The sequence below is a fragment of the Pseudomonas kitaguniensis genome, from assembly GCF_049199985.1.
GTDB lineage: Bacteria > Pseudomonadota > Gammaproteobacteria > Pseudomonadales > Pseudomonadaceae > Aquipseudomonas > Aquipseudomonas kitaguniensis.
In genome coordinates this window covers 1-55,608 of record NZ_JBLZPT010000004.1, presented here as the reverse complement: position 1 = coordinate 55,608, position 55,608 = coordinate 1, and the positions used below count along the sequence as shown (strand labels likewise).

The 55,608-nt window shown below is 58.0% G+C and carries 53 protein-coding genes, 2 tRNA genes and 5 pseudogenes (1 of these 60 only partly in view); 23 read left to right on the top strand and 37 right to left on the bottom strand.

Annotated features, from left to right (window positions below; genetic code table 11):
• The 11 genes and pseudogenes from ACOZK9_RS07395 to ACOZK9_RS07345 form a co-directional block, all read right to left on the bottom strand.
• A protein-coding gene (locus ACOZK9_RS07395; protein WP_421555534.1) for a ParB family protein crosses the window boundary here: on the bottom strand, positions 1 to 228 show its beginning. Its footprint begins 1,359 nt before the window's first position; 228 of the gene's 1,587 nt are visible here — the first part of the coding sequence; the start codon lies at positions 226 to 228; the stop codon falls past the left edge of the window.
• Between the two features lie 14 nt (positions 229 to 242).
• Positions 243 to 452 carry a hypothetical protein gene (locus ACOZK9_RS07390; protein ID WP_421555533.1) on the bottom strand — a complete coding sequence of 70 codons (210 nt, stop codon included), beginning with the start codon at positions 450 to 452 and terminating at the stop codon, positions 243 to 245.
• An 83-nt stretch (positions 453 to 535) separates the two neighbouring features.
• On the bottom strand, positions 536 to 1,378 hold the full coding sequence (locus tag ACOZK9_RS07385; protein WP_421555532.1) for a ParA family protein: 843 nt from the start codon (positions 1,376 to 1,378) through the stop codon (positions 536 to 538).
• A 4-nt stretch (positions 1,379 to 1,382) separates the two neighbouring features.
• Positions 1,383 to 1,613 carry an AlpA family transcriptional regulator gene (locus ACOZK9_RS07380; RefSeq protein ID WP_226505903.1) on the bottom strand — a complete coding sequence of 77 codons (231 nt, stop codon included), beginning with the start codon at positions 1,611 to 1,613 and terminating at the stop codon, positions 1,383 to 1,385.
• 116 nt (positions 1,614 to 1,729) lie between these two features.
• Entirely contained in the window at positions 1,730 to 2,479 is a 750-nt protein-coding gene (locus ACOZK9_RS07375; RefSeq protein WP_421555531.1) for a hypothetical protein, read from the bottom strand.
• Between the two features lie 468 nt (positions 2,480 to 2,947).
• Positions 2,948 to 4,096 (bottom strand): IS256 family transposase, encoded by a 1,149-nt coding sequence (locus tag ACOZK9_RS07370; RefSeq protein ID WP_421555626.1) that lies wholly within the window; start codon positions 4,094 to 4,096, stop codon positions 2,948 to 2,950.
• Positions 4,094 to 4,636: pseudogene (locus ACOZK9_RS07365) on the bottom strand (IS66 family transposase zinc-finger binding domain-containing protein); the annotation flags it as partial. The pseudogene ACOZK9_RS07365 and the gene ACOZK9_RS07370, both read right to left, overlap by 3 nt.
• A 61-nt stretch (positions 4,637 to 4,697) precedes the next feature.
• Positions 4,698 to 5,033, bottom strand: coding sequence for an IS66 family insertion sequence element accessory protein TnpB (tnpB, locus tag ACOZK9_RS07360; RefSeq protein ID WP_421555530.1), 336 nt, complete (start codon positions 5,031 to 5,033; stop codon positions 4,698 to 4,700).
• Positions 5,030 to 5,347, bottom strand: a complete 318-nt coding sequence (gene tnpA, locus ACOZK9_RS07355; protein WP_149662236.1) for an IS66-like element accessory protein TnpA — start codon at positions 5,345 to 5,347, stop codon at positions 5,030 to 5,032. The genes tnpB and tnpA overlap by 4 nt, the downstream gene beginning before the upstream one ends.
• Positions 5,348 to 5,412: 65 nt before the next feature.
• Positions 5,413 to 5,604: pseudogene (locus ACOZK9_RS07350) on the bottom strand (transposase); the annotation flags it as partial.
• 204 nt (positions 5,605 to 5,808) lie between these two features.
• Entirely contained in the window at positions 5,809 to 6,735 is a 927-nt protein-coding gene (locus ACOZK9_RS07345; RefSeq protein ID WP_421555529.1) for a LysR substrate-binding domain-containing protein, read from the bottom strand.
• Positions 6,736 to 7,028: 293 nt separating this feature from the next.
• On the opposite strand from ACOZK9_RS07345, the gene ACOZK9_RS07340 reads away from it, so the two are divergent.
• From ACOZK9_RS07340 to ACOZK9_RS07290, 11 genes and pseudogenes are all read left to right on the top strand, one after another.
• On the top strand, positions 7,029 to 8,372 hold the full coding sequence (locus ACOZK9_RS07340) for an OprD family outer membrane porin (RefSeq protein WP_421555528.1): 1,344 nt from the start codon (positions 7,029 to 7,031) through the stop codon (positions 8,370 to 8,372).
• Between the two features lie 564 nt (positions 8,373 to 8,936).
• Positions 8,937 to 10,517: an ABC transporter substrate-binding protein gene (locus ACOZK9_RS07335; RefSeq protein ID WP_421555527.1), complete on the top strand. Its 1,581-nt coding sequence runs from the start codon at positions 8,937 to 8,939 to the stop codon at positions 10,515 to 10,517.
• Complete coding sequence (locus tag ACOZK9_RS07330) at positions 10,518 to 11,645, top strand: NAD(P)/FAD-dependent oxidoreductase (RefSeq protein ID WP_421555526.1); 1,128 nt, start codon at positions 10,518 to 10,520, stop codon at positions 11,643 to 11,645.
• Complete coding sequence (locus tag ACOZK9_RS07325; protein ID WP_346015231.1) at positions 11,614 to 11,922, top strand: (2Fe-2S)-binding protein; 309 nt, start codon at positions 11,614 to 11,616, stop codon at positions 11,920 to 11,922. The genes ACOZK9_RS07330 and ACOZK9_RS07325 overlap by 32 nt, the downstream gene beginning before the upstream one ends.
• Positions 11,919 to 13,319, top strand: coding sequence for an FAD-dependent oxidoreductase (locus tag ACOZK9_RS07320; RefSeq protein WP_421555525.1), 1,401 nt, complete (start codon positions 11,919 to 11,921; stop codon positions 13,317 to 13,319). Before ACOZK9_RS07325 ends, ACOZK9_RS07320 begins: the two co-directional genes overlap by 4 nt.
• On the top strand, positions 13,316 to 14,257 hold the full coding sequence (locus ACOZK9_RS07315; protein WP_421555524.1) for an ABC transporter permease: 942 nt from the start codon (positions 13,316 to 13,318) through the stop codon (positions 14,255 to 14,257). Before ACOZK9_RS07320 ends, ACOZK9_RS07315 begins: the two co-directional genes overlap by 4 nt.
• Positions 14,254 to 15,126 carry an ABC transporter permease gene (locus ACOZK9_RS07310; RefSeq protein ID WP_421555523.1) on the top strand — a complete coding sequence of 291 codons (873 nt, stop codon included), beginning with the start codon at positions 14,254 to 14,256 and terminating at the stop codon, positions 15,124 to 15,126. The genes ACOZK9_RS07315 and ACOZK9_RS07310 overlap by 4 nt, the downstream gene beginning before the upstream one ends.
• Positions 15,123 to 17,024, top strand: a complete 1,902-nt coding sequence (locus ACOZK9_RS07305) for an ABC transporter ATP-binding protein (protein ID WP_421555522.1) — start codon at positions 15,123 to 15,125, stop codon at positions 17,022 to 17,024. The genes ACOZK9_RS07310 and ACOZK9_RS07305 overlap by 4 nt, the downstream gene beginning before the upstream one ends.
• Before the next feature lie 139 nt (positions 17,025 to 17,163).
• Positions 17,164 to 18,261 carry an NAD/NADP octopine/nopaline dehydrogenase family protein gene (locus ACOZK9_RS07300; protein WP_421555521.1) on the top strand — a complete coding sequence of 366 codons (1,098 nt, stop codon included), beginning with the start codon at positions 17,164 to 17,166 and terminating at the stop codon, positions 18,259 to 18,261.
• Positions 18,255 to 19,301, top strand: a pseudogene (locus tag ACOZK9_RS07295) (methyl-accepting chemotaxis protein); the annotation flags it as partial. The gene ACOZK9_RS07300 and the pseudogene ACOZK9_RS07295, both read left to right, overlap by 7 nt.
• Entirely contained in the window at positions 19,287 to 20,159 is an 873-nt protein-coding gene (locus ACOZK9_RS07290; RefSeq protein ID WP_421555625.1) for a methyl-accepting chemotaxis protein, read from the top strand. The pseudogene ACOZK9_RS07295 and the gene ACOZK9_RS07290, both read left to right, overlap by 15 nt.
• A gap of 549 nt (positions 20,160 to 20,708) precedes the next feature.
• Here ACOZK9_RS07290 and ACOZK9_RS07285 read toward each other — a convergent pair.
• A pseudogene (locus ACOZK9_RS07285) lies at positions 20,709 to 20,948 on the bottom strand (integrase); the annotation flags it as partial.
• A 341-nt stretch (positions 20,949 to 21,289) separates the two neighbouring features.
• Between ACOZK9_RS07285 and ACOZK9_RS07280 the strand changes: the two are divergent.
• Positions 21,290 to 21,365 (top strand) — tRNA-Val (locus tag ACOZK9_RS07280).
• 19 nt (positions 21,366 to 21,384) lie between these two features.
• Positions 21,385 to 21,461, top strand: a tRNA-Asp gene (locus ACOZK9_RS07275).
• A 311-nt stretch (positions 21,462 to 21,772) separates the two neighbouring features.
• Here ACOZK9_RS07275 and ACOZK9_RS07270 read toward each other — a convergent pair.
• Positions 21,773 to 22,906: a catalase family protein gene (locus ACOZK9_RS07270; RefSeq protein ID WP_421555520.1), complete on the bottom strand. Its 1,134-nt coding sequence runs from the start codon at positions 22,904 to 22,906 to the stop codon at positions 21,773 to 21,775.
• Between the two features lie 29 nt (positions 22,907 to 22,935).
• On the bottom strand, positions 22,936 to 24,744 hold the full coding sequence (locus ACOZK9_RS07265) for a di-heme-cytochrome C peroxidase (protein ID WP_421555519.1): 1,809 nt from the start codon (positions 24,742 to 24,744) through the stop codon (positions 22,936 to 22,938).
• A 302-nt stretch (positions 24,745 to 25,046) separates the two neighbouring features.
• Here ACOZK9_RS07265 and ACOZK9_RS07260 point away from each other — a divergent pair, with 302 nt between their 5' ends.
• The 4 genes from ACOZK9_RS07260 (at position 25,047) to ACOZK9_RS07245 (ending at position 27,404) form a co-directional block, all read left to right on the top strand.
• Positions 25,047 to 25,787, top strand: coding sequence for a BamJ family beta-barrel-assembly machinery protein (locus tag ACOZK9_RS07260; RefSeq protein ID WP_058413536.1), 741 nt, complete (start codon positions 25,047 to 25,049; stop codon positions 25,785 to 25,787).
• Between the two features lie 358 nt (positions 25,788 to 26,145).
• Positions 26,146 to 26,604, top strand: coding sequence for a YkvA family protein (locus ACOZK9_RS07255; RefSeq protein ID WP_058413537.1), 459 nt, complete (start codon positions 26,146 to 26,148; stop codon positions 26,602 to 26,604).
• 93 nt (positions 26,605 to 26,697) lie between these two features.
• Positions 26,698 to 27,036 (top strand): helix-turn-helix domain-containing protein, encoded by a 339-nt coding sequence (locus tag ACOZK9_RS07250; protein WP_152750280.1) that lies wholly within the window; start codon positions 26,698 to 26,700, stop codon positions 27,034 to 27,036.
• On the top strand, positions 27,033 to 27,404 hold the full coding sequence (locus ACOZK9_RS07245; RefSeq protein WP_005786715.1) for a hypothetical protein: 372 nt from the start codon (positions 27,033 to 27,035) through the stop codon (positions 27,402 to 27,404). Before ACOZK9_RS07250 ends, ACOZK9_RS07245 begins: the two co-directional genes overlap by 4 nt.
• On the opposite strand, the gene ACOZK9_RS07240 is transcribed toward ACOZK9_RS07245, so the two are convergent.
• A complete protein-coding gene (locus ACOZK9_RS07240) occupies positions 27,401 to 29,170 on the bottom strand; it encodes a bifunctional diguanylate cyclase/phosphodiesterase (RefSeq protein ID WP_058413539.1) in 1,770 nt (589 codons plus the stop codon). The genes ACOZK9_RS07245 and ACOZK9_RS07240 overlap by 4 nt on opposite strands.
• Before the next feature lie 118 nt (positions 29,171 to 29,288).
• Positions 29,289 to 31,370, bottom strand: coding sequence for a carboxy terminal-processing peptidase (locus tag ACOZK9_RS07235; RefSeq protein WP_172979834.1), 2,082 nt, complete (start codon positions 31,368 to 31,370; stop codon positions 29,289 to 29,291).
• A 138-nt stretch (positions 31,371 to 31,508) separates the two neighbouring features.
• Here ACOZK9_RS07235 and ACOZK9_RS07230 point away from each other — a divergent pair.
• Positions 31,509 to 31,619: pseudogene (locus ACOZK9_RS07230) on the top strand (NAD(P)H-quinone oxidoreductase); the annotation flags it as partial.
• 118 nt (positions 31,620 to 31,737) lie between these two features.
• Here ACOZK9_RS07230 and ACOZK9_RS07225 read toward each other — a convergent pair.
• The 6 genes from ACOZK9_RS07225 to ACOZK9_RS07200 form a co-directional block, all read right to left on the bottom strand.
• Complete coding sequence (locus ACOZK9_RS07225) at positions 31,738 to 32,391, bottom strand: HAD family hydrolase (protein ID WP_058413541.1); 654 nt, start codon at positions 32,389 to 32,391, stop codon at positions 31,738 to 31,740.
• 28 nt (positions 32,392 to 32,419) lie between these two features.
• The gene (locus ACOZK9_RS07220; protein ID WP_058413542.1) at positions 32,420 to 33,409 is read right to left on the bottom strand and encodes an ABC transporter ATP-binding protein; all 990 of its coding nucleotides are present in this window, start codon (positions 33,407 to 33,409) and stop codon (positions 32,420 to 32,422) included.
• Positions 33,406 to 34,206 (bottom strand): ABC transporter permease, encoded by an 801-nt coding sequence (locus ACOZK9_RS07215; RefSeq protein ID WP_421555518.1) that lies wholly within the window; start codon positions 34,204 to 34,206, stop codon positions 33,406 to 33,408. The genes ACOZK9_RS07220 and ACOZK9_RS07215 overlap by 4 nt, the downstream gene beginning before the upstream one ends.
• Entirely contained in the window at positions 34,193 to 35,029 is an 837-nt protein-coding gene (locus ACOZK9_RS07210; protein WP_152746568.1) for an ABC transporter permease, read from the bottom strand. Before ACOZK9_RS07210 ends, ACOZK9_RS07215 begins: the two co-directional genes overlap by 14 nt.
• A 5-nt stretch (positions 35,030 to 35,034) precedes the next feature.
• The gene (locus ACOZK9_RS07205) at positions 35,035 to 35,841 is read right to left on the bottom strand and encodes an alkaline phosphatase family protein (RefSeq protein ID WP_122252219.1); all 807 of its coding nucleotides are present in this window, start codon (positions 35,839 to 35,841) and stop codon (positions 35,035 to 35,037) included.
• A gap of 146 nt (positions 35,842 to 35,987) precedes the next feature.
• Positions 35,988 to 37,055, bottom strand: a complete 1,068-nt coding sequence (locus ACOZK9_RS07200; RefSeq protein ID WP_122252221.1) for an ABC transporter substrate-binding protein — start codon at positions 37,053 to 37,055, stop codon at positions 35,988 to 35,990.
• A gap of 361 nt (positions 37,056 to 37,416) precedes the next feature.
• On the opposite strand from ACOZK9_RS07200, the gene ACOZK9_RS07195 reads away from it, so the two are divergent.
• Positions 37,417 to 38,130: a UTRA domain-containing protein gene (locus tag ACOZK9_RS07195; RefSeq protein WP_058413566.1), complete on the top strand. Its 714-nt coding sequence runs from the start codon at positions 37,417 to 37,419 to the stop codon at positions 38,128 to 38,130.
• A 117-nt stretch (positions 38,131 to 38,247) separates the two neighbouring features.
• On the opposite strand, the gene ACOZK9_RS07190 is transcribed toward ACOZK9_RS07195, so the two are convergent.
• The 9 genes from ACOZK9_RS07190 to soxR all read right to left on the bottom strand — a co-directional run bounded on the left by ACOZK9_RS07190 (position 38,248) and on the right by soxR (position 45,115).
• Positions 38,248 to 39,210, bottom strand: coding sequence for a metal ABC transporter solute-binding protein, Zn/Mn family (locus ACOZK9_RS07190; protein ID WP_421555517.1), 963 nt, complete (start codon positions 39,208 to 39,210; stop codon positions 38,248 to 38,250).
• Positions 39,210 to 40,109 carry a metal ABC transporter permease gene (locus ACOZK9_RS07185; protein WP_058413548.1) on the bottom strand — a complete coding sequence of 300 codons (900 nt, stop codon included), beginning with the start codon at positions 40,107 to 40,109 and terminating at the stop codon, positions 39,210 to 39,212. Before ACOZK9_RS07185 ends, ACOZK9_RS07190 begins: the two co-directional genes overlap by 1 nt.
• A complete protein-coding gene (locus tag ACOZK9_RS07180) occupies positions 40,106 to 40,852 on the bottom strand; it encodes a metal ABC transporter ATP-binding protein (protein ID WP_058413549.1) in 747 nt (248 codons plus the stop codon). Before ACOZK9_RS07180 ends, ACOZK9_RS07185 begins: the two co-directional genes overlap by 4 nt.
• Positions 40,849 to 41,769, bottom strand: coding sequence for a metal ABC transporter substrate-binding protein (locus ACOZK9_RS07175; RefSeq protein ID WP_058413550.1), 921 nt, complete (start codon positions 41,767 to 41,769; stop codon positions 40,849 to 40,851). Before ACOZK9_RS07175 ends, ACOZK9_RS07180 begins: the two co-directional genes overlap by 4 nt.
• 19 nt (positions 41,770 to 41,788) lie before the next feature.
• On the bottom strand, positions 41,789 to 42,349 hold the full coding sequence (locus tag ACOZK9_RS07170; protein WP_122252235.1) for a DUF6162 family protein: 561 nt from the start codon (positions 42,347 to 42,349) through the stop codon (positions 41,789 to 41,791).
• On the bottom strand, positions 42,346 to 42,681 hold the full coding sequence (locus tag ACOZK9_RS07165) for a hypothetical protein (protein WP_058413552.1): 336 nt from the start codon (positions 42,679 to 42,681) through the stop codon (positions 42,346 to 42,348). Before ACOZK9_RS07165 ends, ACOZK9_RS07170 begins: the two co-directional genes overlap by 4 nt.
• On the bottom strand, positions 42,678 to 43,217 hold the full coding sequence (locus ACOZK9_RS07160) for a thiamine pyrophosphate-binding protein (RefSeq protein WP_122252239.1): 540 nt from the start codon (positions 43,215 to 43,217) through the stop codon (positions 42,678 to 42,680). Before ACOZK9_RS07160 ends, ACOZK9_RS07165 begins: the two co-directional genes overlap by 4 nt.
• A complete protein-coding gene (locus ACOZK9_RS07155) occupies positions 43,217 to 44,416 on the bottom strand; it encodes a PepSY-associated TM helix domain-containing protein (protein WP_421555516.1) in 1,200 nt (399 codons plus the stop codon). The genes ACOZK9_RS07160 and ACOZK9_RS07155 overlap by 1 nt, the downstream gene beginning before the upstream one ends.
• A 255-nt stretch (positions 44,417 to 44,671) precedes the next feature.
• Positions 44,672 to 45,115, bottom strand: coding sequence for a redox-sensitive transcriptional activator SoxR (gene soxR, locus ACOZK9_RS07150; protein WP_058413555.1), 444 nt, complete (start codon positions 45,113 to 45,115; stop codon positions 44,672 to 44,674).
• 100 nt (positions 45,116 to 45,215) lie between these two features.
• On the opposite strand from soxR, the gene ACOZK9_RS07145 reads away from it, so the two are divergent.
• A complete protein-coding gene (locus tag ACOZK9_RS07145) occupies positions 45,216 to 45,581 on the top strand; it encodes an antibiotic biosynthesis monooxygenase (protein ID WP_152750297.1) in 366 nt (121 codons plus the stop codon).
• Here the strand turns inward: ACOZK9_RS07145 and ACOZK9_RS07140 are convergent.
• From ACOZK9_RS07140 to msuE, 4 genes are read right to left on the bottom strand one after another with little or no spacing between them, the layout of a single operon-like run.
• Positions 45,570 to 46,673, bottom strand: coding sequence for a sigma-54 interaction domain-containing protein (locus ACOZK9_RS07140; protein WP_122252245.1), 1,104 nt, complete (start codon positions 46,671 to 46,673; stop codon positions 45,570 to 45,572). The genes ACOZK9_RS07145 and ACOZK9_RS07140 overlap by 12 nt on opposite strands.
• A gap of 11 nt (positions 46,674 to 46,684) precedes the next feature.
• Complete coding sequence (locus ACOZK9_RS07135; protein WP_421555515.1) at positions 46,685 to 47,872, bottom strand: acyl-CoA dehydrogenase family protein; 1,188 nt, start codon at positions 47,870 to 47,872, stop codon at positions 46,685 to 46,687.
• Positions 47,873 to 47,908: 36 nt separating this feature from the next.
• Complete coding sequence (ssuD, locus tag ACOZK9_RS07130; RefSeq protein ID WP_099238210.1) at positions 47,909 to 49,054, bottom strand: FMNH2-dependent alkanesulfonate monooxygenase; 1,146 nt, start codon at positions 49,052 to 49,054, stop codon at positions 47,909 to 47,911.
• A 9-nt stretch (positions 49,055 to 49,063) separates the two neighbouring features.
• Positions 49,064 to 49,627 (bottom strand): FMN reductase, encoded by a 564-nt coding sequence (gene msuE, locus ACOZK9_RS07125; RefSeq protein ID WP_122252249.1) that lies wholly within the window; start codon positions 49,625 to 49,627, stop codon positions 49,064 to 49,066.
• 398 nt (positions 49,628 to 50,025) lie between these two features.
• Here msuE and ACOZK9_RS07120 point away from each other — a divergent pair, with 398 nt between their 5' ends.
• The 3 genes from ACOZK9_RS07120 (at position 50,026) to ACOZK9_RS07110 (ending at position 53,566) form a co-directional block, all read left to right on the top strand.
• Positions 50,026 to 50,295, top strand: a complete 270-nt coding sequence (locus ACOZK9_RS07120; protein WP_421555514.1) for a hypothetical protein — start codon at positions 50,026 to 50,028, stop codon at positions 50,293 to 50,295.
• A 233-nt stretch (positions 50,296 to 50,528) separates the two neighbouring features.
• Positions 50,529 to 51,701, top strand: a complete 1,173-nt coding sequence (locus ACOZK9_RS07115) for a cysteine desulfurase family protein (RefSeq protein WP_152746557.1) — start codon at positions 50,529 to 50,531, stop codon at positions 51,699 to 51,701.
• A 56-nt stretch (positions 51,702 to 51,757) separates the two neighbouring features.
• Positions 51,758 to 53,566: an aminopeptidase P family protein gene (locus ACOZK9_RS07110; RefSeq protein ID WP_421555513.1), complete on the top strand. Its 1,809-nt coding sequence runs from the start codon at positions 51,758 to 51,760 to the stop codon at positions 53,564 to 53,566.
• 123 nt (positions 53,567 to 53,689) lie between these two features.
• Here the strand turns inward: ACOZK9_RS07110 and ACOZK9_RS07105 are convergent, their stop codons facing one another.
• Positions 53,690 to 53,971 (bottom strand): hypothetical protein, encoded by a 282-nt coding sequence (locus ACOZK9_RS07105; RefSeq protein ID WP_058413564.1) that lies wholly within the window; start codon positions 53,969 to 53,971, stop codon positions 53,690 to 53,692.
• 164 nt (positions 53,972 to 54,135) lie between these two features.
• Positions 54,136 to 55,023, bottom strand: coding sequence for a threonine/homoserine exporter RhtA (gene rhtA, locus ACOZK9_RS07100; RefSeq protein WP_122252253.1), 888 nt, complete (start codon positions 55,021 to 55,023; stop codon positions 54,136 to 54,138).
• Positions 55,024 to 55,608 lie beyond the last annotated feature (585 nt).

Genomic DNA, 55,608 nt, shown 5'->3' with positions numbered 1-55,608 from the left:
AATCGGTGGCGGTTGATCCAGCCCGCGTTCACGGATCGAAGCCTTGATATCGTCGTATAGCGGATTACGGATGAAGCGCGGGTTGTGTTCGTAGGGCCGCAGTTCCTCCAGCGTGACCAACATAGGCGTGTCAGTAAGTGGATCGGACAGCCGCTCCAACTCCGGCCCTCGAGGGAAGTGGTCCTGGTGCAGCTTGTCGGTGATCTGCTCCTGACTGAGCTTCTTCATCGGAACAACCTCAGTTAACGCCGGTTACGCAAATGGTCACCGACCTCGAACTTGACGATCTCGGCAGTGCCTGAACCTTCGAAATGCCGGGAGAGTTCTGCGAGGAACCAGCCCATGGCCGAGCGCCCACCCTGCACGCGAAAGACAACGGTGCAGTACTCCTCACAAGGTGGGTGGTGTGGTTGAGTGGACGGTGGAACGGTGATGGGAAGTTGATCCAACATCAGAAGACTCCTAGCCAAACGGTTGGCCTCAAGGTCGATCAAACACAATGACGGGGTGAGAAATGCGGGTTTGGTGATTTGTCTCATTGAGCCTCCGCGCATCGGCTCACCGAAGAGATCGCTTTGTGCCATTCCGGAAACAACTCAATGGCCAGCGCTTGCATGGTTTCCAGCGCAGATGGCGAGCGTCGTTCCCGTGACCGGCGTGTCTCGACTCGGTGGACCGGCAGGCCAAGAGAGGCCGCATTGAGGTACGCCACTCGGTCTGGAACTACGGTGTCTAGAACTGAGATATTGGTAGTCCCAGCAAAGGTTTCGCGCAGGCCACGGATGATCATCCGTGTGTCCACTCGAATACTGTTCACCTGGTTCAGTAGCAATCGCAAAGGGGGCGGTGCAATGCCCAGGTGGCGGAAAGGTTCGAGTTCGCTGAGTAGCTTCAAGGTGCCACGCTGCAGTTCGCGGGCGGCGAGCATTTCCGGGGTGATGGGAGAGAGGGCGAGGTCGGAAGCGAGGATGGCCATCTCCAGCAGCACGCTACGCGCACCTTGGGTGTCGATCAAAAGCAGGTCGTAACGGGCGCGGAAGTTGTCGAGCAGATTGCGCAGCCGTAATCGCCCATCAGGAGCGTGCAGCAGCAAGGTACTCAGCCGGCCTTGATCGTCGTTGGAGACGATCAGATCGAGCCCTGCAATCACTGTCCTGGAAATAATCTGGGCAGGCATAGCTAGGTTGAGTGCGATGACCTCGTATGCACCCGCATCAGCCTTCTGTTTCAAGGCGTAATAGCTGGAGAGGGTAGGTTGGCTATCCAAGTCCAGTAGCAAAACGCGTAGACCCGCATCCGCCAGAAGACCGCCGAGATTCGCGGTTACTGTGGTTTTGCCCACCCCGCCTTTAGTGGATACCACCGAGACCACACGCATGGCATCAGGCCTGCTGACCCAAGCGCTCAACGACCCATTGCTCGATCTCCAGCGAGTCCCAGCCGACTGCGCGTAGTCCAATGCGTTTAGCCTGAGGAAATTTCCCTTCTTTCATCAGGTTGTAGATGTGCGCACGCTTGAAGCCGGTTTTTCGCTCCACCTCGTCACGCCGCATGATGTGACGTTCGATCTGCAGTTGAGGTGCTTCAACGATGGGTGAGGATTGGCTGGACATGCTGGTCACTCCTGGCGCGGATTGGCACTTGGTGGGAAGTGACCTGAATTGAATAGCAGAAATGGGGGGAGAGTCATTGCGCTGCAATCGTTGGGATTGCAGTGCAATGACTCCGTCTATTGGTTTTTTTTGAGGCTGCGATTCGCCGCGGCGAACTTTTCATCTAGCGTTCGTTTGCTCAGGCCGGGTACCTCGCCATAGCGTGCTATAACGGCATCGACGATTGCAGATTGGCTTTTGAAAACGGATAGACGGTGACCAGCGGGCGATTGGTCCAAGAAGAGGTTGAGCAAAGCACCGATAATGTTCTGATAGGTGAGTTCGCTACGTTCGCTGATTTGTCCATGCGTTTTGACTATTGCTTTGAGGTCATCCCGTTCAAGTCCGATAGCCTGGAGGTCTACCAAAATATCTTGGAGGTGATGCTGTAGCGTATCCAACTCTCGCAGGAGGGTATCGCGATCCGCTTGTAGCGCAAGGAAGGTTCCGATACTGACTTTTTCATGAGCGTCACTGCCTGATCCAAACAGAAAGCTGGGCTTCTGATCGGGATAATAAATCTGCATCCAGTGGCGTAAATCGGAGTGGCGTATCGTAAGTTGAAAGGGCTCCACGTCACTTCCTTTGGGAACCGAAATACCGAGACAGCCATAAGTCAGTTCTCCATTACATACTGCGTCGTAGATTTTTTCGATAGCTGCGTGCAAGCAGGGCCATTGCGGAAATAGGGAGGTAAGCTCTTCGGGACGTGACCATGTTGCTTGGACTATCTGTGCTTCGTAACGGATGAGATTGCACCAACGCAATGCTGCGTCGATTGGGCGATAGAAGGTTTTGGAATGCGGATTAAAAGCATAAAAGGACATGATAGCGATGGACCTCCATTCCTATTGGATAGGCCTCTCGCCGAATACCTGTATACCAACCTAGCTGATGGCAGTGGCTGTTTACTCGGTTTTTTAGCGTTGCGAGGTCATTCCATTTACCTATTGCTCGATGTTGTTTTCGTATATGTTTAATCGAGAGCCTATTCTGAATTTGGAAACGGGCCCTTGTAGCCTGTATTGTTCATGAATTCATATGGCGGCAGCCTACAGAGCATTTTTTGAAGACAATTTATTTTTGAGTGGGTTCAAAGCAACAAGAAAATTATTATTAAAGGTTTGTCTAATGGTTGATAACTGGTTTCGGATCTGGGTTCGACAAGCTATGCTATTTTCCAATAACTTGATGTTGTTTTAATATGTGACTGATTAATAGCCCATCTGTTGTGATGGGATCGTGTCCCAGGAAGTCGTGTAACTCATCACGGCTCTGGCCACTGAGTTTGCCGTTTAGTTGATCACGGCCGACAGCTTGGCCTGCGGATTATCGCTGACCGCCTCGAAGGCCTCCAACTGCATGTAGCGCCTTTGCAGGCACCATTCGTCGTTCTGCTCCAGCAGCATCGCCCCGACCAGCCTCGTAATTGCCGGATCGTTGGGAAAGATGCCCACGAAATCGGTTCGCCGCTTGATCTCGGCGTTCAGCCGCTCCAGCGGGTTGGTGCTGTGTAGCTGCTGGCGGTGCGCTTTCGGGAAGGTCATGTGAGCCAGTACTTCATCCTCGCAGCCGTCCATTAGCACGGCGATTTTCGGATATTTTTCACGCAACTGATCGGCCACCAGACGCCATTGTTGGTGGCATTCAACGCGACTGTCCTGAGCGAAGACTGTGCGCAACAACGCCGCCACCATGCTGCGCTGACCCTTGCCGACGTGGGCCATCGCGTTGCGCATGAAATGCACCCGGCAGCGCTTCCAGGTCGCGTGGAAGACCTTGGCGACAGCCGCCTTGAGGCCTTCGTGAGCGTCAGAGATCACCAGCTTTACCCCGCGCAAACCGCGACGCATCAGACTGCGCAGGAAGTCCGTCCAGAACGGCTCATCCTCGGAAGGTCCTACCCGCATGCCCAGAACTTCCCGACCGCCATTGGTGCTCACAGCCACGGCGATTATTACCGCGACCGAAACGATACGGCCTGCCTCACGCACTTTAACGTAGGTGGCGTCGATCCAGAGGTACGGCCAGTCGCCCTCAAGGGGTCGATCCAGGAACGCATTGACGCGTTCATCGATCTCGCCCGCAAGCCTGGATACTTGGCTTTTCGAGATGCCGGTCATGCCCATGGCCTTGACCAGCTCGTCGACTGAGCGCGTGGAAACACCCTGTATATAGGCTTCCTGAATCACTGCCGCCATCGCCTTCTCGGCGGTTCTGCGCAGCTCTAGGAACCCAGGGAAGTAACTGCCTTGGCGCAGTTTGGGGATCTTCAGATCAACGTCGCCGGCACGGGTTTGCCACAGGCGGTCGCGGTAACGGTTGTGACTGTTTGTACGGTCAGGACTTTTGACGTCGAAGCCGGCGTCACACAGGCTTTCGACGTCGAATTCCATCATCCGCTGGGCGACGAACTGGATCATTTGCTTGAGCAGATCAGCAATGAGGGTTTCGCAGTCATCGCAGACCCATTTACCACGCACATGGCGTTTAACTGTAAACACGCCGGGCGTGTAATCCAGCTTCTCGCTGACGTCCTCGCCGATGCGCTTGAGGGCGCAGCCGCACGGGCAGTGAGTGTTGTCCGGTTCGTGATGGATCAGTGTGCGCGGAAACTCAGCCGGTAGTGCAGTGCGCTTGGGCTTCTGCTTTTTCTCGGTCGCCGCTGGTACTGTTTGCAAGGCTTGAAGCTCGGCTTCAATCGCGGCGATATCGGTGTCGATCAAGTCATCGAGCAAACTGGCCTGCTCAGGATTCATCTGCTCGCTGCGCTTGGCAAACTTCAAACGCTTAAGCTGAGCGATCTCGTGAGTCAGTTTCTCAATGACTGTTTGATCACGGTTGATCTTCTTGCTCATCGTCTCAACGGTTTTACCCATCGTTTCGACCTGGTGGTTGAGCGTCTCGACACGCTGCATCAACTGCGCCGCCAAGGCGCGCAGTTGTTCAGGGGGCAGGTGATCGAGATTGGGTAGCGAAGTCATGAGGCCGATTTTGCCAGAGCAGGCAATTCGCGACGATAGACCGATAGGCTAATGGCAGCCGTTAAAGCAGTGTGATCGAGCCTCCAGAACCTGCGCGTTGCCATGGCAGACCTAGTATCAAGGCTTGAAGTTGCTCGATATCCAGCTCCATCTCGCAGCCTTGTCGAATGCCGGGCCAGTGAAACTTTCCTTGGTTCAATCGGCGAGCAACCAGCCAGACGCCAAACCCGTCATGCACCAAAACTTTCATGCCAGTGGCGCGGCGGTTGGCGAACAAATAATCGCAGTGCGGCTTCGCCGCACCGAACACCGCAATCACCCTGGCCAGCGCAGTTTCAGTGCCAGCACGCATATCCATGGGCTCGGTGGCGAGCCAGATTGCATCGATGCGAATCATTGCGTGAGTCCACGGACAAAACGAGCGCAGCCTTCAGGATCAGACGTCGGCCATTTCACTGACATCGACTGCTCACCAAATGGCAGCTCAATAATCGCCGACCCTTCCGCCTGCCGTTTGGGCGTAGCTCTCAACGGAACGAAAGCCGGCAACGTCGCTGGTGGCTGATCTCGGTAAAGCGGTAGCCACTTGCGGATCACGTTGGCGTTGATGCCGTGGCTGATGGCGACGCTGGATAGGGTTGCGCCCGGTTGCAGGCATTCCTGAACAACCTGGGCCTTGAAGGGTTTCGGGTAAGAGCTTCGTTGGCGCATGGAAATCCTGATGTTAAGGGCGATCGCGTCCGCTTAAAAATACGCGGACACCATCGCCCTTAATGCTGGAGTTCGGAAGGTGTGTTGGCTGGACGCTTACGTTCTGCCTGAGGTTTGCTGTAGCGCTTTATCCAGGCATAGAGGCTATGCGTCGACACGCCAAGACTCGCCGCCACATCAGCGACAGGCAGCTTCTTTTCGGTCACTTGATTGACCGCTTGGATTTTGAATTCTCCGGGATAACGTGGGTTGCTCATGGCACCTCCTGATTGGCCTCAGTTTAAGGCATGGAGGTGTCTACGAAACCCGGGGCGACTCAGTACGCCTATCTCCGATGCCAAAGCCTTGACGTTCTGTGGAAAGCAGAGTTGTAGTTCTCTCTAGTGAGAAGGTAGCAACTAGCTTCGTGTTTGATTTGCGCATTCGAAAAATTGATTCGCTCTGGGAGTTAAGAGTTTGAACTAGGCTCGGACAATCAGATTGGCAGGAACCATGTTTCGTATTTCTCGTCGAGCATGATCTATGAAAGGTTTTAAAATAAGCGTGGATGAGTTTCGCTGGGAGATTACTATTGAGTAGTCATTTATGATTGCAGGCTCAAATGGAATAAACTTTAGCAAGTTTCCCGAGTAGCCACTGGCTGTCAATGGGTCGACAATCGATACTCCTAATCCTGCCTCGGCTAATTTTAGTATTGCTATGGTTGTTTGCGTTTCGGCACTTATCCTGCGTTTCACTCCATATGATAGCATAAGAGAGTCAATTTTCATTCGTATCTCCATTAGGGGGAGAAGCGAAATATAGCGCTCGCCTTCGAAATCTTCTGGGTGCAATACACGCTTACGCGCTAGCGGGTGATTTACGGGAACCACTCCTACCATTTTCGCTGTCACCAGCGTCTCACTGTTCCCGAGTCGTGTGGCCCTCATAGGGAACATTGCGAAACCTAAATCACATCGGTCCTGCTGAACCATATTCAGCACTGTTGCCGAACTGTGCATATGCATGGAAACGACAGCATCTGAATGCTCAAGCGTGAAGCTCGCAATGGCCTTGGGCAAAAAAGACAGCGCCATGCTAGGTGCCGCAGCAATCTCAAGGCGACCGAGTTTCAACGTTTTGATGTTGGATGCGGCATTCGCAATGCGCTCAATGCCAATCAGGGATTGCTCGACATCCTTGAATAGAATTGCCGCCTCTGGCGTAGGCAACAAACGCCCCTTGATACGGGTAAAGAGAGAAATAGAAATTCGGTCTTCCAGGTCGGCGATAAGGCGCGTCACGACGGGTTGTGTGACTTCAAGCATCTCTGCTGCGCCCGTAACAGTTTTTCGCACCATGATGGCTCGAAACGCCTCAAGGTGACGCAGTGTGATTCGATTCTCCACAAATCTCTCCCTGGTAAATAGCATTGCAACATAGGCTAATAGTATAGCGACATTTAAATCTGTTTTTGAAAATAATTAATGCTTATAAATCAATGGCATAAATATCTATGGCCCCCCTATTGCTAAAAAGCATTGTATGGACCAAACCTCATTAGATTTAACACTGATAGAGGTGTGGATGCCATAGCAATACGGGTGTTTCGGCTCAAGGGTTCGATATGTAGGCGTAGCGACACATTGAGGCTTTGCTCTGGAGCACGTTAAAAAAATAATGTACATAGGAGCGATAACAATTGAAAAAGAGCACCCTGGCATTAGCTGTTGCCACGGGCATTCTGGCCCAACACGTGAGTGCCGCCGGCTTCATTGAAGACAGTAAAGCCTCCATCAGTTCCCGTACTCTGTATTTTGATAGCGATCAGCGTGACCCTGGCGGTATTGATCAGCGCCAAACGGTCACCGGTCTCAAGTTTGATTTTCTGTCCGGCTTCACTCAAGGAACAGTAGGCGTTGGTTTAGATCTGCAAGGGGTTCAGGGCTTTACCCTGGGCGGTGGCACTTCACCGCACGGGACTACGACGAGTAACACAGTTTCTCCCCTTGATACGGATGGCACACCCGTTGGTACGTGGGGTCGTGTGGGCGCGAACGCCAAGGTCAAATACTCTAGGACCCAGTTGAACGTAGGTAACGCGCTGTCGCCTAACTTGCCAATTCTGGTGGCGAACGATGGTCGTCTTGTACCAACCGCTTTTCAGGGTGCCATTCTGACCTCGAATGAGATTGATAACGTTACTCTGACAGTCGGTGAACTGAATCGAGTCATCGGGCGAGCATCCTCTAACTGGTCTGGCATCGCTGCGGGTGGTCGGAAGGGCTCTGACAGCTTCCGGTTCGCAGGCGCCGACTGGAAGGTGACGAAGGACCTCACGCTGCAGTACTACCATTCGCAACTCGAAGACTACTATCGCCAGAATTTCTTTGGCTTGCTTCATGTTTTCCAAATAGCACCCAATCAAACCTTCAAGACAGACTTACGGTACTTCAGTAGCAAATCAGATGGAAAAAACGGTAGCGACGTAAACTACCAATACAAGAATGGCTACAACGCCGGCGGATTAGGTAAGGTGGACAATGACACGTGGTCTGCTGCTTTCATCTATACTCTGGGCGGGAACGTTTTCACGTTGGGGCATCAGCGAGTCAGCGACAGTGGTGGTATGGCGTACGTTAACAATGCCAACGTTGTGGATGGCCGCGGGCGTAACGAAGGTGAGGGGGGCGCCAGTATTTATTTGTACACCGACCTGACAATCAACAGCTTTGCCAGGGCAGGCGAAAACACTACGTTCGGCATGTACAGCTATGACTTTGCCGGACTTGGAGTGCCCGGTTTAAAGCCGTCCATCTACTATGCGAGCGGTCGAGACGTGCGCGGCACGGGTAACGCAACCACTGGACGTTATGATGAGTGGGAGCGGGGCGTCCGGTTGGACTACACACTGCAGAGTGGGCCTTTCAAGAACTTGAACTTCTCGCTGCGTCGGGCAAACTTCAGGACTGACCTTCCAGAGACCATCGTGAAGGATCAGGATCAAACCCGGTTCTATATAAATTACACCTACGCACTTTGGTAGGCGCAAAAGATAGCCATCTAGTGCAACGCTGATTTTTTTAATTTAACTAACCTCGCAATGCAGGGCTCCAGCCTCGGACATTGGCGCATAACTGTGCGTCATTGTCCGGGGCTGTTGTGTTTTCACGCCATTTAAATTCGCTGTTCGACTACTGCAAGGCGGTATTTTTCGGCACGCGGTCACCTGTATCTGCGGGGCGGAATCTGATCCATCGCAACCTGCATCGGAGTGTTACCTCAGGTAGCGAATCAAGGTCGGTAGCAGAGGCTTAGCACTACATTGGGTAGCAAGCGCACCGCCGTCGGGCAAGCTTTCAGCCATAGGATTGCAAATACATAGCATTTAAGCATGCTCTCATATCATTAGGCTTTAGATATTGTTAATAATAAAATAAAAATCCTTATTAATCAGTAAGTTAAATATCTATGGTCCGGGCATTGCTAAATAACATGGTGTAAGGCTAACGATGCTGCGGGACGTGGAATAGTTGATTGCTTTCTAGGCTATCCACGCAGTCATCGGAAAGTCCTGATGTGGTCTTATCAATATTCAAGGAGCCTTTAGATGACATCTCATCGTTTGACGATTCGTTCGAGTGCATTAGCAGTACTGCTGGCGTTGTATGGTTCAAGTCCTGCGGTGTTCGCCCAGGACGATGCCCGTTCTCTTATCGCCGTCAGCTCGGGCGCTTCTGACATCACTACGCTCGATCCACACCGTGCGACATTGTTGGGGGATAAAGGGGTCGTGTCCGAACTGTTCAATGGTTTGGTTCGTTTCCCGCCAGGAAGCGCCGACCCCAAGGAATTGCAGGCCGACCTGGCTGAGAAGTGGGAGGCGTCAGCGGATAACCGGATCTGGACGTTTCACCTGCGCAAAGGCGTTCAGTTTCATGGCGGCTACGGCGAACTGAAAGCGGCCGATGTCGTGTATTCGATCCAGCGCGCCGGAGATCCTAGCCGTTCAAGCTTCGCAGCTAACTTCGCCATCATCGACAAGGTTGAATCGTTAGACGACTACACGGTGCAAATCACCCTGAAGTACCCAGATGCAGCATTCCTTGGTCGCGTATCTAACTATCACGGCGGCAATATCATCAGCAAAGCCGCAGCGGAAAAATTGGGCGACAAGTTTGGCCAATCGCCCATTGGCACCGGCCCGTTCGTATTCGGTGAGCATGTCACTCAGCAATACGTAAAGCTGGTAGCCAACGACGCCTATTTCCTGGGCAAGCCCAAAATCGGCGGGATCACTTATCGGATGATTCCTTCAGATAGTGCTCGGGATCTCGCGTTTACGTCGAACGAGTTGGACCTTACCGCTGGTAAACGTGAGCAACGTTGGGTTGAGCGCGCAAGAAGTCGTGGCGTGAAGGTCGATGTATTTGAACCCGGCGAATTTCGAACGCTGTTCCTAAATCGAGCGATCAAGCCGTTGGACAACCTGAAAGTGCGCCAGGCAATTGCCGCCGCCGTCAACCTGGACGAAATCGTGCGCTATGTAGGCAAGGATGTAGCGGACAAAGGCTGCTCGGTCATACCCAATAGCTACCTCGGTGTGGACTGCGCTTCGGATGGCTATAAATACGATATGGAACGCGCAAAAAAACTGTTGGCGGAGGCGGGCTTTGCGAGCGGCATTGTTCTCAAAGTGGTGGTATCCAACGCGCCTGCCCAGCAACCCATTATGGAAGTCGTTCAGGCGCAGTTGGCCAAGGTCGGAATCAAGCTGGACATGGAAGTCGTCGACCATGCGACCTATCAAGCCAAGAGTCGCCAGGATCAGAGTGCGATTGTCTTTTACGGCGCTGCGCGGTTTCCAAATGCTGATTACTGGCTGACCGAGTTCTATGACTCCTCGGCTTCGATTGGCGCTCCTGGAGCGATGTCCAACTTCGGTCACTGTTCGGTGGCTGACGAGGCCATTCGTAAAGCTCGCATTGAAGCCAATCCGCAGGAGCAACTAGCCCTGTGGAAGCAGGCGCAGTCGCGGATTCACGACGATGTTTGCGCCATCCCCCTGTTTGGCCTGAAGCAAGTTTGGGCGCACAGTGATCGCGTGAACTACGGCTACGACTTGAAGGGTGCGCTGAACCTGCAACCGCCGATTACTGAACTCACGACGGTTACCGGGAGTGGGCGCTAAATGTCCTTCGAATATGACGTGATCGTCGCTGGCGGCGGAATGGTCGGTGCCGCTATTGGGTATGGGTTAGCCGGAATGAGTCGCCGGGTGCTCATGCTGGATGGGGCGGATACGGATTTTCGTGCAGCGAAGGCCAACTTTGGTTTGGTTTGGGCCCATGGTAAAGGCTTCGGTCACCCTGCTTACCAGCGCATGTCACTTCAGGCGGCAAGAGATTGGCCACAGTTCGTCATGGAGCTTGAGGCGGAAAGTGGCATGGAGCTGGCGTATGAGTGTAACGGAGGATTGAACTTCTGCCTGAGCGAGGATGAGTTCTACGCCCGCACGCATCACATCGCCAGATGGCACGCCCAGACCCCGGAGCTTGCCCCCACAACTCAAATGCTGGATCGGGCCGAGCTCAACCGGCGCTTCCCCTCGCTGCGTTTGGGAAAGGAGGTGGCAGGCGCTAGTTTTGGTGAACTGGATGGACAAGCGAACCCTCTTCGTGTGATGGCGGCGATGCATAAGGCATTCCTGCAAAGGGGAGGGACACTGCGCAGCAATCAGGCCGTGAAGGCCATTCACAAACTGCCGGGTGGCGGATTCGAAGTGGTGGCCGGGACGCTCCGCGCGCGCGCTGAGCGTGTGGTGATTGCGGCGGGTCTCGGATCGTCAGCGCTTGGGCCGATGGTGGGGCTGGATGTGCCACTGCGTCCCCAGCGGGGGCAAATCCTGGTGACCGAGCGAATCGCCCCATTGCTGCCCGTTCCCGCAAGCGGCCTGCGTCAAACAGGCGAAGGGACGGTCATGATCGGTGTAACCCAGGAAGACGTTGGGTTCGACCTGGCCACGACCGCTGAGGGCGCCGCGCGCATGGTGCGCAAAGCCCTGAGGATTGTTCCGGATCTGGCGAAAGCGAAGTTGATCCGCCAATGGTCCTGCCTGCGGGTCATGACACCGGACGGCAATCCCGTCTATGCGACATCCATCAGCCATCCAGGCGCGGATATCGCGCTATGCCATTCCGGCGTGACCTTGGCTCCCTTTCATGCGGGCGCCTACGCCAAGGCGCTGATTGACGGGGTACTGCCTGCCTCTTTGGAGATCTTTCATCATGGGCGTTTCAATGTTCAAAAGACTGCCTGAGTCGCCAACCGCTACGTTGACGCTGTTTATTGACGGCATACCCGTTGCAGCGGCTGAAGGAGAGTCGGTCGCCGCTGTGCTGTTGAGGCAGGAAGCGCTGGCCAGCCGTACGACTCCAGTGCTTGGCACCCCACGGGCACCCTATTGCATGATGGGCGTTTGCTTCGATTGCCTCGCGGTCATCGATGGTGTGGCCTCTACACAATCCTGTTTGGTGACAGTGCAAGAGGGCATGCAGGTGGAGCGCCAATATGGTCGGCGGAGCGTGACGGCATGACACGTAAATTTGATGTGGTTGTGATCGGTGCAGGTCCCGCCGGCATGAGCGCGGCGATCGGCATGCGCGAGCTTGGCCTTGGCGTTTTGGTGGTCGATGAGCAACCTGCACCGGGAGGACAAATCTGGCGCGCAGTCGAAGCCGTTGCGCCCACCCCGACAGGTGCGATTCTTGGTAATGAGTACCGCGCCGGTGCCGAGCTCGTCGCGCGATTTCGAGGGTGCGGCGCGGTTTATGAACCACAGACCCAGGTCTGGAAGATCGAGCCAACGTGGAGGGTGTTCCTCAAACGTGACGGGCAGGTCGAGGCGGTGCGTGCTGACCAGGTTGTATTGGCCACCGGCGCTCAAGAGCGACCGGCGCCGTTTCCTGGTTGGACGCTGCCGGGCGTATTGACCGTCGGCGCAGCCCAGATCCTGTTGAAGACCTCAAGCCAGGTGCCTTCACAACCTGTGTGGGTGGTCGGCTGCGGTCCGCTGCCACTCTTGTATATGGCGCAGCTGTTGCGTGCAGGAGGGCGTATCGCCGGGTGGATTGATACTTCGCCCCCGGGTGGATGGCGCCGCGCATTACCTTGGGCGGGTGCAGCGCTGGCCGACCTGAAGGAAATCGGCAAGGGCCTTAAATGGTTGTATGAAATCAAAAGCGCCGGCGTTCGCCGGGTGTGCGGAGCGACTGCTCTGCGAGCGCTGGGTGAAGGACGCCTTGAGGCATTGGAATACGTCCAGTCCGACGGTAAGTCGGTTCGTGTCGAGGCGAGTGTGCTGCTGTCCCACGAGGGCATTGTGCCCTCCATCCACATTACGCAGGCGTCGGGCTGTAAACACAGTTGGAGCAAGCAGCAGTCGTGCCTCTCGCCTGACCTTGACGAGTGGGGGCAAACCACCGAGTCCGGTATCTACGTGGCCGGTGATGGCGCGGGAATCGGCGGCGCGAAAGCGGCGTGTGTACGGGGTGAGATTGTTGCGCTGGGCATTGGCATGCGTGCCGGACGTATCACTGCAGACGCAGCGAGCGCCAGGAAGAAAAAACTTCGAGAGAAGCTGGATTCATTACTGCGTTTGCGGCCAATGCTTGATGCGTTGTATCCACCTAGGGCAAGCATTCTCGCGCCATCCAACGACACCATTGTGTGTCGCTGTGAGGAGCTGACCGCAGGCGATATTCGCAAGGCCGCTGCGATCGCTTTGCCTGGCCCCAATCAACTCAAGGCGTTTACCCGGGCGGGCATGGGGCCGTGTCAGGGTCGACAGTGCGGATACACGGTCGCGAACATCATTGCAGCGGAACAAAAACAGTCTGTTGCGACCGTGGGGTATTTCCGTATTCGCCCACCGTTAAAGCCGCTGACGCTCGGTGAGTTGGCGTCGCTTAATATCGATGAGGATAAGTCATGATGCAATTTGCGATCAAACGACTCCTGCTGGCCATACCTACGTTGATTGCCATGTTGACGGCGGTGTTTGTATTGGTGCGCCTGGTCCCGGGCGATCCGGCAGCGGTGATGCTCGGTGATCAGGCCAGCGCCGAGTCACTGAGTGCCATGCGCACTCAGCTCGGCCTGGATCAACCGGTTTACGTTCAATACCTGCGGTTTCTTGGCGATATGTTGTCGGGCAACTTCGGTGTGTCCATGTCCAGCGGCCGGACCGTGGCGCAAGAAGTGGCCCTGGTGCTTCCCTGGACACTGCAACTGACGTTAGCGTCGATTGTGATTGGTCTGATCCTGGGCTTGCCTTTGGGCGTCTGGGCGGCACTGCGGCGTAACGCTTGGCAGGATTACCTGGGCCGAGTGCTGTCGCTGGTGGGACTCTCATTTCCAGCGTTTGTGTCGGCGATTCTGATGTTGCTGGTGTTTGCCATTCATCTTCGGTGGTTCCCGGTGATAGGCAGTGCCGTGGATGGAGGATGGCTGGCGCAGCTGCATGCGCTGGCGCTGCCGGCGTTCAACCTTGGCCTGATCATGACGGCTTACGTGATGCGCGTTACCCGTTCATCCATGTTGGGTGTCATGGGTGAAGACTACATACGAACGGCCAAAGCCAAAGGTGTCCCCGCGATGCGCCTGGTCTTGCGGCACGGCTTGCGCAATGCACTGATCCCCATCGTGACAGTGGTCGGATTATATTTCGGTACGTTGATTGGCAACTCTGTACTGACTGAGATTGTGTTTAACCGACCAGGGCTGGGTAAGTTGATTCTTGGCGCATTAAATACTCGTGATTACAGCTTGCTCCAGGGTTTGATGGTGGTGTTCGCCTGCTGTGTCATTGTCGTCAACATCTTTACCGACCTTGTCTATGGGTTGGTTGATCCTCGAGTGAAATTCAAATGACCTCTTTAGCCGCACCATTAGCCGCCAGGCCGAATGGGCTTTGGCAGGCCTTGGCTACCAATCGAATGGCGTGGATCGGTATCGGATTGCTGTTACTGATCATATTGATTGCCGTGTTTGCGCCGCTGTTGGCGCCCTATGATCCTTTGCAGCAAAACATTGCTTATCGACTTGAGCCTCCGTCTGCAGAGTTCTGGCTGGGCACAGACAGTTACGGACGGGATGTCCTGTCACGGCTGATCTATGGCGCACGCGTGTCACTGCTTGTCGGTTTCGTGGCGGTCATGATTGCCATGACTATCGGCTCTGCACTGGGTGTTCTCGCAGGCTATGTAGGCGGGGTGCTGGACCGGTTCATTATGGGGCTGGTTGACGTGTTGCTTTCCTTCCCGACCTTGCTCCTGGGACTGATGGTGGCTGCCATGCTGGGCGCGAGTCTGGAGAATCTCATCATCGCGATCGCCATCACCGAAATTGCCCCATTCGTGCGCGTCGCCCGCGCACCGACCATTGTGTTGAAACAAAGGGATTTCGTTGAAGCGGGCCGCTCATTGGGGTACGGGCCGTTGCGCCTGATGGGTATCCACATACTGCCGAACATGATTTCAGAAGTCGTCGTGCTGGGCGCCCTGTGGATGGCGACCGCGATTCGCACCGAAGCGTCGCTGAGCTTCATTGGTCTGGGTGCACCGCCACCCACACCGACATGGGGCAGCATGATCCGTGAAGGCTTTGAAAATATTCTGGATGCGTGGTGGCTGACTGTCTGCCCGAGCATCGCGATTCTACTGACGGTCCTGGCGCTCAGTCTTCTGGGCGATGCGTTACGTGACGCCATAGATCCCAAAACACGATCGGAGCGCTCATGAATACGCACAGCGTCATCACCTCTCGCTCTCGGAGCATTCAGACCCCTATGAATGACACTCTCATCAGCGCCGCGGCTTCAGCCGGGACCCAGCAAGCGGTTCTGCAAGTCAGCGGGCTCAACGTAGCGTTTCGCCGGGGCGACGCATGGGCCTCAGTCGTCAATGGCCTGGATTTTAGCGTTGCGCGGGGCGAGACCCTGGCAATCGTCGGCGAGTCAGGTTCCGGCAAGAGCGTTTCAGCGATGGCGGTCATGGGACTGCTGGCGCCAAAAAGCAGCCGCGTCCAAGGCAGCATATGCCTGGATGGGAGGGAGTTGCTGGCCCTTTCAGAACCTGAAATGGCGACCCTGCGCGGTAATCGGATTGCCATGATTTTTCAGGAACCGATGACCTCGCTCAACCCGGTCATGAGCATTGGGGAACAGATTGCGGAACCCCTGCTCCTTCATCGCCGACTGAATCACGCCGAGGCACGCGCCGAAGTGTTGCGCCTGATGGATCGAGTCCGAATTCCGGCAAGTAACCAGCGTTTCAGCGATTACCCTCATCAGTTTTCGGGCGGCATGCGTCAGCGCGTAATGATCGCGATGGCGTTGGCGTGCAATCCATCGGTGCTCATCGCTGATGAACCGACCACGGCGCTCGATGTGACCATCCAGGCGCAGATACTGGAACTGATCAAAGAACTGCAAACGCAAGAGCAGATGGCGGTGGTGTTCATCACTCACGACATGGGAGTCGTAGCGGAGATCGCGGATCGCACTTTGGTGATGTACCGCGGTGACATGATCGAGACCGGAGTCACCGCTGACATCTTTGCGCGCCCGCAGAAGGCGTACACCAAGGCACTGATAGCGGCGGTTCCAGAATTGGGCTCCATGAATGCGCACAATCTTCCGCAGCCATTCCCGATCTATGACATTAACACCGGCGCGACCGCACCCGTTCCACTGGTCAGCGACAGTGTTCAACATGACGCTCCGTACTTGCTGGAAGTATCGAACCTGGCCGCGCGTTTCGACGTTCGTTCGTCTTTCTTCAAGCGAGTGACCGGGCGTGTGCATGCCGTAGAGAACGTTAACTTCAATCTCCGACGCGGTGAGACGCTGGCTATCGTCGGCGAGTCCGGTTGCGGTAAGTCGACGACAGGGCGACTGATTACAGGCCTGTTATCCGCAACGGGCGGCCAGATCAAGGTCGAGGGTCAAGACATTGGGAGCATTGCCCCGATGGAGCGCGCCAGGAAAATCCAGATGGTTTTCCAGGATCCCTACTCAAGCCTCAACCCACGTCAGAGTGTTGCGCAGGCACTCATCGAACCGTTGCGGGTGCATGGCCTGGCCAGTTCGCGCGACTGCGAACAGGCGGCAGTGGAGTTGCTGGCCAGGGTGGGATTGCCGGCCGATGCAGTGTTGCGCCTGCCCCATGAGTTTTCAGGCGGGCAGCGCCAGCGGGTTTGCATTGCCCGCGCGCTGGCGTTGCGGCCTGGAACGATCGTAGCGGATGAAGCGGTTTCAGCACTGGATGTATCGGTGAAGGTGCAGATCGTCAATCTGCTGTTGGAATTGCAGCAAGAGATGGGACTGGGGTTCGTTTTCATCAGCCATGATATGGCCGTGGTGGAACGCATCAGCCATCGCGTGGCCGTCATGTACATGGGTGAGATCGTCGAAATAGGACCCCGCGCCGAGGTCTTCAGCAATCCGCGACACCCTTACACCCGTCGTCTGCTCGAAGCGGTCCCGGTCCCTGATCCGGCGCGCCGTCAGACTCGGCACCTGGCCCCTCGCGAACTGCGTACCCCCTACAAGTCACACGACTTCAAGCCTGCGGTCAGGACCTACCATCAAGCCGGGCCCAACCACTTTTACATGGAGCCGGGAGACGAGTGGAAGTGAGTTGATGTTCGGTGGATGAACTTAGTCGCAAGGACAAGTTGAGCTGAAGTAACGATTCATATCTAAAACGATGCGATGCAAGTAGTGCCGTGCGAGCGCGGTACTACGCATCGTAGACACAGAACTGTGGGGTTTATAAATGCTTCGCCTGAAAACTGGAATAGCTGGCTCTGGTGCGATAGGTCTCGCCTATGCGGCCTGGATTTCACATGGCCAACATGATGTTGTCGTCTGGTCGCCTCAGACAGGCAGTGCAGAACTGCTGCGAAGTGAGCCGTTGCGAGCAACGGGATTGCTCGAAGAAGCGTTTCAAGTCAGTTACGCAAAAAGTGCCGAAGAACTCGCCACTGGCGTTGACGTCATTATCATTGCCTTGCCACTTAATGGGCATCGAACAGTCATGGACGCTCTGTTACCGCATCTACGAACGGGGCAGATTGTGATTGTCAGTTCCATGGCTTCTCTCTCCTCACTTTATTTGTACGAGAGTGCGCTCACTCGCGGCATTGAGATCACTGTTGCAAGCTTTGGTACAACGGCGTTAACGGCTCGACGCAAGGGGCCGGCACATGTCCACATCATGACGAAGCGCCCGAGTTTAGGGGTTTCCTGTTTACCTGTTTCGCAACAGGGGCTTGCATTGGATGTCTGTAAATCACTGTTCGGGAGTGACTTTAAAGCTGAAGAAAATCCGCTGAGTTCGATGCTTTCCAACACCAGTGCCGTCGGCCATGTGCCGCTGGCCTTGTTCAATTGGACACGAATCGAACGCGGTGAAGATTGGCCGCAGTACTACTACATGACGTCCAGCACAGCAGGGGTGATTAAAGCGCTGGATGCAGAGCGCCGTTCGCTCGCCAGTGTCTTTGGTTGGAGTCTCCCCAGCTTTAGCCAGAAGCTGCGTCAGTCGTTCAACATTGAATCGGTTGAATTAGCCGACGTGGCCAGGGAACTTCATCGAAAACGAGGCGGCCCTGCTGGCCCCACCCATATAGAGACGCGTTATGTCTGGGAGGACGTTCCCTACGGCCTGTTATTTACGCTGGCGCTTGGGCGTATTGCGAACGTTGCAATGCCCGCCACGGAAGCCATCGTTGCCACAGCCGGGCTGATTGTCGGGGAAGCGTTGCTCAAGGCCAATGACCTGATTGAGGCGCTGGGGCTTTCAACTGAAACCGTTCAGGGCCTACTCAGCCGGGTCAGCGTGGGTTCGCCCTGCAAGGACGCGCTATGTTGAGTAATGCGCTTCTGAATATCACCGTAAGATCGAAGCTCATACTCGGCTTTACCCTGATTATTGTCCTGACAGTTCTGGTCGCCTTTACCGGCTGGAGCGGTATTCAAATGTTAAGCCAGAGAAGCGAAAAAATTACAGACATTGGAAAGCTCGGGACGTTGACGCGGGACATGTTGATTGGCCGCTTATCCTACGCGATCAACTACGATGCTGATCATGCGGCCAATTGGCTGGTCAACCTAGAGAATCTGGAAAGCCATTTGGTTTATGTACGTTCGGTGCTTGGTTCCGAGTCCGATGCTCCCCATCTGGAGGCGGCAGCCACCGCCCTGAAACAATCGCGGGATTACTATAACGACATCATTCGTGGCACCGCCGCGATGCTCGCCAATCGTGCGGCGGCGGGGCGCCAGGCTGAAATGGCGACCAATGCGCTAAATGACCTGGACGATTTCGCGAACTCCTCGGAAGGGAATATTGCTCAGCGTGCTGCAACGGCGCAGGCGCTCAGCCTGTTTCAAAAAATGCGTTTCGATGTGCGCGGTTATACCTACTCTCTGAATGCCGAGACCAAAAAAGTGGCGGGTTCTTCCGTCGCCACGACTATCGGGTATATCAACAATCTGGAGGGGTTCGACTTACAAGCGAACACAGTGAAAACTCTCCAGACTTCGTTAAATGCGTATCAGGATGCAATTTCCCGGTTTGGCGATGCGCAGGTGGCTGTCGAGGATGCCCAGACCGGTATCGAACAGAATATTGCCAGCCTGCTCTCGTCCACTGCACGACTGACTGAGAACCAGGAAGCCTTGCTGGTCAGTGATATCCGGCAAGCGGAAAAATATCTTGTTCTATGGTTGATTGTCGTTCTCGTCATGAGCGTCTTGATCGCCTGGATCATTACCCGCTTGATCGTTACACCGCTACTCGATGCTTTAAGGCTCGCGGAGCAGGTAGCGAATGGTGACCTGACAGATACACAGACCACGACTCGTCAGGATGAACTGGGGCGATTGCAGACCAGCATGCATAAGATGACGGCTAACTTGCGCGTGTTGATTGGTGGTCTACGTGACGGTGTGATTCAGATATCCAGCGCTGCCGAACAACTTCGGACGGTGACTGAGCAGACTAACGATGGCGTCAACAGCCAGAAGAGCGAAACAGACCAGGTCGCCACGGCCATGCACGAAATGGCTGCCACTGTGCAGGAAGTCGCAAGGAACGCTGAGCAAGCTTCCCGGGCGGCGATCAGCGCTTCACTGGAGGCTCGGGAGGGTGGCGACGTTGTTTCAAAAGCGATCCTACGAATCGAAAGGCTAGCGATCGAGGTTGGTCACTCCAAAACCGCCATGGACGATCTCAAAGCCCAGAGCAACAAGATCGGTGGGGTGCTGGATGTGATCAAGGCGGTGGCAGAGCAAACCAACTTATTGGCTCTCAATGCCGCCATCGAGGCTGCGCGGGCTGGTGAAGCCGGACGAGGATTCGCGGTGGTGGCGGACGAGGTGAGAAGCCTCGCCCAACGCACCCAGTTATCTACAGAGGAAATCGCGTTACTGATCAGTGGTTTGCATAGCAGGACGGAACAGGTTGCAGCAATCCTGGATAACAGCCGAGCGTTGAGTGACAACAGCGTGGAACTGACACGCGATGCCGGAGCGTCCATCATGAGTATAAGCCACTCGATCTCGACCATCGAATCGATGAATGTCCAGATTGCGGCGGCTGCCGAAGAGCAAAGTGCGGTTGCAGAAGGAATAAATCGCAGTATTTTGAGTGTTAGGGATATTTCCGAACAGAACGCTTTCGCCAGTGATGAAACCGCATCGTCGAGTGTGGAACTGGCCCGATTGGGCGTTCAACTGCAAAATATGGTAAATAAATTCGTCGTATGACTCTTCATTTAATTGTTTGAGTTGGCTCGCGCGCCTTGGGCAAAGCCGGTTTATTCTATTTCTGTCCAGCGAGTACTAGCGGCCGGAGCGGGATGTAAAATCTTCAATTGTCGAAATCAGTCTGAATTTGGGCTAAATCGTTTCGTAAAAGCAGTCAGCATGGCCTTAAGCGATAACTCGGCAGAATTGATTGATGGCCTTTGCCTGCGGAAAGATTATGCGGGAAATGATACCGTTCCGCAGAACGACTCACTCGGGCGTCTTCAACACCTCGAGCGTCATAATAAAAAGGAGAAGGTCGTGCGTTGCCGGACTGTCGCGTGGCGATAAGCTAACGCTATCCTGTGATGCCGGAAGGTCCTCGATGTTTGGCCTCGTACCCGTAGCTTCGCAGTAGCTCAGCCAGCGATGAGCGTTCCCAGGATCAGGGCTTGCCTGGTGGAGTGCCGCGTGCGCATGGGCGCGTTTTGGCGAAAGTCGCCACCTCTGTCGCGGTACAGCACGCCACTGATTACGCGGATTGTCCCGCTGTCGCCAACCTATCCACGCTTAGCGTATTGAAAGGACGTTTCGTTCCTTGGTTCGGTTGATGGCAGACGCTGACAGGCTGCCGGTCGCCGCCTTCTGGATGTACTCGCTCCACCACGCCATCATTGGCCGCCGGCGTTCGATGTAATCCGCTCGGTTGTAAGCGCTCCGAACTTCGTCCTTATCGACATGCGCTAACGCGACCTCAACCAACTCCGGGTCCCAGCCGTGCTCATTCAGAATTGTGCTCGCCATAGAGGTTTGAGGTTCTCGATACACTCGGCATTGCATCAAAACGGTACGGTCCTCAGATTGCCAGCCTCTCATTAGAAGTACATAATCAAGTCCATCAGCGACACGCTAGACTATGGAAACCTCAAGCTTTCAACGATTTAGAGGGTGAGTTATGATCCCGTCCGCTGCGCCATATTCGGTTACCTGGAACGCTGAACGCCAGGTGACCACAGAAAGCCTGCTTAACAGCGGGCTTTTTTTTGTCCGAAATACGGCAAAAACTCGTGTTTTAATTTTTTTTGAATAAATTTCATTTAAATCAAGACATTACGTTTTTTTGGTGTATGATGCGCCCACACCGAAACGAAGGGTGATTAGCTCAGCTGGGAGAGCATCTGCCTTACAAGCAGAGGGTCGGCGGTTCGATCCCGTCATCACCCACCATTCGCTTCATGTGTTACGCGCAGCGGTAGTTCAGTCGGTTAGAATACCGGCCTGTCACGCCGGGGGTCGCGGGTTCGAGTCCCGTCCGCTGCGCCATATTTGGTCACCTGGAACACTGAACGCCAGGTAACCTGAAAAAGCCCGCTCATTGAGCGGGCTTTTTTTCGTTTGCGATTTATCGATTGGGTTTTTTCCTGCGCGGCTGGCGTGTCGCGAGGTGTTCGAAGCAAAAGGACGCGGTGCCGAACACAGCGATAATGGTCAGTACGATCATGCCCAGGGTTGAGCTTTCCACGGTGGCTGCCTATACGGGTGATGGGGTAGGCCATCACCGTAGAGCCGGGCCCAGCGCGGCTCAATAGGCCCTACGCAATCCTTACTGCGCCGAGCCAATGCTTACGCACTCTTTACGGCGTATTGCGGCTGTGGCGGTAATCACTGATGGCTTCATACACGGCTTTACGCAAGCGGTTGATGCCGCCGATGGGGCGGTGTTCTTCGACCCCGAACCAGGGGTTGAACGACTGGTTGTCGCACGCGAGGTTCAAGGCCGGTGTGTCGAAGTCCTGCGCAGGGATTTTCACCCTGGCCACGGTTTCATACGGCGCGTCGCTCTCTTTCCACTCGATGCTGGTGTCTTCGATCGGCATGAATTTCTGTGGGTTCTGCCGCTGTATCTGCAGCACGAAACACGCCGGCACGCGGTCCGTCGACAGTTGCTGATTCAAAGCGCTGCGCAGAAAATTCGGCAGGTCCTGGTTCTGTTTGGGCAGTTGGTATTGCGGGCAGCTTTGCGGGTCAGGCGCCACGCGGAACTTGGCGTTGGCTGCGCCGAACTTGTACGGCGAAACCGAAAAGTAAGTGGCCTGCGTCGGGCTGGCTGGCGCCGGTGCCAAGGTCGCCAGGGCGATAAACAAGTGGCGCACCTGCCAACTGCGCGGGTCGGCCTTGGGGAAGAACGCCAGCACTTTACTGCCGTCGGCTTGAGCGCCGATGTTCTGCGCGTACTCCGCCACATCGCTGACAAAAAAGTTCGCGTGACTGAACATCACGAAGTCCTGTTCCGTGCGTGTTTGCTGGTCGGCCATCAATTGTTTGCCGGGTACATCGAGCAGCTTCAGTGCCATGCCGCGCGCATCGCGGATGCTGTCGAATTGCGGGTAGGCGTTACCGTTGGACAGGCGTATCAACGCTTGCCAGGTCTTGCCAGGCTCGGCGAATACACCCTGGCGCAGCGCCGGGTCGAGGTTCGTCAGCACGCTGACTTCGGCCTTCACACAGCCATGCGCTTTGGCGTGGGCATCACGCAAATAGCGCGTGCCTTCGCGGTGCTGGTCGACGATACGCACCGCCGTTTGGATGATGCCCTGGGTCATGGCGGCTTCACCCGGCGGGACCTGCTCGTTGGCCGACACCGGGCCGCTGTGCTGCCAGGCAAACCAGGCCGTGGCGAGCAGCCAACCAAGCAACCCCAGGCCCACCAGCCACAGCAAGGTCTTGCCGAGAAACGCGCCGAGGCGCAGCCACAGACGAGCGAGCATTGAACCTTCCTTGTGTTGAGATCGGATAATCATGGCAACTGTTGCTCCAGCGGGCCGCCCAGCACTTTGAGGTATTCCAGCAACGCCCAGCGTTCCTGCGGCAGCAAGCCACGGCCGATCACGCCATTGCCACGCGGGCCGGCACGAAATTCGTGGCCGCTGTTGTGGTTGCCGGTCAGGGTGGTGTCGAACAGGAACGCATTTTTGAACGCCTTGGTCTGGAAGCCCAAGTGCTGCGGGTCGTAGTCGAAGGTGCCTTTATAGAAGGTGACGCTGCGTTCGTCCTGGGGCGAGAGCAGTTGATAAATCGTCGGCACCGAGCCGTTGTGCAGGAACGGCGGGGTGGCCCACACGCCCGCCAGTGGCCGCGCCTTGTACGCGCGCAATTCGCGCACGCCAATGGGCAGGCCGTAGCCGTTCAGGCGCGGGCGTTCGGCCGGGGTTACACCGGCGGCGCGGTAAGCGTGGTCTTCGACGAAGGCGGTGACGTAGGCCAGACCCTGCGCCACCGAGAGTGCGCGCAGGTCCAGCGGTGCGGTCGGTGCCGGGTGCAGGTTGACGTTCAGCTCGGCCAATTGCGCCGGGTCCCATTGCAGGGCGCTGAGGTCATAGCGCTGATCGGCAATGTTGTTGGCGGCGCTGGGGTCGGTGCCGATGTACGCCACGGGCAGCATTTTCAGTTGCTGCACCGGGCGACCGTTGACCTGGCTGACGGGCGGCACATGGCAACCGGCGCAGTGCTCGGCAAACAGCGCGCGGCCTTGCGCGGCAAGGGGCTTGTCGACGGCGCCGAACAAGTCTTGCGGCCACGTGGGCGGCTTCAGGCGTTGCAGGGTTTCTTCGATCAGGTTGAGGTGGCGTACGCGCACGCTGGACGGGTAGCGTGCGTCGCCCTGAAGCGGCTGACCGGCGCTGTCGAAGAAGTCCAGTGTGGCGCCGACGCCGAGCGCTTCACCGATATTGCGGGCCATGGGTTGTTCGGCCGAGCCGTTCCATTGCACCCAGTCGAAGGTCCAGATGTCCCACAGTTGCGGGTAGTCCACTGGCGCATTGGCCACGCGATAGTTTTCAGGCGAAATGGCGTCGCCAAAGCTGGCGTTGGCGATGCGGCCAAACGCATCGGTGCGGCCCGGGCCTTCTTCGGTGGGGTAGAGGCCGCGGTGAGTGTCGTTCCAGGCGACTTTGAGGAACATGTCCAGTGACTGTTTGAAGTCCTCGCGCAACTGGCTGTGCTCAGCCTCGTAACGATCACCCAGCACCTTGCGGGCAAACCGTTCGAACTTCCATGGGTTGTAATAAGTACTGAACAGGCTGGCCACCAGGGCCTGGCCGAAGCTGCCACCGCGCAACGTGGGCACGCTAGAGGGCAATACGTGCTGGGCCGAGCCGCCGTCGATGCGCAAGGCCTGGCCGTTGAGATGCAGCTCGCCGGTGTGGCAGGCGGCGCAGGTGATGTCCAGGTATTCAACCTGGCTGCCGGCATTAGCGTGTCGGGCGAAACCCACCGGCAGGTTGCCGGGGTTTTGCGCGGTGGGCGTTTGTTTGGGGTCGACCAGGAACCCGAAGCGTGCCAAGTACTCTGGCGCGGCAAAACGCTGTTGCGAAAACGGCAGTTCCAGGGCGGTGAACCAGTCGTAATGCAGGCCCTTGACCTGGGTGCCTTGGGGCGTGAAATAGTAGGTCTGGCGATCAGCCGCACTCCATTGGTCCTGGTAGTGCACCTGCTCTACAGGCAGGTAGTCCGGCAGTTTGGGGTTGACGATGTAGTAGAGCACCACGGCTACTGCCAGGCCCAGTGCGGTGAATATCAGGATCAAGATACGGGAAAAAATGCGCAAGATAACTATCCTTGTGTAGGCCTTGTGTAGGCCTTGTGTAGGCCTTGTGCTGGCCTTGCCTTGGGCGTGTCGAGGCGTAGCGTTGTTATGCCACTGCGCCGCGAGTGCGGCAAGTGGCCATTAGTTCGGTTGCAAGTGGCCTCGCGATCCGTCGCGCAGGGCCGTGAACAATGAAAATGCTTTTAAACACGTGAACTTATCAGAAGTTTCCTGCTCAGATGCCGGTAGCCATTGGTCGTGGCCGCCTGATAAGCTCGCGACTTTATTCGAATGCCCTATTGGCGCATGAACAAGGAAATAGCATGAAACAGCATCGGTTGGCGGCGGCGGTGGCCCTGGTTAGCCTGGTACTTGCGGGTTGTGATTCGCAGACCAGCGTAGAGCTGAAAACCCCGGCGCAGAAAGCTTCCTACGGAATCGGCCTGAACATGGGCAAAAGCCTTGCTCAGGAAGGTATGGATGACCTGGACTCCAAAGCGGTAGCCCAAGGTATCGAAGATGCCGTCGGCAAGAAAGAACAGAAGCTGAAAGACGACGAACTGGTTGAAGCGTTTGCCGCACTGCAGAAGCGTGCTGAAGAACGCATGACCAAAATGAGTGAAGAGTCGGCAACCGCCGGCAAAAAATTCCTCGAAGACAACGCCAAGAAAGACGGCGTAGTCACCACTGCTTCCGGTCTGCAGTACAAGATCGTGAAGAAGGCCGACGGCGCTCAGCCCAAGCCGACCGACGTGGTGACTGTTCACTACACCGGCAAACTCACCAACGGCACCACCTTTGACAGCTCCGTGGATCGCGGTAGCCCGATTGACCTGCCGGTCAGCGGCGTGATTCCGGGTTGGGTTGAAGGCCTGCAACTGATGCACGTTGGCGAGAAGGTCGAGTTGTACATCCCGTCCGACCTGGCTTACGGCGCACAGAGCCCGAGCCCGGCTATTCCAGCCAACTCGGTGCTGGTGTTCGACCTGGAACTGCTCGGCATCAAGGACCCAGCCAAGGCTGAAGCCCCTGACGCACCTGCTGCTCCAGCCGCCAAGCAGTAATCGGCGACTGAACCTGCAACGCCCCGTTTCGACGGGGCGTTGTTGTTTCTGGCGTCTGCATAATCCATCTGTCGATGGTTTACTCGCTAAAACGTTTCAGCCACCGCACTAAAGCCTCGGCAAATCCAAACGAACGTCCGTATTCTGAAACAGTCTGATATAAGACCTGAGCATGGCTAGCCGCACAGCGGTGCCAAGTCAATGATTTCTTGGGTTTTTTTGATGTGCACAAAAAACGCCCGATCTGACTGCAAGCCTTGTAACCCGTGGCTTTCAGACAATAAAACAGGCTCTGTTCACAAGGTTATCCACAATTTGTGTGGATAACCTTTTCTGTCGCCTGGAACTGGAGTGACGAATGAAACCACCCTTCAATTTCACCCGTTTCTTGCCGATGGCCGCCCGCTTGCTTGGCCGTGGGCGTCTGCCGACGTTGCTGTTTGCCGTCGCCGCCAAAGGCTCGAGCCAAGGCAATCGCTTGGGCAAGCTCAAGGATGACCTCAAGTTGCTTCAATCCCTGTGCCTGGCCTACTGGCGTGGCGAATACCGCGCGATCAGCCCCAAGGCGTTGCTCTCGGTGGTGGCGGGGCTGATGTACTTTCTCAGCCCGATTGACGCGATTCCGGATTTTATCCCGGTGTTCGGCATGCTCGATGACATTGCCGTGCTGGCGTGGGTCATGAAGACCCTGGAAGGCGAGCTGAGCGCGTTTCGTGCCTGGCGCGACGCCCAGCGCCCGGAAAAGCTCGCCGTAGTTGAGCGCCTTCCTGCGACGCCTGCGCTGCTGGAGCAGGAAAACCCGCAAAAAAAAGCCTGACGAGGCTATCGTCCTGCGACCTTTATGCCGGTTAGGATTACACTCCTAAGGAAAGGGCTTACTTAGTGAGTGGTGTAATCCTACGGGGCATTCATGGATATTCAGATAATTTCACGCGATGGCGAACCCGAGTACGCGGTGTTGCCATGGGATCAGTACCAGGCGCTACTAAAAGCTGCCGGTCAGCAACAACCTGCATCAAAGCCATCCACCACTGCCCAGGGCGCTCCCGATCAGGTTTTGCGCCCGCTCGCAGACCTGCGCAGCCTGCGTGAAGCCAAGGGCCTGGCTATAGAAACACTGGCCCGCACCGTGGGTATCAGCCCTTCGTATCTGGGTTTGATTGAAAGTGGTGAACGCCAGCCGGATGCCGCCATTCGCCGCAGTCTGGCGTGGGAATTGGGCGTTGCAGGTTGGAGGGATGAATCTTGAGCCTACGTATCAGCCGTCAACACTGGGATGGGTTGCTCAACGAACTGGACCAGGCGCGTCGCCAGCGCCATTTGCTGACCTACCGCGCGCTGCTGGAGCGTCTGCAATTTCCTACGCCGGCGATGCAAACCCTCGCTGCCGCGCTTGAACACCTGGCCGCGCTGGACGCCAAAGCCGAGCAGCCGCTGCGCAGCTCGCTGGTCATCAGCCAAGGCGCGAGCCGCCTGCCGCGCACCGGTTTCTTTGAATGTGTGGAGCGGCTGGGACGTTTCAGCGGGCCGTCCGATGGCGTGGCCGCAGCGTCCTGGCACGCCTCAGAGGTGGTACGGGTGTTCGAATACGAATACCCGGAGTCGGCCGAGGCCTAAAGCGTCTGCGGCAGCATGGCCATGCTGTCGATCACGTGGATGCTGTAGCCAGCCACGTTCTTGGCATGGTGCTTGGCCTGCGATGCCAGCTCTGCTAACTGGCTGGCATCGAGTTGTCCACAGGCCTGTGGATATAAATGCACCACGCCGATCGACAGTGACAGCAACGCGAATTCCTGACGCACGCCCTGGCGGTTCAACGCGACAAAGCAGCCGGCGTCGAGGTGTTCAGCGCGGTAAAAGCGCCGGCATTGGGTGTGAAAGTCATCCAGCAGTTGGTTGAGCCGTTTGCGCCAATCCTGCGGGCCGAGCACCAGCAAAAAATCATCGCCACCGATATGCCCGACAAAGTCACGGCTGGGGTCGACCCGATCGTTAAGGCACTGTGCCAGGCACAGCAACACTTCATCCCCGCGCCCGTAGCCGTATATATCGTTAAACGGCTTGAAACTGTCTATATCCACGTAGCAGATCACCGACTCGCGTTGTTGCTGCAGCAGGCGCGTCAGGCATTGCTGAATCGGCACGTTGCCCGGAAGCAAGGTCAGCGGGTTAGCGTAACGCGCCTGCTGGATCTTCAGTTCGGTGATCAGCTTGAGCACGTCAATTACCCGGCCCAAGCCCAGGTAGTCACCGTTGAGCGTGATGATGAAGTCTTCTTCAATCCGTTGCCGCGCGCGGCTGGTCAACAGGCGGCTGACTTGTTGCAGGGATTGGCTCAACTCCACCGCCAGAAAATCAGCACTCATCAGGCGGCTGATGGGTTTGCGCGCGAACAGGTCGGTGCCGAACGGTTTGAGCAGCACATCCGATAACGAATGTCGGTGCACAATGCCGATCGGGTGGCCGCGTTTATCCAGGACTGCCAGCGAATTGAGGTTGGCTTGGCGCCGGAACGCTTCGAGCACTTGGGCGGTGGCGGTGTCCTGGTCGACGGCCGGTTGTTCGTTGAGCAGCGCGCTGAGGTCAGTGCCTTCGTCACTGAGCGCGAGGTTGGCGGTGTCGGGCTTGGGCAGCATCTGGCGCGCTTCCTGCGGCGGATGTTCCTGCGGACGACACAGCAAGTAACCCTGAACCAGGTCGACGCCCATCTCCGTCAACACCGCCAGTTCTTCGGGCAGCTCGATGCCTTCGGCAATCACTTGAGCGCGCGACGCCCGGGCAATCTGCAGGATGGAACCGACAAATTCGCGCTTGAGCGCATCCTGATGGATGCCGTCGATAAAATGCCGATCAATTTTCACGTAATCCGGGCGCAGTTCCGACCATAAACGCAGGCTGGAATAGCCGGCGCCCAAGTCATCCAGGGCAATCGCGAAGCCCATGTCGCGGTAATGATGCAAAGCGGTTTGCAGTAAGTCGAAATCGTCGGTGGGCGTTTGCTCGGTGAGTTCGATCACCACTTGGCTGGGCGCGATACCGAAGTCGCGCAGCAGCTGCAGGGTGCGCCCTGGTTGGTGCGCCGTCTCCATCAGCGACTCCGGCGAGATATTCAGGAAAAGCTTGCCGGGTAATTTCTGTGCGCTGAAACGTCGACAGGCACTTTCGCGGCAGGCCATTTCCAGTTCGCTCAGGCGCCCTGCATGGCTGGCCACCGAGAATAACGCGACGGGGGAGTGCAGCGGGCTGTTGGACGGGCCACGGCTGAGGGCTTCGTAGCCGAGGATACTGCGGTCAGAAAGGCAGATGATCGGTTGGAACAGGCTGTACAAACTGCCTTGAGCCAAGATAGAGCCCAATGCATTCAGCTGTTCGGTCATGGTCATGGCGATCTCGATCGAAAAAAAAGGATCGCAGGCCTTAAGCCTGCGATCCTTTATTTCACGACAGAATGATGTCTATATGATGACACTCCGAGGAGCGATCACATTAAATCGCCATCATTTACTGCTTGGCCACCTGTTTACTGATTTTCAGGTAGTCCAGCAGTATCCGGCCAGTCTCGGCCAGGTAGGCGTCGTCTTCCGGCTTGGTTTTTTCCGCCTCGGTCGGCAGCGCATCTTCATCTTCTTTCTTCAGCTCTTTGAGCGGGTCTTCACCCTTGGCCTTGCGGCGGGTGTTTTCCAGCACCAGTTGCTGATTCTCGATGTCGGTGTGCTGTGCACGACGGTCCGCTTCGTTGAGGCTGACGGTTTTTTCTTCCATCAACTTCTTGGCCAAGGCCAGTTTGTCGCGGATGAACACGAACTCGGCGTCCTTGGCGGAACGTGCGTCGTGGTCAGCTTTCAACTGCGTGATAAACGGCTTGAACGGGTCCGACGCCGGTTTGATCGCAGGGCGGATGGTGTCCCACGGCATGGCTTCGGGCAGGGCGCTTTCGCCGATTTCCTTGGTGTCGATGATCGACGGGAAGTCAACGTCCGGCAGCACGCCTTGATGCTGGGTGCTCTGGCCGGAAACCCGGTAGAACTTGGCCAGCGTCAGCTTGAGCTCGCCATGGTTCAGCGGCTGAATGGTCTGCACGGTGCCTTTGCCGAAGGTCTGCCCGCCAATGATCAGCGCGCGGTGGTAGTCCTGCATGGCGCCGGCAAAAATCTCCGAGGCGGAGGCCGAAAGACGGTTGACCAACAACGCCATCGGGCCTTTGTAGAAGGCACCCGGGTTCTCGTCTTCGAGCACGTCGACACGGCCGTCAGCGTTGCGTACCAACACGGTCGGGCCTTTGTCGATAAACAGGCTGGTCAGCTCGGTGGCTTCCTGCAGGGAACCGCCGCCGTTGTTGCGCAGGTCGATGACCACGCCGTCGACTTTTTCCTTCTGCAGCTCAGTCAGGATTTTTTTAACGTCGCGGGTGGTGCTCTTGTAGTCCGGGTCGCCGGCACGGAAGGCCTTGAAGTCCAGGTAGAACGCGGGAATTTCAATCACGCCCAGCTTATAGTCCTTGCCATCCTGCTTGAGGTTGAGGACTTTCTTCTGCACGGCCTGGTCTTCGAGCTTCACCGCTTCACGGGTGATCGACACGATCTTGCTGGTCTGGTCGTTCGGTGCATTGGTGTGCGGAATCACTTCCAGGCGCACCACGCTGCCTTTCGGCCCACGGATCAGCTTGACCACTTCGTCGAGGCGCCAGCCGACCACATCGACCATCTCTTTGTCGGCCTGGGCCACGCCGATGATCTTGTCAGCCGGGGCAACCTGCTTGGTCTTGTCCGCCGGACCTGCCGGCACCAGACGCACGATTTTGACCTGGTCATTGTCGCTTTGCAGGACGGCACCGATGCCTTCCAGCGACAGACTCATGTTGATATCAAAATTTTCCGCGTTATCTGGCGACAGATAATTGGTGTGCGGGTCGTAGGACATCGCGAAGGTGTTGATGTACGCCTGGAAGATGTCTTCGGCACGGGTCTGGTCCAGACGTGCCAACTGATTCTTGTAGCGCTTGGTCAACAGCTCTTGAATCGCCTTGGGCTCTTTGCCGGCGATCTTCAATCGCAGCACTTCGTCCTTGACGCGTTTGCGCCACAGGTCATCAAGCGCGGCGGTGCTGGTCAGCCAAGGCGCGTCCTTGCGATCCACCAGCAGGGTTTCTTTCTGGGTGAAGTCGAGTTTGTCGACGCCTTTGTTCAGCTCAACCAAGGCGAAATCCAGACGCGCTTTCACGCGGTCCAGGTAGCGCTTGTAGATAGTGAAGGCGGGCTGCAGGTCGCCGCTTTTGAGGAAGTCGTCGAACTGGGTCTTCCACTTGTCGAACTCAGCGATATCGCTGGCCAGAAAGTAGCTGCGCGACGGGTCCAGCAGCTTGAGGTAGCTGTCATAGATGATCACCGAGCGAGCGTCGTCCAGCGGCGGCTTGCTGTAGTGATGGCGCTTGAGCAACTCGACGACGTTAAGGCTCGCAATCACCTCATCGCGATCAGGCTGAAGGTTATCCCAGCTGTTGGCTGCGAACGTATTGGTCGACATCGACGCGAAGCCGAGACCAATGAAAAGAGCGAGGGCGGTACTGGGGAATAGATGCTTCATGCTGATTCGACGCGGGGGCAATTGATAACGCATATTAGGCCGTCTTTGAAGTCGCCGGTTCCATATGGGCCGGTCGCATAATGCAAAAAGCCCGATGCTACAGCGACGGGCTCAGTCCAGAGTCACTATGGAGGCACTGTGAAAGCATTGCAAGGCGTGGAAGGTCATGTGGCGTGGTTAGAAGCGCCCAGTCCTACCTGCGATGTAGGCCAAGTTGGCATTCATGTGGCGGCAGCGGGCCTTTGGCGTGTGGGAGGGGGCTTGCTCCCGATGGCAGAGTGTCGGATGAAATAGTCTTCACAGATCACCGCCATCGAGAGCAAGCCCCCTCCACATTTGCTTGGGTTTGCAGTTCAAAAGTGAGCTGTCAGGTCCACTGATGGATTGGCCAGCCGGCCTTCTCGGCGTGTTCGCGCAGCACCGGGTCCGGGTTCACTGCCTGCGGGTGATCGACCTTCAGCAGCAGCGGCAAATCATTGCGCGAGTCCGAGTAGAAGTACGCGCCGTCCAGCGTTTCGCCGGTTTGCTCCAACCATGCCAGCAACCGCGTTATCTTGCCTTCACGGTAACTCAGTACGCCCACGGTACGGCCGCTGTACACGCCATGGCTGACGTCCAGATCAATGCCCAGCACTTCATCAATACCGATGCGCGCCGCAATCGGTTTGACCAAGTGCGTGCCCGAAGCGGAAATCACCAAAACCCGGTCGCCATTGGCGCGGTGGCGGGCGATGGTCTTGGTGGCTTCGCTGTAGATCAGCGGCTCGATGATGTCCTCAACCCATGGCTCCACAAGGTGATCGATTTCTTCCGGCGTGCGGCCGATCATCGGCTCCAGGCTGAAGTCCATGAAATCTTCCATCAACAGCTTGCCTTGGCTGTAGGCGTCCATCAGCTCAACGTTCTTGCGCATGAACGACTCAGGGTCGACCCAGCCCAGGCGGCCCATTTGCTCGCTCCACAGGGTGGCGCAGTCGCCGTGGATCAGGGTGTCGTCCAGATCAAAAATTACCAATGCCATCCGTCATGCTCTCTCAATAAATCTTGCGTCAGGCTACTTCACACAATGCACTGGGGTCGATAGAAAGTGCCAGGCGCTGACCATCGGGGTGCAAATCGGCGGCCGAGCGGTTGAGCACATCGACCACCAGCTCTACGCCGCGTGCTTCGACGCGATAACGAATGACGTTACCCAACAGGCTATGGCTGCGCACCAATGCGTCGAGTTCGCCGCTGCGGCGCAATTCGATGGCTTCCGGGCGAATTGCGATGCGCCCGCTGATCGGCCGTTGCAGCAACCGGCTGGCCTTGGCGGCATCGAGCAGGTTGTAGTTGCCGATAAACCCGGCGGCGAATACGTCCACTGGCGCGGTGTAGAGGGTCTCGGCATCGCCGCTCTGCACGATCTTGCCCTGGTTCATCAGGAAGATCCGGTCCGACATGGTCAGCGCTTCCTCTTGGTCGTGGGTCACGAAAATCGTGGTCAGCCCCAGCTCGCGCTGGATCTGGCGGATTTGTTCGCGCAGGTGTTTGCGAATGCGTGCGTCCAGCGCCGACAGCGGCTCATCCAGCAGCAGCAGGCGCGGGCGCGTCACCAGGGAACGTGCGAGCGCCACGCGCTGGCATTGGCCGCCGGACAACTGGTGCGGGTAGCGGCTCGCGAATTCTTTGAGTTCCACCAGTTGCAGCACTTCCTGCACACGTGTGTGGCTGTCGTCGGCATTGACCTTTTGCATACGCAGGCCAAACGCGACGTTCTGCTCCACGGTCATGTTGGGAAACAGCGCATAGCTTTGGAAGACCATGCCGATGTGGCGTTTTTGCGGGCTCAGCGGGACGATGTCCTGGCCCTCCAGCAGAATTTTGCCGCTGTCTACCGGCGTCAGCCCGGCGATGCAACGCAGCAAGGTCGACTTGCCGCAACCGGATGGGCCGAGCAGGGTGACGAATTCGCCTTTGGCGACCTCGCAGTTGATGTCACTGAACACCGGTGTGCCGGTGTAGCCTTTTTGCAGGTGTTGGACGCTGACGAAGCTCATTGGCTTTTATCCTTGTTCAAGATGTTGGCGGCCCAGGTCAGCACCAGCACAAAGAAGAAATAGGAAATCACGATGGCGCTGGTGAAGTGGCCGCTGGTGTTGCGCATATTGTTCAAGTACACCTGCAGGGTTTCGTAGCGGGTGCCCACGAGGATGTTGGCGAACACGAATTCACCGAACAAAAACGAGAACGACAACAGCAGCGCCACCATCAAGCCTTTGCGCAGGTTCGGCAGCACCACCAGGATCGCCGCCTGCCACGTGCTGGCGCCGAGCAGTTGCGAGGCGTCCATCAGGTCGCGCAGGTTGATCGCTTGCAGGTTGTTGGTGATCGCGCGGTACATGAACGGCAGCGCCACAGTGAAGTAGCAGCCGATCAGAATCCACGGCGTGCCGACCATCGCCAGCGGCCCGGAGCCATAGAGTTGCAGCAAGCCCACCGACGACACCACCGGCGGTATGGCGAAGGGCAGCAAGATGAGGATGTTCATCAGCGCATCGAGCTTGGGGAAGTGGTAATGCACCACGAACAGCAGCGGCAGAATCAGCACCACCGACAGCGCCAGCGCGCCTACACACACCAGCAGTGACTGACCGAAGGCCATCAAGAAGCGTGGGTCACTCCACAGTTGCACATACCATTTCAGGGTAAAACCGGCCGGCAGAATGGTCGCCGACCAACTGCTCGCGATGGAGTAGACAAAGGTGCCCACCAGCGGCAGAACCAGGATCGCAAACAACACATACACCACTACCCGATGGTAGAGGGCGGCGGGGCTGGCTTCAGCGCGAGACATGGTAGCTCCTCTTGAGCAGCAGTTGATGCACCACGGTGACCACCGTCATCAGCGCCACCAGCACCACGGCCAGGGCACTGGCCATGTTCGGGTCCAGCGAGATGTCACCGGAGACCATCGCCGCGATGCGAATCGGCAGTACGTTGAAGTTGCCGGTCGTCAGCGCGTACACCGTGGCATAGGCGCCGAGGGCATTGGCCAGCAGGATGACGAAGGTGCCGAGCAGCGCCGGGGTCAGCACCGGCAGGCCGATATGCCGCCAGAACTGCCAGCCATTGGCGCCGAGCAGCGAGGCCGATTCGCGCCAGTCTTCACGCAGCGCGTCAAAGGCCGGGTAGAGCAGCAGCACGCCCAGTGGAATCTGAAAGTAGGTGTACAGAATGATCAAACCGGTTTTGGAGTACAGGTTGAAATCCTGAATGATCCCGGCCTGCTTGAGCATAATCGTGATGCTGCCATTGAAGCCCAGCAAAATGATGAACGCGAAGGCCAGGGGCACGCCGGCAAAGTTGCTGGTCATGTTGGCGAACGCGGTCACGAAGTTACGCAGCGGCCCATCTACACGGCGCAGCGAATAGCTGCCAAGCACCGAGATGATGATCCCGAACACGCTGGAGTAGAAGCTGATTTCCAGGCTGTACTGGATGGCTTGCAGGTAGAACTTCGAGCTGAAGATTTTAGTGAAGTTGGCGAGGCCCCATCCGAACTCTTCCGATTCCAGGCTGTTGACCAACACCCACCCCAACGGGGCAATTTCAAACACGATAAAAAACAGCGCAAATGGCACCAGGCACAACAGCGCCAGCCATTTGCTTCGGGTCATTGCGCTCACTTCAACAGCTCCCGGCAGACAGGTTTGTCGTGAGGCACACCGAGCAGTTCGCAGACGGTGCCGCACAGTTCGGTTTGCTTGGGCAGTGCAGTCGGGTCGAAGTTGAACGCCGAGCCCACCACGAACAGCGGCACTTCGCGTTCTTCCGGCAGCAGGCCGTTGTGCGAGCGGTCATTGTTCATGCCGTGGTCGGCGGTCACCAGCACCTGGTAGCCGGCATCCAGCCAGCCTTGCAAGTAGTCGGCAAGGATGATGTCGGCCGAGCGTGCGCTGTTGCGGTATTGCGCGGTGTCGAGGCCATGTTTGTGGCCGGCATCATCAATGTTCATCGGGTGCACCAGCAAAAAGTTCGGCGCGTGTTGGCGGCGCAGGCTTTCGGCGTCGGCGAACAGGTGGGAGTCCGGGTAGTGGTCACTCCAATAGAAATACCCGTGCTGGATCGCCAGCGCCTTGTCGTCGGTATACCGGTCACGCGCGGCAATAAACGGCGTGCGGTTATACAGCTCGCTGATCCAGTGGTAAGCCGCCGCCGCAGTGCCAAGGCCTGCGTCGGTGGCGTAATGAAAGATGCTGCGCTGGTTGGACAGGCGCGAGACATGGTTGTGGACGATGCCGCTGTCGATCGGTGGCACGCCGGTGAGGATGCATTCATACAGCGGGCGGGATAAGGCCGGTAGCTCACATTCCAGTTTGTAAAGCGCTGCGCGTCCTGCGCCGATATAGGCCTGAAGGTGCCCCATTGCATGTCGGGCAACTTCGTAGTTCAGGCCGTCGAGCACCACCAGGATGACGTTGTGCTTCATAGGGGCTGGAGCTCCGCAACGAATGGTTAGCTGGATCAAGTGTGGGAGCAGGTGTTTGCGTGATCAGGCTTATGTGGGAGCGGGCTTTCGCTTACACACACACACACAAGCCTGTTCCCACAAAGCCCGCTGCTACACCGCCCCGCTTACTGCATATTGATGATGACTTCTTCCTGCCACTTCTGCGGCAGTGCCTTGGAGGTTTTCTCCCAAGCGTCGGCATCCTTGATCGGCATGGCTTTTTTGTACTGCTCGTTCGGCAACAGGTTGGCCTGTACGTCCGCCGGCAAGGTCAGGTGCTCGGCACGAATTGGACGGGCGTTACCGCGCGCAAAGTTGATTTGGCCAGCGTCGCTGAAGCTGTATTCACGCGTCAGTTTGGCGGCGTTCGGGTGCTTGGCGTATTTGTTGATGATGGTGGTGTAGCCGGAAATTACCGAGCCGTCCGATGGGATCAGCACTACATAGTCATCCGGGTTGGCCATTTTGGCTTTGTAGCTCAAGCCGTTGAAGTCCCAGACCACGCCCACTTCGACTTCGCCTTTTTCCATGGTGGCGATGGTCGGGTTGGCCAGCGACAGGCGACCTTGCTTGGCGATTTCGGCAAACATCAGCAGCGCAGGCTGGATGTTTTTCTCGTCGCCACCGCTGGCCAGGGCGGCCGCGAGTACGCCGTTGGCGGCTTGCGCGGCGGTGCCGACGTCCCCGATGGAGACCTTGTATTTGCCGGTCTTCAGGTCAGCCCAGCTTTTTGGTGCTTCGGAGCCGTGCAGCAGTTTTTTGTTGACGATGAACGCGATAGTGCCGGTGTAGGCCAGTGCCCAGTTGCCGTCTTTATCTTTCGCCCAATCCGGTACTTGCGCCCAGGTGGTGGGTTTGTACGGCTGAGCCACGCCCTGTTTCACCGCAATCGGGCCGAAGGCTGCGCCGACGTCACCGATATCGGCGCTGGCGTTATCTTTCTCTGCCGCAAACTTGGCGAGCTCCTGCGCCGAGCTCATGTCGGTGTCGGTGTGCTTGAGGCCGTAGATTTTGGTCAGGTCGTCCCACGTGCCTTTCCAGTTGGCCCAGTCATCGGGCATGCCGATGCTGTTGACGGCGCCTTCCGCTCGCGCGGCGGCTTCGAGCGTTTTTAGATCGGTATCAGCGGCCATGGCGGCGGTGCACATGGCAAGGGTCGAGCCTAACAGTGATGCCAGGAAAAGCTGTTTCATCCGAAGCTCCTTTGGGCGTGTTCAACGCTGCGTTTTTATCGACGTTTGCGGTGGTGTTGGTCTAGGTCAGCAATACCTGAGCCAATCTAGGCGCGATGGATGACAGTTTCATGTCGATGTCGTTTTTCAAACGCCTGTGTCGCTCAGTTCAGACTCAGCGTAGACCATGCTCAAGTGCCCGCCTGCCTTGGACTTGGCCGATGTATTGCAGGGTGTGCGCAGAGTGCGCCGCAAGGCAGGGCAGGGGCTGTCATCTGTCGGTCATCTGCACTGCCTAGGCTGGCAGGCAACAGCAAAAGCCTGAATAACGTGTGGTTTACGCACCGGTAAGGTGCTGGTCTAGTCCAGATAGGGAATGTTGATGCGCGATGAGGCAATCAAGGCCGTTACCTCTATTGGCCTGGCGCTGCAAGAGCAGATCGACCACGGCCTGTTGCCGCCTGCGGGTAAATTGCCCGCCGAGCGCAAGCTCAGCGAGTTGTTTGGTACCACTCGCATCACCGTGCGGGAAGCCTTGTTACAGCTTGAGGCCCAAGGCCAGATTTATCGCGAAGAGCGCCGTGGCTGGTTTGTCTCGCCGCCCCGGCTGGCCTACAACCTGTTACAGCGCAGCCACTTCCACGCGATGGTCAGCGACCAGGGGCGGGTGGCGTCGACCGAGGTGATCTCGGCGCGGCTGCAGCCGGCGTCGGCGGCGGTGTGTGCATGGTTGCAGTTGCCGGCGTTGTCGAGCGTGATTCAGATTTGCCGCTGTCGGCGGATTGATGGGCGCTTGGTGCTGTATGTGGAGCATTACCTGAACCCGCAGTATTTTCCGGGGATTCTGGCGTGCGACCTGACCCAGTCGATGACCGAGCTTTACGCACGCAAGTACGACCTGCACTACGGCCGTGTGCGTTTCGAGATTGTGCCGACGTCATTGCCGGTGGAAGCCGCCGCCGCCTTGCGCGTGTCGGTGGGCAGCCCGGGCTTGCGCATCGCCCGGGTTAATTATGACCAGCATCAGCGGTTGATCGACTGCGACCTGGAGTTCTGGCGGCATGATGCAATTCATGTCGGGGTGGACGTGGTTTAAGCCCTTGGCAAACGGCCTTGCTATGGCAAATGAGCTTGCTATGGCAAGCGGGCTGTTGTGGCCAGCCCGCTCGCCACAGTAAGCCTGCACAACACAGCAACCCCGCTTCCACATCGCCTAGGGGCTGAGGGTGTTGATCACGTGGTCGACATTGGTTTCAAGCTCCGTCACCGGGTCCGCGCCGTCGACGTTCAATACCAATAGCTGTGCACCGCCCGCCGTTACTGCAGCTTTAACCGCGTCACTTGGCTGCCGGTGATGCAGCACCAGCGCTACCTCGCTGTCCTTCAGGTTGGCGCTCAATTGCTGCAACGCCTCAGGCGTCCAATCAGCATCTGGCCGTGCATCGGTACTGACCACTTCCAGGTTCAAACTGCTGACCAAATACGCGAAGTGATCGCTCAGGCTGATCACGCTGAGGTTGTCCGCCTTGGCCAGCCGCGCTTCGCTGTCGGCGCTGAGTTTGAGCAGGCGCTGTTTGAGAGCGGCAAGGTTGGCGTCGATGGTCGGTTTGGCTTCGGGGGCGAGGCGGCTGAGGTCGGCGGCCATCACATCGGCCATGCGCCCCATATTGTTGCTCGACTGCCATGGCTGGCTGTTCAGGCCATCGGCACTGCCCGGTTGCACGGCGATACCCGGCAAACCGCCGTCCACCGGGCGCGCGGCGTCGACTTCGACGATGCGCACATTGCTGCGCCGTGCGACGGGGTACAGCGGGTCATCCGGCCACAGGGAGCGCAGGCCGATGGCGGCGTCGGCGTCCTGCGCCAGCGTGTGCAGGGCCGGGGCGCCACGGCCGGTAAAATAAGACACCTGGCGCGAGCCCGGCAGGTTCGCCGGGGCGGCGCGCTCAAGCTTCACGTCGGTGCCCTTGAGCAGCACCTCGGCCAGACCGTAAGTGATCGGTAGCGAGGCCAGAACCTTCACCGGTTTTATCGATTTGGCTTTGCTCAGCGCGGCATTGCCAAGGCCGTGATGGGCGGTGAAGTCCCTGGGCTGGAAGCCATCCACCGCGGCCAGCGCCGAGGTACTGATCAAGCAAGCGATGGCCAAGGCCAGTGGGCGAAACACAGGGCGCATTATCCAAGATTCCCTTTGAGGCTGGGTACGGTGCCGCGCGCGATGGCGGCGAAAGCGAAGGCGATACCGGCCACCAGAATGATCGCGGCGCCGGACGGGATGGGCAGGTCGAAGATGATCGGCAGCAGAATGCCGCACAGCGTGCTCAGCGTGGCGATTACCACCGAGACCCAGAAAAAACCTTTGAGCGACTGGCTCAGCAGGCGCGCCGCAGCGGCAGGAATCACCAGCAGCGCGCCGACCAGAATCGCGCCGATCACCTTGACCGCCGCCACGGTGATCAACGTCACCAGAATCACAAACAGGTAATCCAGGGTCTTCACCGCCACACCGCGAACGGCTGCCAGTTGCGGATTAAAGCTTGCCAGCATGATGCGGTTGTACAGCGGCAATGCCAGCGCCATCACCAGCGAACCAACGATGGCCAGCACCAGTAAATCGTTGCCGTTGACGGTCAGCACCGAACCGAACAACACATTCTCCAGAATGTGCACGTTGATCTTGCCCGCCAGAATCAGCAGCAGGCTCGCCCCCAACGCCAGCGACACCGAGAGGAATACGCCGATGAGGGTGTCCGGCGCCAGGCCCGTGCGGTTGCGCAGATAATTGAGCAGGATGCCGAACAACAGGCAGTAGCCGAACAACGCGCCGTACGGTCCGGTGTACGGTTCACCGAGCAGAATGCCCACGGCCACGCCGGTCAGCGCGGCATGCCCGACCGCCTCGGAGAAAAACGCAAAGCGCTTGACCACCACCAGCGTGCCCAAGCCGCCCAACACCGGGCCGATCAGCAAGCCCGCGAGCAAGGCGTTGACAACAAATCCATAGGCCAGCGCTTCCGGCAAATAGCCGGAAGAGGCCCAGCCCTGAACCATCAAACGAAACGTTTCATAACTCATTGCGCCGGGCTCCTGGGGTGAGTGGAGAACAGGGTCAGCAGGCGTTCCGGGGTCAGCGCCTGTTTTGGCGAGGCGTCGAACAGCACGCGGCGGTTCAGGCCGGTGACGCGATCTGCGAGGCGGCCAACCGCTTCCAGGTCGTGTTCGATCCACAGCACGGTGATCCCGGCCAGGCGCCAGTCACTCAACAAACGCTCAAACACCTGGATACCGGCTTCATCGAGGGCCGACATCGGTTCATCCAGCACCAGCAGTTTTGGCGCGGGGATCAGGCCTTGCGCCAGCAGCACGCGCTGGCGCTCGCCGCCCGACAACGCACCCATGCGGCGCTTGCGTTTGCCCTGCATGCCAACCCGTTCCAGCGCTTCGCCAATAGCGCCTGCCGTGTGTTTGGACAGGCCCAGAAATGCCGGGCGTCGCTGACACATGGCCGCCATGAAATCGTCGACGGTCATCGGCAAGCCGCGGTCGAATTCCAACGCCTGCGGCACATAACCGACGGTGCCGGGTGCAGTCGGCCAGTGCAGGCGCAATTGACCCTGGTGCGGGGTTTGCCCCAGCAGCGTTTTTATCAGCGAACTTTTGCCGCCTCCGTTCGGGCCTACCAGCGCGTGGATGCTGCCCGGTTGCACTTGAAAACTCACTGCATCCAGAATCACCGTGCGACCCAGGGTCAGCGACACGTTATCGAACTCAATCGTCGGGCCAGTGCTGGCCACCGTCAGTTGTTGCGCCGCTGTCATGCGCCCGACTCCTGAATCGCCCGCACCACCGTGTTGAGGTTGCCGGTCATTTCCACTTCGTACTTCTCAGCCGTGTATTCGCCGTAGGAAATGTGCGACAGCGGGTACAGCTTGACCCCGGATTCACGCTGGATCGTCTCGACGTAAGTGGAGGGGAAATCCATCTCCGAGAAGATCACCTTCACATCCAGCGCACGCAGTTCATCGATGGTCTTTTTCAACTGGCTGGGGCTTGGCTCGATACCGTGGGCCGGTTCAACCACGGCGGTGACTTCCAGGCCAAATTCGCGCAGCAGGTAGTCGTAGGCCGCGTGCACCGTGGCCACGCGCAAATCCGGGTTGGGCGCGCTGGTCAGCTTGGCCAGAGCATCGGCACGCATCTGGCGCAGGCGTTTGCCGTAAGCGCGGGCATTTTGCGTATAGGCCTTGGCGTTGTCCGGGTCCAGCTTGCCGAGTTCGCGAGCGATGTTATTGACTTGGGCAATCGATGCGCTGATCGACAGAAACGTGTGCGGGTTGACCACCTTGCCGGCGCCGCGTGCAGCATTCCCGGTCGCGGCCAGCAGTGGCACGTTAGCGTTGGCCTCGATCACCGCAATGTCCGGGCGCTCGCTGGTGGCGATCATGCGGTCGGCGAAATCGTCATGGCCAACGCCGTTGAGCACAATCACGTCCAGCGTGCCGATGCGCTTGATGTCTTCGGCACGTGGCTCGTAGGCGTGGGGGTTGAAGCCGGCCGGGATCAATGGCACCACTTCGGCCTTGTCACCGACGATATTGGCCACGTAGCTGTAATAAGGGTGCAGGGTGATGCCGATGCGCAGGCGTTTTGCGGCCTCGGCATTCGCCAGGGGCGCGAACATCAGGCTGAACAGGCTGAGCAGTAACAGGCGCAACAGGGGAGATGAAATAGACATGGGCACTCGGGCTTCTCCTTCAGTGACGCTGCTGGCGGGTGACGCCGGCATCGAATTGCGCGACGACCTGCCGCCAGCCGGCAGCGATCAGCGCCGGGTCAGTCAGGTCGGAGGGGGCCGCAGGGTTGGCTTGGCGGTTGAGCCAGATGTCTGGCTCGGCGCCGCGCACGCGCATCAGCAGCGAGCCGCTGGTGCCGGGCGCTTGGCTCAGGCCGAGGTAGGCCGCAGGCTCAAGCAACTGCCAGCGATGGTTGCCACGGCTGACCGAACTGGCGTCTTGGGCAAACGGTGCGAAACCCTCTTCGGCCAGTTGCTCAGGCGGCGGCAGGGCGCTTTGCTCCTGTTGCAACAGCTGGATTTCATCCAGCGTCACCCGCAGATCGGCGTAGATACCTTGCTCGGCGGCGCTAAGGTCGCGGCGCGCGTCCAACTGGTGGCTGGGCACGGCGACAACGGTTTGGGTTTCAGCGTGCAGCGCCACCACCGTGCCTGACACCGCGAGGATGATCAGGCATAACAACAGCACATAGAGGGTTTCGTGGCCGGCACCGGCGGGGCGTACAACCTGGGTGGTACTCATTGAGAAGGGATGTCCGCTTGGTCGATTTCAACGACATGACCGGGGCCTGCGTCAAACAGCACATAGAACTCGGCCGATGGTTTCTTGAAGGTCAGGGTCGAGTCCTGCCCGAGTTTGCCCGGCAGCAGGATGGTTTCGTCGTAGCCGATTACGTCCAGCGTCACCCCCGGCGCACCACTGCCGTCGGAGAAACCGCCGGTGCACTGGATCTGTTCGCCGGCGATTTCCTTGCATTCGCACATCGGGTTGTGGGCCAGCGCCGGGGTACTGAAACCGGCTGTGAGCAACAGCGCGGCGCACACGCGCGCGCGGGTCAGGCGCATTAACGTCATGGTTTGACTCCTTGCTTGTTCAACCAGTCAACGGTGGCGGGCGAGGCTTGGCTCAGCGGGATGGAACCCTGGTGCATCGTGCCGTCCCAGCCTTCCATGGTCACCCACAGTTCGGCATCCGCTGGCGTGCGTTCAGGCACCGGCAGCAACGCGCCCATGCGGTAGGGCGTACCAAAAAAGATCACCCCGGCGGCGCGCAGGCTGCGCGGTTTGCCGATACGCAAGTAGGTCGCCTTGACCTCCCCGGCGCAGGCACCGCACAGGGCCGCGTTGAAAAATTTCATCGGGCCAGCCGGGTCCGGGCGCGGGCCTTCGATGCGAAACTCGGCGAGGGTCAGGCTCCATGGCCCAACCTTGACCTCGCCGGCGACCCGCTCGCCGATGCCGGTGTCGCCGCGAAACAGCGCAGCGTCGGCAAAGTATTTGGGCATAAAACCCAGCGGCACCAGCAACAGCAGTACATTGATATGGAACCGCCATTTCAGCCAAAAGGCCCGCAGCGGCGACGGTGAGGGTGCAGCGGCGACCTTGCTCATCAGTTACCCTCCGTGGTTTCAGCGTGCATTGCAGGTATGGCTGCGGGTTGGCGCTGCATCTTATTGCTGCGCTTGAATGCATTAAGGGTGGCCAGCGCGGTGCGCTTGGTCCAGATCAGCAGGCCGCTCAACACCATCATGCTCAGCAGCAGGCCGAAAAATGCCCAGATCAGCTTGATCCACAGCCCACCAAAGTCGCCGGTGTGCAGCGGGCGCATGGATTCGGTGACGAACTCCAGCGTCGAACGGTCGGAGAGCAAATGCGACACAGCGATTTCGCCGCTATAGGGGTTGAGTTGCGCCGTCTGGAACATCAACGGGTACCAGCCGCGCCCGCCAATCTGCAGGTGGCTGTAGGCATTGAGGGGCAGGAACACAAAGCTGGCATCCAGCCCCGGGATGCGCTGGTTGGCAATTTTGATCGCTTCGTCCAGCGGGATCATCGGCGCAGGCACGCCGGGTGCAGACATTGGCACTTTCTCCCGCGCAATCACCGGCACCACAGGTTCGCTGGAGATGGAAATCTGGTTATCGCCGAGGATCGCCTGGATCAGGAACCAGGTGCCGGTGATCGAAATGACCGCGATAAACCAGATCGACCAGATACCGCTCAGGCGGTGGAAGTCGCCCCAGAAGATTCGCGCGCCGTGGCGGATACGCAGGGTTGGCCGCAGAAAACCCTTCCAGAAACGCTTGTACACCACCAGCCCGGTCACCAGCGACGCCAGCAGCGGCAAGCCAAGCGCCGAGACCAGATACCAGCCCCAACTGAAGCCATTGGTGAACGGCACCAACCACCAACCGTGCAGCGCGCGGGTAAATTGTTTGAAGTTGAAGGACGGGCTGATGCCCTGGATCGAGCCGGTGTAGGGGTTAACGTAGACCTCCACGGAACGCCCGTCCGGGTAGCTGAGGTCGACACTCAACGCGAAGTGCGTTTCATCCGGGCGCACAATGGACTGCACGATGACCTGGGGTTCGGCGCCTTTGATGGCAGCGATTACCTGGTCATAGCTGAGCAACTCGGCGTTATCCGACGGCTTGCTCGCGCGTATATCCGGGTTGGCCAGCCACACGATTTCCTGGCTGACCACCGCCAGCGTGCCGGTGACGCAGACGATCAGCACAAAAAACCAGATGGGCAATGCCAGCCAACTGTGTACGAGAAACCAAAGTTTTGAGCGTGACTTCTTCGACATGTGAATGCGGGTCTTGATCGGAGGGGGCAAGGTGGCCCGGAAAAGGCCGGTCGTAGCTTTTGCTGACGCGACTGGCTGTATCTAAGTTAAGACGGATGAGAAACGCAAAACCCCAAGGCAAACATGAAAGAAAATGTTTCAGGCTTGCCTCGCATCGATTTACCGGCCGCCTTGTGGCAACCCACCTCGCCGCAAGGGGTGGATCAGGCCTTGCCCTCTGAGCGGGTGCCTACCTCAAAGGGCTTGCACACTGAGTTATGCAGAGGGCTCCAACAACTGTGCCCCTGGCCCGTGTTCGCCAAGTTGATCATCCTGATTACGCAGCGGGCAGGCTTGCAAAGACAAACACCCGCAGCCGATACAGCCGCTGAGCTTGTCGCGCAACAGCAACAATTTGTTGATGCGCTCATCCAGATCCTCTCGCCATTGCGCCGACAAGCGCTCCCAATCTTGCGTGGTGGGCGTGCGCCCGTCCGGCAGGGTTTGCAACGCCTCACCAATCGTCGCCAGCGGAATGCCCAAGCGCTGGGCAATTTTGATCACCACCACGCGGCGCAACACATCGCGTGGATAGCGCCGCTGATTGCCGGCATTACGATTGCTCTTGATCAGCCCCTTGGACTCGTAGAAGTGCAGGGCGGTAACCGCGACGCCACTGCGGGCGGCCAACTGGCCGACGGTAAGTTCTTTTTTCAGCATGCACGCCCCCGAATCAACACTTGACCTCGACTTAACTAGAGGTTTTACCCTGCGCTGCATTGGATCGCAAGATTTTGCCTACAGAGAAAGGGGAGTGTTCATGCAGATATTAGAGAAGAGTCGCGGTTTTACGCAGTTGATCGAGTTTCAGATCGAGCCTCGGCAGCAACTCGCTCTGGTGGCGGCCTTGTCCATCCAAAGCGAGCGCCTGGCGCATGGCAATCGCGGCTTTATTAACGCGAGCGTGCAGGTCAGCGATGACGGGCGACGGGTGCTCAATTACCTGCAATGGCGTTCGCGCGAGGACGGCGAGGCGGCCTTTAAGGGCTTTGAGCAGGGCGCGGAAGACTTCTGGAGGCTGATTCGCACGCACCAGGCCACAGCGGTGACCTTCGGTTCGTTCCAGGTGCTGCGCAGTTTTGAGCGCAGCCATGACAACGCGTTGCACTGCCGCCTAAATGGATAGGTGCAGCATCCGCTCGCCCTGCAGATTTTCTCCGGGCCTGCGCTTGTTCACCGCCAGCTCGCCGATTTTGATCAGCCGCGTGCGTGTGACGTTGCGGCTCAGGCCCAGCAGGTTGGCGGTGTGCACTTGGTTGTAATGGCTGAAACGGTAGGCTGCGCGCAACAGCGCGTCTTCGACCTTTTCATGCAGGGCGCCCGCTTGTTCCTCAAAGAGCTTTTGAAAGGCCCGCGCCAACAACGCTTCGGCGCTGTTGTCGATGCCGTGCTGGCTGTCGTCCTGACGCTCGATGCGCATGTTGGACAGGCGCAGGTCGTCGCGCTCAATCACGCCGTTACGGCAGATCAGCAGCGTATGGTGAATCACGTTTTCCAGCTCGCGGATATTCCCCGGCCAACTGTAGCTTTTGAGTTTGTGCTCGGCCTCGCGGCTGATAGTGATCGCGCCGTAGCCCAGGCGCCGGCTATAGGCTTCAATAAAATGCCGGGTCAGTGGCAGGATGTCGCCGGGGCGCTCGCGCAGCGGGCTCAGTTCCAGGCTGACCACGTCTAGGCGGTAGTAGAGGTCTTCGCGAAAGTGCCCGGCGTTGATGGCCTTTTCCAGTTGCACATTGGTCGCGGCGAGTACGCGCACATCTATAGGAATGCTCTTGCGCGAACCCAGACGCACCACTTCGCGCTCCTGTAGGACGCGCAGCAATTTGACCTGAATCGCCATCGGCAAATCGCCGATTTCATCGAGGAACAAGGTGCCGCCGTCAGCTTCTTCAAACCACCCGGCCTTGGCGCTGAGGGCGCCGGTAAAGGCGCCTTTTTCATGGCCGAACAGTTCGGCTTCCACCAGCGATTCAGAAAACGCCCCGCAGTTGACCGCCACAAACGGCCGGTTACGCCGCGCGCTGAGGTTGTGAATATGGCGCGCCACCAGCTCTTTACCGGTGCCGGTTTCGCCGATAATCAGCACGCTGGCTTCGCTGGGTGCCACTTGCTGGATATGGTCGAGCAGCGCTTGGGATTTCGGGTCTTCGAAGACCTGCGCCGTGGCGCGTATCGAGGTCGCAAGGGCGGGCGAGGGCGGTAGGGTTAAAAGCTGCATGGGCACCTCTCTCAGGAGTAGAACGTCGGAATCGGCAGGGACTGGTTCAACGCCCAGTCCCCGAGTTCGTGGAGTTTGTAGTCCACCGGGTCGTGCAACGTTTGTGTGCGCAGGTTGCGCCAATAGCGGTCCAGGCGCAGCGAGGCGTGGGTTGAACGTGCGCCGGTGACTTCAAACAGGCGGCTGCACAGGTCGAGGCCTTGACGCGTGGCGGCGACTTTGGCCGTGGCAATCGCAATCGCCAGTTGGCCGCGTTCGTGTTCGCTGAGGTGGGCGCCTTTGGCCCACGCCTGATCGAGCAGCTCGCCAGCGCGCTCCACCAGCAGGCGCATGCCCTCCAAAGCCACCCAGAATTCGCCGTAGTGGTGCAATACGTAAGGGTCCTGGCGCACGTCGACGGCTGTGGATTTGTGCCACGAACGGGTTTCGGTCAGCGTGTAATCGCGCGCTTCTTCAAAGGCGCCTTCGGCAATCCCGAGAAACATGTTTGTGAAGGTCAACTGCGCGATCAGTGGCCGCAGGCAGGCGAAGGGTGTGCTCAAAGGGCCGGGGTCCAGCAGCAATTCCGATTCCTCGACGCGCACCCGTTCGAAGCTGGCGCTGCCGCTGTCGGTCTGGCGTTGGCCGATGTTGTTCCAGTCGTTGTGCAAGGTGATACCGCTGCGCCCGCTGGGGATGGCTGCGATCAACAGCTTGCCGCCGGCGTTTTCATCCACTGCCGAGGCGATGAGCATTTCTGAATCGCTGGCGCCGGAGCAGAAACTCTTTTTGCCGGAGAACTCGCGCCAGCCGCCGAAATCCTTGACCACTGTGCGCGTATCCAACGGGTTGAGGGCGTTGCCCCAGAACCAGTTTTTGCGCGCGGTTTGTTCAAACCACGGCTGCCATTGGTCCGGGCGTGCAAACAGGCGCACGGTGGCGAGCATCAAGTGGTGAAAACCGAAGACGTGGGCAATTGAGCTGTCGACCTTGGCGAATTCGCGCACGATGCCGAGGGTTTCGCTCCAGCGCGCGCCGAGCCCACCGTATTGGCGGGGAATGCTCAGGGCCAGCAGGCCACTTTGGCGCAAGGCATCACGCTCGGTTTTGGGGGTGCCGCCGCGCTCGTCGCGTTCGACGGCGCTGACGGCGAACTCGGCGGCCAGCAATTTGGCGGTCTGCAAAGGCGATGGCAGGACGCTGTGGGGTTTGGCTGTCACGCGGTGTTCCTCACTATTGAGCGACTGTCAGTGTTCTCAGGCTTTATTCGTCGCGGGCAGTACATCGTTGGCAATCATTTCGCCGAACGGGCCAGTGAGGTTAGTGACGCCGCGCCCGGCAAGGCTCGCGTAGGGTTCGGGCAACAGCGGGAACACCAGTTCGGCAAAGCGATACGCCTCTTCCAGGTGCGGGTAGCCGGAGAAGATGAAGCTTTCGATGCCCAGGTCTGCGTATTCCTTGATGCGCTCGGCGACTTGTTGAGGGTTACCCACCAAGGCCGTACCTGCGCCGCCGCGTACCAGGCCGACGCCGGCCCACAGGTTTGGCGCGATTTGCAGGTTGTCGCGGCGCCCATCGTGCAAGGCCGCCATGCGTCGCTGGCCTTCGGAGTCAAAGCGCGAAAAAGACTTTTGCGCGGCGGCGATGGTTTCGTCGCTGATGTGCTCGATAAGTTTGTCGGCGGCCTTCCAGGCCTCTTCTTCGGTTTCGCGCACGATCACGTGCAGGCGAATGCCGAACTTTACGGAGCGCCCGTGGCGTGCGGCGCGTTCGCGTACATCGGCAAGTTTTTCCGCAACGGCGGCAGGCGGCTCGCCCCACGTGAGGTACACGTCCACCTGTTCGGCGGCGAGGTCATGGGCGGCGTCGGAGGAGCCGCCGAAGTACAGCGGCGGATAAGGCTTTTGCACCGGTGGGTAAAGTGCCTTGGCGTTGTGCACACGCAGGTGTTTGCCTTCGAAATTTACCGATTCGCCCTGCAACACGCGGCGCCATATCTGCAGGAATTCGTCGGAGACTTCGTAGCGTTCGCTGTGGTCGAGGAAACTGCCGTCGCCGCGGTTCTCGTCGGGGTCGCCGCCGGTCACCACGTTGATCAGCAGGCGGCCGTTGGACAAACGGTCCAGTGTTGCGGCCATGCGCGCCGACACCGTAGGCGAGATGATGCCCGGGCGAATCGCCACCAGGTAGCGCAGGCGTTCTGTCAGCGGCACCAGCGCCGAGGCAATGACCCACGAGTCTTCGCACGAGCGTCCGGTGGGAATCAACACGCCGTAGTAACCGAGGCTGTCAGCGGCTTGCGCAACTTGCTTCAGATAATTAAGGGTGACCGGGCGTGCACCTTGGGTGGTGCCCAAGTAATGACCGTCGCCGTGGGTTGGCAGAAACCAGAAAACATCCATGACAAATCCTTAGGCTATTTTCAGCAGCGAAGGGGAGTGCGCGGCAAACAAAGGCGCTGCACGTTCTGCGGCCAGTTGAATACGGGCTTTTAGCAACTCGCTGGTTATTTGGTAGTCGGTGAAATCGGCTTCGGTGGCGTACACGCCGATTGGCAGGGTCAGTGCCTGGAAGAAGCTGAACAGCGGACGCAGTTGGTGATCAATCACCAGCGCATGGCGCTCGCTGCCACCGGTCGCCGCCAACAGCACCGGCGTGTTGATCAATGCGTTTAGGCCGATCAGGTCGAACAGGTGTTTGAGCAGGCCAGGGTAAGAGCCGCGATACACTGGCGCGGCGACAATCAGCAAGTCCGCCTGTTCGATGGCCAACAGTTGCGCTTCGACCTCCGCCGGCAGCTCATCGCGCGACAGTGCGCCGCCTAAAGGTCGGGCAATATCGCCGAGTTCGATCAGCGTGGTCTGTATCGGCAGCACGTTGGCGAGTTCGGCCAACACCGCTTGGGTAAGTACCAGGGTTCGCGACGGGCGCCAGGTTCCGCCGGAGACGGCAACCACATTCAGGGGACGGGTCATAAACAGTTCCTTTTTCAACAGTGGTGCGTGACAAGTGAGGTGGAACCGATTGAGCAAGAGCTGTACCAACGGCTCAAAGCCCCGATTGGCGTGGGCTGCAGACTCACTGTTGAAAATTTAAGCTGTTGGGTGTCTGGTGTTTTGTTGAATGACTGTTGCCAGTGCAACAGTTGCGTGGCGAACAGTGTGGGTTCTGTGTCGCCAGTTATAGAGGGTTGCGTTTATTCCGTAAACGAACGTATTTCCATATTTATAGATCTAAATTGAATATAAGTGCTTCGGTATCGAAGAGGCCTGAACGGTTGATAGCGACTATCACGGGCGATGATTTTTCAGCGTGAAGCGGCGGGAGTAGCCTGTGCTCATTGACTTCAAACCTCCTTCGCAGGGCCTTCACGATGAACCGCTTTCTCGCTGTTTCGCTTTTAGTTGCCAGCTCCGTGCTCGCAGGGTGTGCGACTCACGCATCGCCTGAACTGCGCCCGTACACCGCTGAAGAATCCACGCAATTGGCTCTCGAAGCCTTGAGCCGTCGAGGCTTGTCGTTTGATGAATATCAACAGCAGCGTGCTGTACTGACCCGCCAGCCACAGCAGCCGTTTAGTTTTGATCGCCAAGGCGAAATGAACGCCGAACGCAGCGTGGCTCTGCATGATCGTCCCAGTTGAGTCGGCGTTCAGCGGCAATCAGCCCGAGGTCTCCCTTAAGGAACCTCGGGCTTTTTGTTTGCCATTCAGCGACTTCAGCCTGTTAAGCTGAATTTCAGGAGCGTTCCTACGCACATTTGCCTAAAGTGGTCTTTTTTAATGGCATTCGATCGGTTAAACCTGACGACCTCTGTTCCGGTCGATGCCGCCTGAGGCGCTGCTCTCGGGAATATGCTCTGCGAGTCTTAAACGTCATGAATAAACGTCCGCTGTATTTCGACTACGCCGCCACCACGCCGGTGGATGAGCGGGTCATCCAGGTGATGGTCGAGTGTTTGGGCTTCAACGCCAATTTCGGTAACCCTGCGTCCAGTTCCCATGCGTTCGGCCAGGCGGCCCGGCAAACGGTTGAACAGGCACGTCGGCAGGTGGCCGAGTTGGTCGGTGCCCAGCCCGAACAGATCGTCTGGACCTCCGGCGCCACCGAATCCAACAACCTCGCGATCAAGGGCGTCGCCCAGGCGCGCGGCCTTGAGAGTGGCGTGACGGGTGGGCACATCATCACCAGCCAGATCGAACACAAGGCCACGCTGGACACCGCGCGGCAGTTACAGGAAGCCGGGGTGGCCGTGACCTATTTGGTGCCGGACGCCGACGGGCTGATCAGCGCCGAGGCGGTGGCGCAAGCGCTGCGCGAGGACACCTTTCTGGTGTCGTTGATGCTGGTGAATAACGAGCTGGGCACCTTGAACGACATCCGCGGCATCGGCGCACGCGTACGTGAACACGGCGCGTTGCTGCATGTGGACGCGGCGCAAGGCGCGGGCAAGGTGGCCATCAATCTGGCTGAATGGCCAGTGGATTTGATGTCGTTTTCCGCGCACAAGCTGTATGGCCCCAAAGGTATCGGCGCGCTGTATGTCGGCCCTCGGGCGCAACACAAAGTGCTGGCGCAGATTCACGGCGGCGGCCACGAGGGCGGGTTGCGCTCCGGCACGCTGGCGACGCACCAGATTGCCGGTATGGGCACGGCGTTCGCGTTGGCAGCGCAGTCGTTTGCCGAAGAGAAAGCGGTGATCGTGGCGTTGCGCCAACGCTTGCTGGATCAGTTGGACACGCTTGGCGGTGTGCGCCTCAACGGCAGCCCTACGCAGCGTATTCCGCATACCTTGAGCCTGACGTTCAGCGAAGGCGAGTTCAATTCAGCCGCACTGAGCGCGGGTATGGCTTTTTCAGCGACCTCTGCCTGTAACTCGGCAAGCAACGCGCCGTCGCACGTGCTTCTGGCGCTGGGGCATGACGCGCGCAGCGCCGGTCGAACTATTCGCTTGAGCCTGGGCCGGTTTACCACCGAACAGGACATCGACCAGGCCGTGCAGTTGATCAAAGCCGCGCTGGCCAGTGCACCGGCGTTCTGGGCCGTCTGATTCGCACCCGATTATTCGCAACCTATAACAACTATCAGTGGTTAGCAGGAGACACAATGAGTACGCAGCCTTTGCCCCATGGATCAGTTCCCCAGCGCTTGGCCAATACCCGTGAACTGATGAGCCGCGAGGGCATTCACGCCTTGCTGGTGCCGTCGGCCGACCCGCATTTGTCCGAGTACCTGCCGGGTTATTGGCAGGGCCGGCAATGGTTGTCGGGGTTTCATGGGTCGGTCGGGACGCTGATTGTCACCGCTGACTTCGCCGGTGTCTGGGCCGACAGTCGTTACTGGGAGCAGGCGACAAAGGAACTCAAGGGCAGTGGTATCGAGCTGGTGAAATTGCAGCCAGGCCAACCTGGCCCGCTGGAATGGCTCGCCGAGCAAACGCCGGAGGGCGCCGTAGTCGCGGTGGACGGCGCGGTGATGGCCGTGGCGTCGGCGCGTACGTTGGGTAGCAAATTGGCCGAACGCGGCGCGCGCTTACGCACTGATATCGACCTGCTGAACGAGGTCTGGCGCGACCGCCCAAGCTTGCCCAACCAGCCGATCTACGCGCATCTGCCCCCGCAAGCGACCGTCAGCCGTGGCGAGAAACTGGCGGCCTTGCGCGCAAGCTTGAAAGAGAAAGGCGCCGATTGGCACTTCATCGCCACCCTGGATGACATCGCTTGGTTGTTCAACCTGCGCGGCGGCGATGTGTCGTTTAATCCGGTGTTTGTGTCCTTTGCCCTGATCAACCAGCAACTGGCCACATTGTTTGTGGCGCTGAGCAAAGTCGACGCTGAACTGCGCGCGGTGCTGGAGCAGGATGGCGTAACCCTGCGCGACTACAGCGAAGTGGCGGATGCGCTGCGCAACGTGCCGTCGGGTGCCAGCGTGCAGGTTGATCCGGCACGCGTGACCGCCGGTTTGCTGGAAAACCTCGATTCGGGCGTCAGGCTTGTTGAAGGGCTGAACCCGACCACCCTCGCCAAATCCCGCAAGAGCCTGGCGGACGCCGAGCATATCCGCCACGCCATGGAGCAGGACGGCGCCGCCTTGTGCGAATTCTTCGCTTGGCTGGAGAGTGCACTGGGCCGCGAACGCATTACCGAGCTGACCATCGACGAACACCTGACCGCGGCGCGAGCACGTCGCCTCGATTATGTGTCGCTGAGTTTCAACACCATCGCCGCGTTTAACGCTAACGGTGCGATGCCGCACTACCATGCCACCGAAGAAGAACACGCGGTGATCGAAGGCGATGGCTTGCTGCTGATCGACTCCGGCGGCCAGTACTTGGGCGGCACCACGGATATTACGCGGATGGTGCCGATCGGTACGCCAACTGATGAGCAGAAGCGTGACTGCACGCGGGTGCTGAAGGGCGTGATTGCCTTGTCCCGTGCGCAATTCCCCAAAGGTATTCTGTCGCCACTGTTGGATGCCATTGCGCGTGCGCCGATCTGGGCCGAAGGCGTGGACTACGGCCATGGCACCGGCCACGGCGTAGGCTATTTCCTAAATGTGCATGAAGGCCCGCAGGTGATCGCGTATCAAGCCGCCGCGGCGCCGCAGACCGCGATGCTGCCAGGGATGATTACCTCGATTGAACCGGGCACTTATCGTCCGGGCCGTTGGGGGGTGCGCATCGAAAACCTGGTATTGAACCGTGAGGCGGGCAAGACCGAGTTTGGTGAGTTCCTCTCGTTTGAAACCCTCACCTTGTGCCCGATCGACACCCGTTGCCTGGAGTCGTCGTTGCTGACGGCGGACGAGCGCGAATGGTTTAACGCTTACCACGCCGAAGTGCGTACGCGTCTGAGCCCGTTGCTCAATGGCGCAGCGTTGGAATGGTTGCAGGTGCGTACTGCGGCTATTTGATCGGCTGCAGTTCAGGGGCTTGGGCCTGGGCTTCGGCGATATAGTCGCCGTACGCTTGGCCCCGGGCCGTTGTCATATACCTTCAAGAAGGGCGGAGCAGCCGGGAATGCACTGCTCGGGCGTTCACTTACAGATGACAATCATGCTGCGGCTGGTGTAGCCGGCAGGGTTGAGGCCGAAGGGGTACTCACCAGGCTCTTCCGAATTGTCACCTGACTTGGCAATAACCCGGTAACCCTTGGTACCACATGAGCTTGCTGCACTGGTGTAGCACTGGTCCCAGGAGGAGGACAGCCCGGAACAGTTGATGTGTAGTCCTTTTTTGCCCCGTTTCACTTCTGTCTTGGTGGTCGCAGCACAGCCAACAATGCTCACGACCATTAACAGTATCAAAATTTGCTTCATTACTATCCTTAATAGCCGCTTCGCAAAAAGGCTCGAAGCAGGCTCTACTCGCTCTCGGTTGTAGTTCAGCTGTCCCTGTCGAAATTCTCCATGCAGGACTTTCGTTTACGGCCTAAACATGGCCTAAAAGGGCGCCAAATACCAGCGCTACCTTTTAACCATCATCAGTCGGCCGGCACCAATGGTTTCGATTCATTACGCATCGTCAGGGTGGCACCGATGGAGGCCAGAATGATGCAGGTGATGGCCATCCATTGCGCGAGTGACAACTGTTCTTGCAGGAAGATCAGCCCGGAAAGCGCACCGAATGCAGGTTCGATACTCATCAGGGTGCCGAAGGTGCGCGCGGGAAGGCGCGTGAGCGCGACCATTTCCAGGGTATAGGGCAAGGCTGTGGAGAGTACCGCGACTGCGATTGCAACCGGGATCAATGCGGGCGTCAGCAGTGCGGCGCCGGCGTGAACGATGCCGATTGGCGCAACAAACAAGGCAGCGATCATTACGCCGAGGGCTGCGGTTTGGACGCCATTGTCGTTGCCGGCTTTTTGGCCAAACAGAATGTAGAGCGCCCAGCAAATGCCAGCGCCCAGGGCGTAGGCGGCACCGGTCAAGTCGATACCGCTGCTGGTACCTCCCGTTGGGATCAGCAGCAGAAGACCTGCGACCGCAAGCCCAATCCATAGAAAGTCCACCGCTCGGCGCGACGCGTAAAGGGCGACGGCGAGTGGCCCTGTGAATTCCAGCGCTACCGCGATGCCCAGGGGCACTGTGCGCAACGACATATAGAAGAGGAAGTTCATGCCGCCCAGGGCCATCCCATAGATGACCACGGTACGCAGCGACTTGGCTGTCAGCGTGGCGCGCCACGGGCGTAATACAAGCAGCATGATCACGCTGGCGAAAATCAGGCGAAGGGTGGTCGTGCCCTGTGCGCCGACGATGGGGAACATACTTTTGGCCAGAGAGGCGCCGGACTGGATGGACGCCATGGCGATCAGCAGCAGGCCGACAGGAAACAATGCCGAGGCCAGGGCACGGGGTGGGGTGGTCATTAAAGGCGTTCGTCCGAGGTTATATATAGAGAAGCAGAAGACGCTATGATGCTTAAGCGATCAGCAATGAGCAATATATTGCTCAACAATCTCTCGTGCACTGGTTATATAGGCGGGTTTTCTGGTTTTTTGGGCTTATTGCCAGAAAGTTCAAATTAACGGTTGACGGCAGATTCTGGACGTCTATAATTCGCCCCACTTCCGGCGCAGTCGAAACGAAAAACTCCTTGGTAAACAAAGAGTTATGCGAGATTTGACAGCGGGTTGCTTCAGTTCATCGAAGCCCAGAAGGAGTTGGTAGGGCGGTGTTGTTTGGCTCTATTAACGTTTCGATCTTCTCGGTCGAAAGCGGAGAAAAAGAGGTGTTGACAGCAGCGTGTAACGCTGTAGAATTCGCCTCCCGCTAACGAGAGATCGGAAGCGCAAGTGGTTGAAGTTGTTGAAGAATTCTTCGAAAACTTCTGAAAATAATCACTTGACAGCAAATGAGGCTGCTGTAGAATGCGCGCCTCGGTTGAGACGAAAGATCTTAACCAACCGCTCTTTAACAACTGAATCAAGCAATTCGTGTGGGTGCTTGTGGAG

Bases quoted from the DNA above. Each gene is read 5' to 3' on its own strand.
- tnpB (WP_421555530.1), bottom strand. From the start codon at position 5,033: ATGATTCGCATCGATGCAATCTGGCTCGCCACCGAGCCCATGGATATG.
- rhtA (WP_122252253.1), bottom strand. From the start codon at position 55,023: ATGACCACCCCACCCCGTGCCCTGGCCTCGGCATTGTTTCCTGTCGGC.
- ACOZK9_RS07235 (WP_172979834.1), bottom strand. From the start codon at position 31,370: ATGAAGCATCTATTCCCCAGTACCGCCCTCGCTCTTTTCATTGGTCTC.
- ssuD (WP_099238210.1), bottom strand. From the start codon at position 49,054: ATGGATGTTTTCTGGTTTCTGCCAACCCACGGCGACGGTCATTACTTG.
- ACOZK9_RS07315 (WP_421555524.1), top strand. From the start codon at position 13,316: ATGATGCAATTTGCGATCAAACGACTCCTGCTGGCCATACCTACGTTG.
- ACOZK9_RS07165 (WP_058413552.1), bottom strand. From the start codon at position 42,681: ATGACGTTAATGCGCCTGACCCGCGCGCGCGTGTGCGCCGCGCTGTTG.
- ACOZK9_RS07140 (WP_122252245.1), bottom strand. From the start codon at position 46,673: ATGCAGCTTTTAACCCTACCGCCCTCGCCCGCCCTTGCGACCTCGATA.
- ACOZK9_RS07255 (WP_058413537.1), top strand. From the start codon at position 26,146: ATGAAACCACCCTTCAATTTCACCCGTTTCTTGCCGATGGCCGCCCGC.
- soxR (WP_058413555.1), bottom strand. From the start codon at position 45,115: ATGCTGAAAAAAGAACTTACCGTCGGCCAGTTGGCCGCCCGCAGTGGC.
- ACOZK9_RS07110 (WP_421555513.1), top strand. From the start codon at position 51,758: ATGAGTACGCAGCCTTTGCCCCATGGATCAGTTCCCCAGCGCTTGGCC.
- ACOZK9_RS07385 (WP_421555532.1), bottom strand. From the start codon at position 1,378: ATGCGTGTGGTCTCGGTGGTATCCACTAAAGGCGGGGTGGGCAAAACC.
- ACOZK9_RS07190 (WP_421555517.1), bottom strand. From the start codon at position 39,210: ATGCGCCCTGTGTTTCGCCCACTGGCCTTGGCCATCGCTTGCTTGATC.
- ACOZK9_RS07220 (WP_058413542.1), bottom strand. From the start codon at position 33,409: ATGAGCTTCGTCAGCGTCCAACACCTGCAAAAAGGCTACACCGGCACA.
- ACOZK9_RS07145 (WP_152750297.1), top strand. From the start codon at position 45,216: ATGCAGATATTAGAGAAGAGTCGCGGTTTTACGCAGTTGATCGAGTTT.
- ACOZK9_RS07320 (WP_421555525.1), top strand. From the start codon at position 11,919: ATGACACGTAAATTTGATGTGGTTGTGATCGGTGCAGGTCCCGCCGGC.
- ACOZK9_RS07185 (WP_058413548.1), bottom strand. From the start codon at position 40,109: ATGAGTTATGAAACGTTTCGTTTGATGGTTCAGGGCTGGGCCTCTTCC.
- ACOZK9_RS07375 (WP_421555531.1), bottom strand. From the start codon at position 2,479: ATGTCCTTTTATGCTTTTAATCCGCATTCCAAAACCTTCTATCGCCCA.
- ACOZK9_RS07215 (WP_421555518.1), bottom strand. From the start codon at position 34,206: ATGTCTCGCGCTGAAGCCAGCCCCGCCGCCCTCTACCATCGGGTAGTG.
- ACOZK9_RS07195 (WP_058413566.1), top strand. From the start codon at position 37,417: ATGCGCGATGAGGCAATCAAGGCCGTTACCTCTATTGGCCTGGCGCTG.
- ACOZK9_RS07160 (WP_122252239.1), bottom strand. From the start codon at position 43,217: ATGAGCAAGGTCGCCGCTGCACCCTCACCGTCGCCGCTGCGGGCCTTT.
- ACOZK9_RS07180 (WP_058413549.1), bottom strand. From the start codon at position 40,852: ATGACAGCGGCGCAACAACTGACGGTGGCCAGCACTGGCCCGACGATT.
- ACOZK9_RS07305 (WP_421555522.1), top strand. From the start codon at position 15,123: ATGAATACGCACAGCGTCATCACCTCTCGCTCTCGGAGCATTCAGACC.
- ACOZK9_RS07155 (WP_421555516.1), bottom strand. From the start codon at position 44,416: ATGTCGAAGAAGTCACGCTCAAAACTTTGGTTTCTCGTACACAGTTGG.
- ACOZK9_RS07205 (WP_122252219.1), bottom strand. From the start codon at position 35,841: ATGAAGCACAACGTCATCCTGGTGGTGCTCGACGGCCTGAACTACGAA.
- ACOZK9_RS07200 (WP_122252221.1), bottom strand. From the start codon at position 37,055: ATGAAACAGCTTTTCCTGGCATCACTGTTAGGCTCGACCCTTGCCATG.
- ACOZK9_RS07260 (WP_058413536.1), top strand. From the start codon at position 25,047: ATGAAACAGCATCGGTTGGCGGCGGCGGTGGCCCTGGTTAGCCTGGTA.
- ACOZK9_RS07175 (WP_058413550.1), bottom strand. From the start codon at position 41,769: ATGTCTATTTCATCTCCCCTGTTGCGCCTGTTACTGCTCAGCCTGTTC.
- ACOZK9_RS07330 (WP_421555526.1), top strand. From the start codon at position 10,518: ATGTCCTTCGAATATGACGTGATCGTCGCTGGCGGCGGAATGGTCGGT.
- ACOZK9_RS07225 (WP_058413541.1), bottom strand. From the start codon at position 32,391: ATGGCATTGGTAATTTTTGATCTGGACGACACCCTGATCCACGGCGAC.
- ACOZK9_RS07105 (WP_058413564.1), bottom strand. From the start codon at position 53,971: ATGAAGCAAATTTTGATACTGTTAATGGTCGTGAGCATTGTTGGCTGT.
- ACOZK9_RS07325 (WP_346015231.1), top strand. From the start codon at position 11,614: ATGGGCGTTTCAATGTTCAAAAGACTGCCTGAGTCGCCAACCGCTACG.
- ACOZK9_RS07210 (WP_152746568.1), bottom strand. From the start codon at position 35,029: ATGACCCGAAGCAAATGGCTGGCGCTGTTGTGCCTGGTGCCATTTGCG.
- ACOZK9_RS07240 (WP_058413539.1), bottom strand. From the start codon at position 29,170: ATGACCATGACCGAACAGCTGAATGCATTGGGCTCTATCTTGGCTCAA.
- ACOZK9_RS07170 (WP_122252235.1), bottom strand. From the start codon at position 42,349: ATGAGTACCACCCAGGTTGTACGCCCCGCCGGTGCCGGCCACGAAACC.
- ACOZK9_RS07300 (WP_421555521.1), top strand. From the start codon at position 17,164: ATGCTTCGCCTGAAAACTGGAATAGCTGGCTCTGGTGCGATAGGTCTC.
- ACOZK9_RS07270 (WP_421555520.1), bottom strand. From the start codon at position 22,906: ATGCTCGCTCGTCTGTGGCTGCGCCTCGGCGCGTTTCTCGGCAAGACC.
- ACOZK9_RS07290 (WP_421555625.1), top strand. From the start codon at position 19,287: ATGCATAAGATGACGGCTAACTTGCGCGTGTTGATTGGTGGTCTACGT.
- ACOZK9_RS07390 (WP_421555533.1), bottom strand. From the start codon at position 452: ATGTTGGATCAACTTCCCATCACCGTTCCACCGTCCACTCAACCACAC.
- ACOZK9_RS07250 (WP_152750280.1), top strand. From the start codon at position 26,698: ATGGATATTCAGATAATTTCACGCGATGGCGAACCCGAGTACGCGGTG.
- tnpA (WP_149662236.1), bottom strand. From the start codon at position 5,347: ATGCGCCAACGAAGCTCTTACCCGAAACCCTTCAAGGCCCAGGTTGTT.
- ACOZK9_RS07380 (WP_226505903.1), bottom strand. From the start codon at position 1,613: ATGTCCAGCCAATCCTCACCCATCGTTGAAGCACCTCAACTGCAGATC.
- msuE (WP_122252249.1), bottom strand. From the start codon at position 49,627: ATGACCCGTCCCCTGAATGTGGTTGCCGTCTCCGGCGGAACCTGGCGC.
- ACOZK9_RS07115 (WP_152746557.1), top strand. From the start codon at position 50,529: ATGAATAAACGTCCGCTGTATTTCGACTACGCCGCCACCACGCCGGTG.
- ACOZK9_RS07335 (WP_421555527.1), top strand. From the start codon at position 8,937: ATGACATCTCATCGTTTGACGATTCGTTCGAGTGCATTAGCAGTACTG.
- ACOZK9_RS07310 (WP_421555523.1), top strand. From the start codon at position 14,254: ATGACCTCTTTAGCCGCACCATTAGCCGCCAGGCCGAATGGGCTTTGG.
- ACOZK9_RS07120 (WP_421555514.1), top strand. From the start codon at position 50,026: ATGAACCGCTTTCTCGCTGTTTCGCTTTTAGTTGCCAGCTCCGTGCTC.